The organism is Bacteroidia bacterium, assembly GCA_019695265.1.
Classification (GTDB): Bacteria; Bacteroidota; Bacteroidia; order JAIBAJ01; family JAIBAJ01; genus JAIBAJ01.
The window spans coordinates 1-55,938 of the sequence record JAIBAJ010000010.1 but is presented as its reverse complement, the minus strand read 5'-3'; the positions used below and the strand labels follow the sequence as shown (position 1 = coordinate 55,938).

The following is a 55,938-nucleotide window of genomic DNA, read 5'->3' as shown; positions in this document are numbered from 1 at the left end:
CGAAGTGGGATAAAATTCTTACGCAACTCTCTCACAAAAATCTCCTTGCCACCCATGAGTTCGATTAGTCCGGGAACATCGTGTTGCACGGCAAAGCGGTAAGTCCAGGGACCACCTTCGGTAAAACCGGACCGTTTTGTTGCTGCCCAGGAGCCATCGGCATTGCGCGGACTCATAAACCCTGTTTGGGAATTGAACAGGTTGCGGTAATTCTTGCTTCGGGCTTCCAAAACCTGTTTTATACTGTCATGACCGGCTATTCCGGCAACCTGTGCTTCGCAAAAATCATCAAAGGCACCTTCGAGGGTGTTGGCCGCGGCTTCGGCAGTTTTATCAACCGGCACATAGCCTAACTTTTTGTACCAATATAAACCAGAGCGGGCTTCATAACCCGGCCACAATTCCCGGTCGCCCCACCATTTGACGCTATCGCCGGCAGGTGGAACAAAGGCATTCTTCATACAAGCATCATAAGCACCCTTTACATCAATGCCTTTCACTCCTTTTACGAGTGCATCAGCCAAAACCGCATCGGCATGGGTGCCAATCATAATATTGGTGTAGGTTGGATTGGGCCATTTAGGCATGTAACCACCTTCGCGGTACATCTGAATGAGAGCGTTGCACATACCAGAAACATGTTGGGGTGCAATGAACAAAAGGAGAGGATGCAAAGCCCGGTAGGTATCCCACAAAGAGTAGTCGTTATAACTTTCGCCCTGATGAACTTTATCATCGAAAGCGCTGTAGTAACGTCCTTGCTCCGAAAATTTGCGGGGAAAAAGCAGACTGTGGTACATAGCCGTATAAAAAATCTCTTTTTCCTTTTTTGAATTGGTTTGGATTTGAAGGGAACTTAAATGCTGATCCCAAAGGCATGCACTTCGTGTTTTTACCTCTTCGAAATCTGCGCTAACAATTTCGGCATTCAGGTTTGCTTCGGCCTGTTCGAGGCTGATAAATGACGTTCCAACTTTAATTTCCACCAGTTTGGCATCCAAGGGAAAAACGAGTTTTACCCCACATTCATCACCTGAACATTCAATTGAACCTGGAAGATCGCCTAGTTGGTTCCAATAAGCGAATGCTAAAGCCTTCTGAGAATAACGAATGAAGAAATAGCCTTTAAAATTAGGCAAGGGCGGTCCTAAATGGGCCGATTCGCGGTCGGTGTTATACCCAAAGATTATCTGCTTCATGGTGTCGATTTTCACCCAACCTAGTCCGTTTCCCGGGTTACTCATGCGAAAGTTGAGGGTTGGATTTTCCTTTCCGGAAAAGTGAAACCGCAAAAAACCGCAAGTTGCCGTGGAGGACATTTCGGTAAAAACCTTTTGGTTATGGGTATGGTGGGTAGTAACGGCATAGTAATGGGGCTGTAACACTTCGTTATGGTGGGAAAATCGGGCCGAAGCAATCAGGTTACCTGGCATCTTATTTTCAAAATCCGGCATAACTTGCATAAAGCCATAATCGCCCATCCACATGGCGGGCTTATGGGTGGCACGGAAGCCCAGAATTCGTCTGTGTTTGTAATGATATAGCACCTTGCTGATGCGTCCCATGGCGGTGCAGGCGGTCCAATGGGTATTGCCAAAGGGTACAGCTACGAAGGGCGTGGTGCGGCCATGGAAAAGCCAACCTTTGGTACCGATATGGGGTTTTATATAGGCTTTAAGATCGGTTTGAGCTGAACACTTTTTAATAGTGTTGAGGAGTGCAATCAACAAGAGACAATAAACCAATAGAGACTTTTGCATGGAACAGATCAAGAAATTGGGTCAAGTTTCAGTACAAGAAGGTGTTTGGAAGTTGAATTGGGTAAAAACCGGCCATCGAGACGTTTGCCTACCACCCATACAATATCATCTCCGGAACAAAGCAACCAGGTATTATCTTTTTCAAATTTGCTCATTTTTTGATCGATAAAGAAATCGCTAAGCTTCTTTTTGCCTTTCATTCCGGAAGGGAAAAAATAATCGCCTTTTTGCCAATGCCTGAGCTTTAAAGGGAATTGCAATTTTTGACAATCCAAAAAGATGGCGCCAAGCTCTTTTATGGTTTCTTCGCTCACCGGGACTTCCTCACAGCTTAGACCCAGAGGTTCAATTTTTCCTCCATTTTCCAGCCAATATACTTCTTGAGGTTTTTCATCTGTTCTATTCCCAACCACTACCTTACCCTGATGCACCAAAGCCACGTAGGAGGTGTTTTCAATTTTTCTTCCATTTTCCTTCCCGTACCACAAATCTTTGGCCTGATTAAAAGTAAATTGATAGTTTTCCAAGTAGCGGAATAAAGCCATTAGTCCATCCGGATCCTCTTTCAATGCGGAAAGTTCAAGACCAGCCTTACCGGAATAATTTGCCGACAGGCTTTGTAAATGTTTTTCATAAATCAATGCAGCTCTTCTTCGGTAATCGATTTCTTTTTGAATAGCCTCATTCAATGCCGGGTTTAACTCTTTTAGCAAGGGAATAACCTTTAATCGAAGGAAATTACGTTGGAAGGCTTCATCTAAATTGCTTGAATCGTTTCGGTAAGTAAGTCTGTTGCTTTCACAATATGCAAGAATTTCAGACTTTTTAGCAAACAAGAGCGGGCGAACCAAGTAATTGCGTTTAGGAAGGATGCCCGTTTGGCCGGAAACGCCTCTTCCCTTAATAAGGTTCAACAAATAGGTTTCGGTTTGGTCGTCGGCATGGTGAGCGGTTAGGAGATAATTAAACCCATGTTGTTGCATTAATTCAGAAAACCATTCATAGCGTAGGTTTCGGGCGGCTTCTTCTATTCCAATTTTTTCTCTTTTGGCAAAGGATTGGGTATTGAACTGTTTGGTAAAAAGTGGCACATCCCATTGTTGAGCAGTTTGAATAACCCAGGATTCGTCCAATTGGGATTCGGTGCCCCGCAACCCGAAATTGGCATGAGCCAAGCTCACTTTATATCCACTTTTAAGCAATAAATGCAGCAAACAAACACTATCTGCTCCACCGCTAAATGCCACTAGCAGGTTATCGTCGGGACCAAAGAGGAGGTTTTGGCTTATATATTTTGAAAAACGAGAAATCATGGGCGGGTAAAGGTAAACAGGCTAGTTTATCACTTAAAAAAATCACGAATTTGAAACTCCAGATGGGCGGGGTTGACAGATTCAAACGGGTGTTTGGTATTGGGCAAAACGAAAAACTGGGCATTTGGAATGGATTTTACAGCGGAAAAAGTCTCTAAAATTCCTACCATTTTATCCTTATCTCCAACACCCATTCGAACAGGAACTCTTATGCCAGAAAGCCTTTCGGGAGTTAGAACCGGATTTTCACCCAGGTTGAGCATTAGTTGTTGGGTTAATTGGAGTAAACTTTCAAGGGAGTTAGAGCCATGAACTTGTTGAAGTTGTTGGAGAAATTCCGGAGCTTTTTGGCTAAGAAAATTTGTATTAAGGGTTTGAGTTTCAGAGAGTGCTTGTTGTGGATTCCAATCTATTTTAGTTGCCAGGGTTAACACTCCGTGAATTTTAGATGGCTCAATAGCTGCTGCATTCAAAGCCAGATACCCTCCCAAGGAATAACCCATTAATGCCACGGGTTGCTCTTCTAGCTCTAAAAATGAAAGCAACCAATCGGTAAGTGAGTTGACACTAAGTTCGGAGTTCAACATGGGCAAACCTGCATGACCGGGATAATTGGGTTGAAGAATTTGAAAAAAAGGGGTTAGTCTTTGGGTAAGTTGAACAAATTGGTGGGAACTACCCAGTGCTCCGGGCAAAAGAATCAGTTTTTTCATGACTTGCCCAAGGTATAAAAAAAGAAGTCCCGGCAACCACGCCAGGACTCCCAAACCCAATGAAAAATTACTACTAGAACTTGTCAGTTCTGACTATTGTAACAGGGGTTTATGAAAAAAGTTTCAAAATATAAGACATTTAATACTGAAATATCAAACAAAAAAAAAGCCTAAGTGATGTGCAAAAAGCCAAGAAAAAAACACCAATGTTCGGGGTTGCAGCCCGGGTAGGGATAGCATTGGAAAGCCCACAGCCAAACGTGGCGATAGCCCGGTTGGCGAGGACTTGAAACGAATAGCCCGACCATGAGCCTTACCAGGGTTTGGCAGAAGAACAAAATTGGTGCGAATGGGACCCGCCAAAAAACAAAAAAAGGGATATTCATACGAACATCCCTAATTTGAAGAAATACGATGAGGCAATTAATCTACAATCATTTTTTTGGAATATACCCTATTATCGGTGCTTGCCACAACCAGGTAAACCCCTTTGGCCAAATTATCATCGGAGCTAATTAGCTTAATACTGTGCTCACTTTCAACATAGGTAATTTTGGAGTAGAAGGTTCGACCGGCAATATCCTGAACCACTACCAACACCGGTTTTTCTTTTTCGAAACCTTTCAATTCGAGGTTAAACATATCGCCTTGGTTAGGGTTAGGGAATATTTCAATTCCTTGATCGACAGCTCCTTTAGAGAACTGAACAGGTCTGAGTTCGGAGTATTCGAATTGGCCATCGTTATCCACTTCTTTAAGGCGGTAATAGGATAACCCTTCGAAGGGATTGGGGTCGATAGCTGAGTAATTAAGCGTATTGTTGGAGAAATTAGCGGCATCCACTTTAGTTACTTCGCTGAAGTTTTCGCCATCTTGGGTTTTTTCAACCAGGAAGTAATCGGAATTAATTTCGGAGGCAGTAATCCAGGACAAGTCAACGTGGTCGCCATTTGCTCTGGCTTCGAACTCGATTAACTCAATTGGAAGAGGGTTTCCATTATCGGCCAACACCCATGAGTCATAGTAGTCGAGAGGGTTAGAAACAAAGATAGTCACTGTTTTTTGGGACACATCGGCGGTGTGGCTATACAACCAATCGCCCCAGGCATGCGAGGCTGTATTAAACCGTTGGGCAGCCAGGCGACTTTCATTAATAGTTGGGTCAAGTTCAGCGGTAAGGTATTTAAAGGTAAGGTAACCTTTGGGTTTGGTACCGTAAGTTCCTTGTTCGATGATGTAGTAACGGTTGGCAACTGAAGAAGATCCATCGGTAGCACCTGCATTCAGTTGAGTTACACCGGCAGCCCAAGGTCTGTTATTGGAAGGAGTACCGTAAGTGCTGAAGTTAATTTGTCCGGAAGCGTCGCCGGCATTGGTAATTTGGTAGCGAAGGCGAACATCGTTACCGGCTGATTTGATAAAAGGCACAATGTAATTGCCGGTAGCGCTTTTGGTTTTCCATTTAACGTATCCATATCCGGAGCTTGGGGTTCCACCACCGGGAGCTACCGTTGCAGGTCCGGTTTCGGCTAAAATTCCGGTTCCGGCAGCAAAGGTGATAGCAGAAGCTGCGGAATTTTCCAGCACCATGCTTTTGCTATTTAGGTTAAGAATACCTGCTGTAAGAACCAGGTTATTATTAACAGTGATATCAGATAAATGGGTTAGGTAATTGTTGGGACTAGATCCTGCGGTTTTGTTTACTTCCAGGTTATAGAAATAGGAACCACTGTTCATGGTAACATTTGAAGCGCTGGTGCTTTCGAAAATAACTCTGGATGCTACACCTGTAGATCCATCTTCTGCCCTAACAACTGCAGAGGACGATTCAGTCCAATCCTTATCCACATGGATAGTGCCTTCGATAACTACCGTTTGAGATTGGGCATTTTGGATGAACAAACCCAAACCGAGAAAGGCTATGTGTAAACTTCTTCTCATATGGCTTATAACTAAGGTTAATAATTAAAGTTGCAAAAATTCCGACAATCGACAGGTTTTTAGGGTTGAACGGTTACGCTACCCAACACTTTCATTTCCTGGCCGGAAGGAACGATCAATCTGCGGTCGTTTGGTGTTTTAATTGAAACATTGTAAAATTGTTTTCCAACCCCTACTCCACCGGTGATTACGGTTTGATTTCCGGTGCCATTAAACTCCACTGTACCGGTACTTGGAACGAAGGTTCCGTTGTTGGTCCAGTCGTTTGACACTTTCAACACGTTGCTACCAGAAACGGTAAGTGTTGCACCTGCTTCGATAAATAATTTTTTAGCGAAAGAAGTGGCATAGATTGTTGGTTGATTGCTACCGGATATGCAGGCATTTCCTACCCCACCGGTTCTGATAACCACGTTGTTGGTGGTAGCCGGTAAGATGCTTGGCAACAACCAGTTAACCCCATCGAATGACAACCAGTTGCCGGGCAAATCCCAACCAATAGAAGAAAGACCGGTCCAGAAGTAATCACCTGCTTGTGGTGAATAACCGGTTAAACCAAGGGAAGGATTTTGAACTGTCATGGTTACGGCGTTGGTTGTGGCACCTGTTCCGCAACCGGCGCTAGTTACAACGCAACGGTATTGGTAATTGTTCATAGCAGTTGTTGCACCGGTAATAAGTAAAGCAGGAGTTGTAGCCAAGGAATAAACACCACCGTTTGGAATATCGGAGAAGGTGCTACCACCATTAGTGCTTACTTGCCATTGGTAACTAGGCAATAAACCTACTGCCACTACGGCTATGGTTGCGTTGTTTCCAAGGCATAATGAAGGAGCGGTAGGTTGAGTTACGATTCCCAAAGCCGTATTGATGGTAGCTGTTACGCTGGAACGACTAGCTGTTGTACAACCATTGGCAGTTGCAGAAACATAATAGGTGGTGGTAGAAGACAAGGAAGGCGTGGTAAAAGAAGTACCTGTTCCAAGAGCGGAGCCTCCGGTAGAAGCGGCAAACCAACTGATGGTTCCGGCAGAGGAAGCTGCGGAAAGGCTTACCGTACCCGATCCACAACGGCTTCCGGCGGTAGTGGAAGTAATGCTTGGAATGGCATTGATAGTAGCCAAAACCGAACTGCGGGAACCAGTGGTACAACCATTTGCGGTAGCATCAACATAGTAAGTAGTTGAAGAAGAAATGGAAGGAGTGGTGAAGCTGGTACCTGAGCCAAGGCTTGCTCCTCCTGAACTGGCTGCGTACCAATTCAACGTTCCGGCGGAGGCAGTAGCACCCAAGTTTACGGTACCTGTTCCACAATTAGAACCGGGTGTTGTTGCGGTCACAGTAGGAATAGTGTAAATGGTTGCAAGGACTGCTGTTCGGGAAGCGGTAGTGCAACCACTGTTATCGGCACCGGCATAATAGGTGGTATTGGTGCTGATTAGCGGAGTGGTATAACTATTTCCACTTGCCAATGCAGATCCGCCTGAGGCAGCGGCAAACCATTGAACCGTTCCAACAGAAGCTGTTGCTCCCAAGCTAACGGTTCCGGGGCCACAATTAGAGCCAGGTGTGGAGGCCGTGATAGTTGGCACAGCAATGACTGTAGCCGTCACAGCGGTGCGAGAACCGGTGGTACATCCGCTAGCAGTTGCATCTACATAGTATGTGGTAGTTGTAGACAAAGAAGGTGTAGTGTAGGTAGTTCCGGTTCCTAAGCTAGATCCACCGCTTGAAGCTGCATACCAATTGATAGTTCCGGTTGAAGCTGCGGCGGTTAGATTCACTGTTCCGTTTCCACAACGAGATGCTGAAGTTGCACTTGAAATGCTAGGAATAGGATTAATAGTAGCAGTAACTGCTGTTCTTGAAGTAGAGGTACAGCTTCCGAGGGTTGCATCCACATAATACGTGGTGGTGGTAGCAAGCGATGGGGTATTAAAAGTGGCCCCTGATCCAAGGCTTGAACCTCCGGTAGATGCTGAATACCAGTTGATGGTTCCACCTGAGGCAGTAGCAGCAAGCGCAACCGAGGAGGTACCGCAAGCTGAGGCCGGAGTAGTACCGGTAATAGTTGGAATGGTATTGATAGTAGCCACTACAGAAACCCTTGGAGAGGAAGTACAACCGCTGGTGGTTGCATCGACATAATAGGTTGTAGTAGACGACAAGCTAGGGGTGGTGTAGGAAGTTCCGGCGATAAGGCTTGAACCGCCTGCCGACGCAGCATACCAATTAATGGTTCCGGCTGTTGCTGCTGCACCTAAAACCACTGAACCGGAACCGCAACGGCTGGCCGGAGTAGTGGAAGTAAAGCTAGGCATTGCAATAACGGTTGCAACCACCAAGGTGCGTGAAGCGGTTGTACAACCATTCAAAGTTGCATCTACATAGTAGTTGGTAGTTGAAGAAATAGATGGTGTGGTAAACGAAGAACCAGTTCCTAAACTTGAACCTCCGGTGGAGGCAGCATACCAATTAATGGTAGCAGAACCATTGGATGCAACGGCAGCAAGAGAAACAGTTCCACTAAAACAAACTTGTCCGTTGGTAACCGATGTAATGGTTGGAATAGCGGTTACGGTTAAAGTTGCCGCATTGGAAGTTGCTGTTGGGGAGCAACCTCCGGTAACTACACAACGATATTTGTATGAATTAAGGGCAGTAGTAATACCGGAAACGGTTAAACTAGCTGTTGTGGCATTGGAGTAGTTTCCACCATTTGAAATATTGGAATAAGAACCTCCACCATTGGTGCTCACTTGCCATTGGTAGCTAAGCGGACCAAAACCGGTAGCAGCTACAGTAAAGGTTTTTGAATCACCGGCACAGGCAGCAGCATCATTTGGATGGGTTGTTATAGCTGGAGGATTATTTACTGTAATAGCAACTGTTCCGGATGCCGAACATTGGGTAGTAAACATGATATCATCTAATGCAAAGTCGTTACCGCTTAATACTGTATTGTTGTTTACAATGGCAATTTCAGCCGAGGTATTAGAACCGGAGTTCCAGGTTGTACTGAATTGAACCCAGGAACCGGTGGTGTTGGGGCTGGTAATAACAGCACCTTGAACCACATTATTAATTCCAAAGCGCAGTTGGGCCGGGCTGCTAGCTACCACGCTAGAAATCCAGGTTGAAAAGGTGTAATCGGTGTTGGGAGTAACCGAAATGTTTTGTCTCCAAATTTCTGCCCCTGAAGCAGGAGCACCATTAATAACCATACAGTTTCCGCTTCCACCGTGACCGGTACCGGAAAAATGCGGGTGGTAAGTCACAGCATTGTTGGTAATGGCATAATCACCTTCAGGCCACAATCCGGTGTTTCCGCCTGAACTTGCCGCATTTGCTGCAGGGCTCACGTAAATGTAGTCGCTTGTAAAACCGGTATTTCCGGAAGAAAAATCACCATTGGTAACCAAGTTGGCAGTTGTAGTGCTACCGGTTAAGGTATAGGTGGTTGAAACAGTTGGTGTAGCAACCGGATTTGATATGCTGGCATTGCTCAATCCGGTAGAAGGTGACCAAGAATAGAAGCTAGATCCGGAAGCTGTAATATTTACCGAACCACCCAAACAGATAGTGGAAGTGGAAGGGCTAACGCTTAGGTTAACAACTGTATTGGTAATAGTAACTGATTGGGTAGCAGTAGCGTTGGTGGCATCTCTAACAGTAACCGTGTAAGTGCCAGCAGCAAGGTTGGAAATAGTTTGAGATGTTGAACCGGTGCTCCAGGAATAGGTATAAGGAGGGAAACCACCCACACCTGTTGCGGTGGCTGTACCAGCATTGGCAGAACAAGAGCTACCACTGGTAATAGATGCTGCAATTGGACCACGTACCACAACATTATAGGTGTTGGTACAACCTCTGCTATCGGTTATAGTAACCGGATAAGTTCCTACCGCCATTCCTGAGCGGGAAGTAGAGGTGGAGCCATTGTCCCACAAATAGGTATAGGGACCTGTTCCGCCAGAAGCAGATACTGTAGCAGAACCATCAGAACACCAACCGCAAGTAGCATTGGTAACTGTTGCCGAACCTGCAATAACGTTCGGTTGAGTTAGAGTAATATTATTGGTACCGGTACAACCTCTGCTATCGGTGATAGTTACGGTATAAGCACCTGCTACTATACCAGACTGATTTTGAGAAGTTGATCCATTGCTCCATAAGTACGTGTATGGCGCTAAACCATTGGCAACAGAAGAAAGAGTAATTGTTCCATTGCTTCCACCCGGACAAGAAATATTAGTACCGGAAATACTGGATGAAATAATAACATTGGTAATTACAACATTGGAAGTACTTGCAGTACAAGGGCCATTGCTAATAGTCCATCTTAATGTGGCGGTTGTTCCTGAAGTTAAAGTTACTGAAGATGTTGGTGAACTTGGTGTTGCTATGGTAGCAGAACCACTAACTACACTCCAGGAGCCGGTACCCACTGTTGGAGTATTAGCCGCCATGGTAAATACGGTATTGTTACAATTGTATATGGCTGCACCTGCATTGGAAGTAGTCGGAGTTGCAAAATTTGTCAATACTACATTATCTGTTGAAGTACAAGCTCCATTGGTAATAGTCCAGGCCAAGGTTGCAGAACTACCTACAGGCACGCCCGTAACTCCTGAAGTTCTTGAACTTGGGGTGGTAATGGTTGCTGTACCACTTACCACACTCCATGCACCTGTACCAACTGAAGGAGAATTACCGGCTAAGGTAAAGCTACCGTTGTTACAGTTGTTTAGATCTGTTCCTGCATTGGAAGTTGTAGGAACTGCACTATTGGTTAAAACCACAGTGCTTTGAGACGAAGCACAAGATCCGTTGGAAATGGTCCAACGTAAGGTAGCTGTTGCTCCTGCGGCTACAGTTATATTCGAAGTTGGTGAAGATGGTGTTGCAATAGTTGCAGTACCGCTTGCAACTGACCACAACCCTGTACCAACTACCGGAGTATTGGCAGCCATTACAAAGGTGGAGGTATTACATTGGGTTATATTTGACCCGGCGGCCGAAGTGGTAGGAGAAGCATCGTTGGTAAAAGTCACGTTTGCTCCGGTAGAACAAGCTCCATTGGTAATGGTCCAACGAACAACGGCAGCTGTTCCAACCGGAACACCCGAAACCGTTGTAATATTCACTGCCGGCAAAGCAATGGTTGCGGAACCACTTACCAAGCTCCAAGAACCAACTCCAACCAAAGGAATATTTCCTGTTGCAGTAAAAAGGCCATTGTTACATTGAGCGGTTGTTGTACCGGCCGTTGCAGTTGTACCCAATGAACTATTGGTAATGGTTACCGTGCTGGCTGATGCCGGACAACTTCCATTGGAGATAGTCCAACGTAAGGTTGCCGTATTTCCTGCCGCCAAGGTTACTGCTGAAGTTGCAGAAGCCGAATTCGAAATTGTTGGGGAACCGCTAACTACCGACCAGGCTCCTGTACCAACAGAAGGCACATTCGCTGCCATTACAAAGGCTGAAGTATTACATTGGCTGATGCTACTTCCGGCATTGGAAACAGTTGGAGAGGCATCTATGGTTGCGGTAACCGAACTTCTTGAAGCGGTGGTACATCCATTTAATGTGGCATCTACATAATACAGGGTGGTAGATGAAATAGAAGGTGTAGTAAAAGATGTTCCTGCTCCTAAACTTGAACCACCGGAAGAAGCGGCATACCAATTTATGGTTGCTGTTCCATTAGATGCGGCTGCAGCTAAACTTACCGTTCCCGCGCCGCACCTTGCTGCACCGGTAGTAGATGAAATGGTTGGTATGGAATTTACTGTTGCCACCACTGCGGTTCTGGAGGCTGGGGTACAACTGTTTAATGTTGGAATTACATAATACGTTGTGGTAGTTGAAATGGATGGAGTTGTAAAAGAAGTTCCGGTCCCTAAAGAAGAACCACCGGAAGAAGCAGCGTACCAGTTTAATGTAGCCGATCCATTGGATGCTGTGGCAGAAAGTGTAACAGTTCCGGTTCCACAACGCGAGCCACCTGTAGAAGTTGAAATGCTAGGGGTGGCGTTGATAGTAGCTGTAATAGCTGTTCTGGAAGCTGTTGTACAACCATTTAAAGTGGCATCTAAATAATAGGTAGTTGTGGTGGACAAGGAAGGTGTTGTATAGGTTGTTCCGGTAGCAAAACTGGATCCCCCGCTCGAAGCTGCATACCAATTAATTGTTGCTGTTCCGTTGGATGCGGCTGCTGAAAGGGAGACTGTTCCGGCATCACAACGACTTGCCGAAGTTGCAGTAGAAATGGTAGGTATTGCATTCACCGTAGCCACAACTGCAGTTCTTGCACTGGTGCAACTACCTAGCGTTGCAGAAACATAATACGTAGTAGTTGAAGAAATAGAAGGAGTTGTATAGGATGTGCCTGTACCTAATGAAGAGCCACCGGATGAGGCAGCATACCAGTTTAAGGTAGCTGTTCCATTGGAAGCTGTTGCTGTTAAAGTCAAGGTACCTGTTCCACAACGGCTTGCCCCGGATGAACTAGAAATGGTAGCTGAAGGATTTATTGTTGCCGTTACTGCTGTTCTGGAGGCAGAAGTACAACCCGCATTGGTTGCATCCACATAATAAGTGGTAGTGGAAGAAATGGATGGGGTTGAAAAACTTGTACCGGTTCCCAAGGAAGATCCTCCGGTTGAAGCAGCATACCAACTTAACGTTCCATTGGATGCTGTAGCACCTAAAGTAACACTACCCGTTCCACAACCGGAACCGGGCGTAGTGGAAGTAACGGTTGGAATGGTAGAAATGCTACCAGTTAAAGGCGAACTCGTTTTATAATCAAGGCAGTTTCCGGCACCACGAAGACTGAAAACTGCATAATAATAGGTTCCGCACGTTGAAATATTATCTGAAAAGGTGGTAGTAGCGGTATTATTTACACTAACTACAGTGCTGCTACCGATGGTATTTCCAACGGAATAGGTGGTTCCATCAACCGGTACATCGGTTACTGCCGAACCAATTCGTCTTAATACCAGATAACCGGTTGCCGCTGCCGAACCCGCTGCCGCTGCAGTAAAGGTTCCATTTGATGAAGAGGAACTTAACGATAAACTCAATGATGTAGGTGAGTTGGTAGGCTCACCTGTAGCAGTTGAAACAACCGCCGGAGAAGTAACACTGCCTGAATTCAATGCTTTACAAACCACCAATGCATATGACCCTCCACCAATTGTACCGGAATTGCTGATATTGCCGGTAGCACAAATTCGATTACATGAATTTGTACCTCCTCTGATAATACCTCCTGAGTTAACAGTTATCGAACCACTGATATTCGAAATGGAGGTGTTAACCACCATGGTCCCTTTAACCACTAAGTTCCCTCCAATACTTACCGTTCCACCCGCATTAAAGGTAGATGAGGAGTTTAAGGTGATATTACCACTGGCTGAAAAAGTACCAGAGTTGGTAAAAACCAAACCCGATCCAAACGCTAAATTAGCGGTGATATTGATAGTGCCTCCCGCGTTGTTGTTTAAGGTACCGCTATTCAAACCGGCAGTCGTTTTCATGGTTCCATAGTTCTGGATGATACCACCACCAATGGAAAAGCTATTCACAGTACCACAGTTTATGACCGTTTTACCGGAGGTTACATTGCTCAAAGTTCCAACCGTAACACCCGAAGCAATACATACTGTTGCCCCGCTCGGGACACTGTAGGAAGTGGTGTTTGTGGAGATTGTTACCGTACATCCCGTGGTACACTGGGAAAACGATCGTTGGTTAGTCAGCAACAACACAACAATCAAGGTCAGGGTGGTTAGTAAAGCTCTTTTCATGTCAAAATAGTCAAAAAGTTCAAAATGTTCAATCCAATGGAATTAAACAGGGCATTTATAGGCGAAAAACAGAAAAAGGTTTTAGTAAAACACCAAAATTTGGACGAACGACATAGTTTTTCAACTAAAAACTTGGGCAATTAACATCCGACTCTTCTATTTCTAACTTTGAAAACGATCGAGTTTCAGTGTTTTCATTTGGCGGGTCCCATTCGCAAAAACCGGGTCTGCAAATACAAATTTTCTGCACGCGAATGGTCGGGCTATCCGTTCCAAGTCCTCGCCGCCCGTGCTAACGCCACGGTCGGCTGTGGGCTTTCCACTACTATCCCTACCCGACGCTATCTCGTACCAAAAAGGTCAAATGAAGGTTGTGCTTTCTATGGCTATTCTGCAGGTTTGGTTTTACAAATACTTAGCTCGCCATCCCGGTATATTTCTTCTCCAATGTAAGGCTTTATAACATCATTTTCTTTGGCCTGATCATATAAAAAAATGATGTGTTTAAATTTAGTTACATCAATATTATTTCTCCTCTCCCCTATCATAAAATCGGTAAACCCTCGCTTTTCCAGTAGGTACAACGATACGTTAATGCTAATATCGCCCATTACTACCACCGGCTCTTCTTTTGGAATACCCAATCCGGGTAATTTATCCTTTAAGGTTTTCAACTTACCCATGTGCTGCTCCTGATCCCAGTGAAACCAATCCCAAAAAGCCTTTTCTCGTGGGGTTAATGCATACGAATAAAGGGTTTTACCCTTTGGCGAACGAACCCGTGCCGACATCTTTGCAGAGCAATAGTATACATTAAAAACTAATAAAATACTAAACAGAACCAAGGCAAATCGTTTTACTTCAACAGTTTGAATAGCATGATAAAGAGTCACTGAAATATTCAACAATAAAAATATTGGAACTACCATCATATTCACAAAATAGTAGTCATGAACATTAAATACCTGGAAAAACAATAACACATAAACCACAAACAAAAGCACAAAAACATTGGATAACCAAAACAGAAGTTTATTGCTATACCGGTAGAAAAAGAAAGTGAATAATTGTCCAAATACCAACAATAATAAAACCGATCTATGAAACACTTGTGGTTTTATATCCGAAATACATAGGCCTATGGTACTCCAAATCCAATCCTTATCCATTTTCCAAATAGGTAAAATACCTATCAGAAAAAACTCCATTTTACCTTGTGTAACTATTAATCCTCGGTAATAGGCATAACCATACCAAGGCAACCAGGCCAATACCGGAATGGCCCAAATGGCCATCATTTTCAAAACTTGATTCTTAGGCCAAAGTCCAAAATTGGAAAGTCGAATTAAATCGGTAAACAACAATAGGCTTATGGCTGCATATGCGGCGGCGGCACTGATTTTAAACCAACCGGCAATCGAAAAAAACAAAGCCGAGGCTAACAGGTAAGTCCAAGATCTGTGATGTAAGTAGTAAAAAAATAAGCTGCTACCAACTATAGCCATAAACAATGCTGAAGGGTCAGAAAGAAAGCTCACCCCATAAAAAACTAAAATGGGGGAAGTAAATACAAGAGCAGTAAGACCTATAGCCAGCCATTGGTTTGGAATGTATAACTTAAATAAATAAAACAAAGCTATTAAGGCCATTACCATAAATGCTAAATCCAACAATCGGTAAATGGTTTCGCTTTTTCCAAAAACCTTCCAGGCCTGAGCTACACTGTAATAAATAATTGGAAATTCAGAAGGAGTGCATTTTCCATTACCTCCGGGTCCTAAAAACAACAATTCCGGATCCAAAAACGGATTGTTGTACTCATAGTACATTTGGGTCATTGCCAAACAATCGCATTGTCTCCATTGGTGAATGGATGCAGGACCTTGTTTCAGCAATTTTGGAAAACCATACAAAGCCATTTGAATAGTTATAACAACCAATAGCCCTGCTAAACCAATCCAGTTCTTTTTAAACATCGGCAGCTTTATTTTCTGGTCAATTCAGGTTATTAATTTGTTACAATCTTCATTTCCTTTAACAAATGGGAGGCTCCGGCGAATTTATCAATTATAAAAAGTGTATATCGCACATCCAAAACAATGTTTCTAACCCTATCCGGATCGTAACTGATATCACTCATGGTTCCATCCCAATTTCTGTCGAAGTTGGTTCCAATTAATTGACCATAGGCATTTAAAACAGGACTTCCACTGTTTCCTCCGGTGGTATGATTGGAAGCACAAAATGCCACAGGTAATTTACCTTTGTAGGAATAAGGTCCAAAATCCTTGTTTTTTATCAACTCCAATAACCTTGGATTGACCTTATAATCCGGTATCAAGGTGTCTTTGGATTTTTCTAAAATACCATCTGCCGTTGTAAATGGTTGGTAAAAAACTCCATTTTTGGGCTCATATCCTTTCACTTTGCCATAACTCAGCCTCAAAGTTGAATTGGCATCCGGATAGAATTTTTTTCCTTTTCCATAAGTGCGTTGAGCCTGCATCCATTGCTTGTTTAAGGCGGCAATTCGGTCACTTGATTTCAGATAAGCATCCTGAACTTTAAACGTGTAAACGGCAACTAAATCCATCCAAAGGGCAAATGCAGGTTCGCTCTCTAACTTTTTAATATTGTCTTTACTCAATTTGTCTACCAGGTCTTTTGCAGCTTCTTCGGTAGTAAAATTGCTTTGTTGATACAGGTTCTCTACAAAAGCAACAATGTCACCTTTAAATTTAACCTGAATACTTACCGTTAAAAAATCAGGTTTATACTCTTCCGGGAGTGCCTGCAAGTAAAGACCTAACAATTGAGGGCAAATTTCCTTGTCTGCCTTAACCTGGTAATTTTTGAACCAACCCCCAAAATTATCTTTCAATCTTTTCTTTTCAGCTTCAAACTCTTCAACCGTTGCATTAGCAGATTTAGCTTTTTCATACAAAGGCATAAAGTAATTGGCAAAGGTCATTAATTCAATTCCGGAAGCGGCTTCAGAAAACAACTCAGCAGCGGCGGCTAACTTATCATTTGCCTCATACTCCTTTTGCAATTCTTTCAAAAGGCTACCATACTTTTTATTTCGAACAGAATCAGCTTTGCACCAAGTTTCAAATCCGGCTTCAAAATCTTTCTTTTTACCAACTGTATTAAACCTTTCCAGTCCTTTACTTTCCCCTGTCCATTTTTTGTAATAGTTGGATAAGCGATTGTATTTAGATGCATATTTTATTTTGTCCAATTCACTGCTTCGCATGTATTTATCCCAAATTCCAAGTCTGATTCGTCTTGCCTTAATTCGGATAGGATTTACGACTTCAACAATTTGCTTAACCGCAAAAGAACTGAGGTATTCTTGAGTCCTTCCGGGAAATCCAAAAACCATGGTAAAATCATTTTCTTTTACCCCTTTCAATGAAATCGGAAAAGAATAATTGGGTTTATAGGGTACATTGTCAGAAGAAAATTCAGCCGGTTTATTGTCTTTATCGGCATAGATTCTAAACAGGGAAAAATCGCCAGTATGCCTAGGCCAAACCCAATTATCTTCATCGCCTCCATAATTGCCGATGGATTCAGGTGGAGCACCCACCAACCGTATATCCTTAAAGGTTTCCATGGTAAACATATAGTATTCGTTTCCATAGAAAAAGGACTTAATTTTAGCGGTATAATGTGTTCCTTTCACTGATTCGGCTTCTATCCTTTTTACATTGGCAAGAATTTTTTCCTCTTTTTGGGCATTTGACATAGAATCCAAAACACCTTCCATCACCTGGGCGGTAACATCATCAATTCGCTTAATAAAGGTTACGGTTAATCCCGGATTAGGCAATTCATCCTTTTGGCTCATTGCCCAAAATCCATCCCGAATATAATTATGTTCCAGGCTACTGTGAGCTTGTATTTGACTAAAGCCACAATGGTGATTGGTTAATATCAAACCTTGGTATGAAATAACCTCACCGGTGCAGCCACCACCGAAATGCACAACAGCATCTTTTAGGGATCCTTTGTTGATTGAATAAATCTGTTCGGGAGTTAATTGACAACCATTGGCAGCCAATTCCTTTTCATTTAAGGCCTTAAGCAGGTTGGGCAGCCACATTCCTTCGTCTGCCAACAAAGAAAAAGGCAGGATAATAGCCAATACAAAGGCTCCAAAAATTCTCATTTGGTAAAAAAATATATACAATTAATTGGATCTAGTTATTCTACAACCACTTTAAGTGTTTGAGTACCTTGGTTTGGAATATTAACTTGTGCAAAGTATAATCCGGCTTTCCAATTACCACGTGAAATGGTTACTGAACTTTGGTTATTTAAATCAGATGAATACACCACTCTTCCTAATTGATCTTTTATAGAAATACTTCCAAGTTTAGCCTTATTCTCCAAGGTAATTACTAGTTCAGATTGTGCAGGATTTGGACTTAAGGTAAAAAGAGCCGGTTGAACTTCCTCGATACCGTTTGGACTATAATTCAATGGCATTTCTGCAACAAAATTTGGCGCAGTATTACCGCATAAAATTGATTCGAACATGGTTGCAGCCGAATTGGAGAGCGTATCCATAATGGCTGGCTTTTGAATATATGCGGTATGTCCGGCGTTGGCGATTGAGAAAAACACATTTGGTTTGGTAAGGTTATCGCATTGATTGTGCATTAGGGAACCACCATCAATAGAGATAAGGTTTAAACCTGACACTTGAGCAAAACCATGGGCATAAGGAACAGTAGGATCCTGGGTTTCATGAATGGCAATTAACAAAGGGTCATTGCTATCGATCCAAGTTGCCTTATGCAAACCACCCGACATGCTCCAAACACCTTGAACAGCAGAAGAAAATTGGGTATTGGTGCTGCTATTTCCTTCAATTCCTCCATTGGATAGAATGGTATTGGCAACATAATCCGGCACTTCATTCACATCGTCGATATAAGCTGTGTGCAAGGCCAAAATACCTCCTGCCGAAACACCGCTCAAAAACACAAAATTGGTGTCAACTTTGTAATCTGCAGCATGTTCACGCATAAACCGGATGGCAGCTTTCTGGTCTCCAACCGCCTTCACCACTACATCTAACATAATTGCCGAATCGGGAAAATTACATAAGTCAAATAAACGATAATCAATCGCACAAGTCACAAAACCACGTTTAGCAAAATCTTTACAAATATTCACTACATAACCATCTGTTTTAGAACCATTAATAAAAGACCCTCCATAGTTTACAAATAAAACCGGACGAGCAGTTGCTGCGTCACCTTCCGGTTCGTAAATATCCATTTTAAGACTGTAACTCTCTCCACAATAACCGGTATTCTGTCCATACTGTACATTGGAAGTAACTACAGTATTTGTAAAAATTTGGTTCTTGTATCGAATTCCATCGCAGTAGGCATTGGTAACAACTTGAGCTTGAGAGGAACTCAAAAAAAGGCTGAAAGCTAGAAGAACAGGGGTAAATAATTTATTCATTGGCAGGAAATTAGTTTGTTGGTAAAGATAAGTTTTAATTGATTTAAAAAATAGGCAATCGAGAGGCGTGTTTCATTTGCTCTCCATTAAATAAACTGCAAAATTGTATTAAGGAATGTGATCTAATTTGTTTAACCAAATCTTCCACCTCTTCATCCGAAATAAGAGAATATATCAGCAAAATAAAATCAAACTGAGTAAGCTCAGGAAGCAAAGTGCCAAATTCACTCTTATTGGCTAACAACAGGTAGCGTTCTTCCTGGCTGGGAAAATAGGAAAAGGAAGTGAAATAGGCCTTGGTACCATTCTTTTGCACAATGGTATATGGTTCTTCGTCCCGGGCAAACTCCAGTCCCATGGAATTGCCAATGGCCCACGCAGCCCGGTAATCCTTCTGGTGACAAGAAACCCCAATTAGGATATAATCCGGGGTAGGTTCATCCATTTGAAGAACAAACTTTGCCATGGGTTATCCTTCCACCGGTTGCAGGTGCAACAACATATCATTAACCATTTCTTTCAAACCATACTCCTGTTTCCATCCCCAATCCTGGCGTGCTTCAGAGTCGTTTATGCTTGCCGGCCAACTATCTGCAATGGCTTGACGATGGTCGGGTTTATAGGAAATGGAAAAATGGGGTATATGTTTTTTTATTTCTTCCGAAAGTTCTTTTGGAGAAAAACTCATCCCGGAAAGATTGTAACTGCTTCTTATTTTGATTTTGTTTGATTCTTCTTCCATAATCCCAACTGTTGCTTTAATAGCATCGGGCATATACATCATTGGCAAATAGGTGTTCTCTGACAAAAAACACTCATATTGACCCTTTTCGATGGCTTCATGAAAAATATGAACTGCATAATCGGTGGTTCCTCCTCCCGGATCGGATTTATATCCAATTAATCCCGGATAACGTAAGCTTCGAACATCCACTCCAAACTTTTCATGGTAATATTGGCACCACCTTTCTCCGGTTTGTTTGCTGATTCCATACACTGTATTCGGTTCCATTACAGTGTATTGTGGAGTGTTTTGCTTTGGAGTATTGGGACCAAAAACTGCAATTGAGCTTGGCCAATAAACCTTTTGAATTTGCTTTTCCTTAGCTAAATCCAACACATTAAAAAGCCCTTCCATATTGAGTTTCCAGGCGGATTTTAATTTTTGCTCGGCTGTTGCAGAAAGCAAGGCGGCTAACAAGTAAATTTGTTTTACCTCATACTTCTTTACCAGTTCTAATAAACGGTCTTTATCCAACACATCCAATGGTTCGAACAAGCCTTGTTTTACCGAATCGCTTGCTTTTTTGATATCCGAGGCAACTACTCCTTCCTCGCCATATATTTTCCTTAGGCCCTCCACCAATTCTGTTCCAATCTGCCCACCGGCTCCTATTACAAAAATTCTTTCTTTAGGCATTCTATACAGGTTTAACGAGGCAAATTTAGGTGGGGGATCAACACAAAGTGGCTAAGGTTGAAAAAGAATTTAATGCGGAATTTTGAAATTCCCTGGGGTTCAATTAATTGAGCGAAAAGGAAGGAATACCTGGAGCTACACCTTGGTAAAATGCCAGTTTAAAAATGTCGGGTTTCATATAATCGACTAGCGGAAATGTTGCCAAAACATCCATCACTTCCTGCTCTGAATCGGCTAACATGGCAATCCACAATTTACTTCGGTCATATGCTAAGGCATAATTTAAAATAATGCCTTTTTGCATCCAATCGTCAACCACTTCGCGTTGTTGAGGGATTTTCCTAATAAAATCTTCCGAAAAATAATCGGGTAGTGTAATCTCAATATAAAAGTGGTTCATGGTATTAACGCACTAAAGTAATTGTTCCTGTTTTCTCAAATTCTCTTTGGTCAGCAAACTTAACCCAAATTTTATAACCATAAACACCTTGGGGCAAGGGTTTACCTAAATATGTTCCATCCCAGCCATTATCCATGGCTTGCTGAGGATCCTGGGTAGCAAAAACAACGTTTCCCCACCTGCTGTAAATCCTAAAATCTATTTCATCTACATCATAACCATAAACCTTGTAAATGGGATTTTTACTTTGATTAACCGGAACAAAAGCATTTGGCATGTAAATGTTTGGCTTTTTAGCAACAAATATGGTGGTTTGGATGGTATCAGTGCAACCATTCGCGTCTATCACAGCTAAGGTTACCACATGTGTTCCGCTATCCAGGTAAGTCGTATTGGGCGTTGAAGAAGTGGAAGTGGTATTGTTTCCAAAATCCCAATAATAGGTTTGCGCCGGGGTTCCAGTATATTGAAATTGTAAGTTATTTTCCGTGTATAGCGTCGAGTTGCCTGTTGTAAAAGAAGGTTCCGGTAAAGGATTTACGGCATATGCCTTGGTTAAAGTGTCTTGCAAACATCCTCCGGAAGAGATTAAGGTAACATAAAATGAATCCTGACTTGGGAAATAGTGAGTTACCTGTTGCCCGGTATCTGCATTGGTTAATAAATTGGTTGTATCGCCAAAACTCCAAACAAAAAAAGCAGAATCAAGATTAGTAACTGCATAAAAATCAGTTATATATCCAAAGCAAGTTTGACTCCAGGTAAAATCTGCTGTTCCAACCAATTCGCTTACCACCACCTGAAGAGTATCATCACAACCATTGGCATCTGTAATTATTACCGGGTAGGTTCCGGCAGATAATCCGGTGGCTGTAGCGGAAGTTTGAACAGGATTTGTTTGCCATTGAAAACTATAAGGGCTTAATCCCAATAAACCGTCTACCGTAGCAGAACCATCCGCTTCACCACATGAAGCATCGTTTGAAACTATCAGATTTCCTATCACATCCATGAGAGTGTCGACCTTTACATTCAAAATTTGGGAACAATTGTCACTTCCGGTAATAACCACATAGTAGGTTCCTGCCGAAAGATTGGAAGCCGCGGCGGTATTTTGCGGAGGTTGGGTGTTCCATAAAAATGTATAGGGCGGATTAGGTCCTGTGGCAATAGCTGTGGCTGTTCCACTGGGTTCGTCGCAAGAGGGAGTAGCCGATTGAATAGACCCCAATTGAGCGGTTGTACTGGCTATGGTAACAGTGGAAGCACTCACACAATTGTTCGAATCGCGGACAGTAAGGGTGTAAATTCCTACCGGCAAATTGGTTAAATTAGGGACGGTTTGAACCGGGCTTGTATTCCAGGAATAAGAATATGGTTGAATTCCCCCTGAAACAGTTGCATTAATAGATCCGATGGAGTTTCCGCAAGTAGTATTATTCTTTGAAATTTGAATATTGAGAGGTCCGGGTTGAATGGTAGTAACATTCAAGGACCGGGAACAGCCTTGCGAATCTGTTACTGTTACGCTATGTGCACCCGGACCTAAGGAGTTAACAGAAGATCCGGTAAGCACAGGAGTGGTGTTCCATGTATAAATATAGGGTGGAGTTCCTCCACTTGCTAACACACTGGCGCTACCATTGTTTTGCCCATAACAGGTAATTGGTGAATTTTGTACCAGGGTTAAGGTCGGAGAGTTTAGGTCGGTTATGGTTTTAGAATAAAAAGCGGTGCAACCGATAGCATCTGTTACCACCAGAGAATAGGTGCCATTGCCCACTCCGGAAAGATCTTGAGTAGTTTGAACAGGATTTGAATTCCAAGAATAGGTATAAGGTGGTTGCCCTCCGGAAACAGAAACATCTACAGCTCCGGTATTGGAGGTGCAATTGGAATTAGTTACTGAAACCAAGGTAACTGTTGGGCCAATGTGATCAACCGGGAAGGTATAGGTATAAGAGGGATTCAAATAATTATTACAACCATCTATAAAAGTATCACCATCTGAGCCATTACCAAAATGGACCACATAATTTCCAATGGCACTTATTGCTGAGGCAAAAGTGATATTAATTCGGTTGGTCATTCCATTGGAATTGCAGCCTACCGCAGTAAAACTTGTTATGGTTGGTGCCGCCGGTCCGGTAATAGTAATCTCACTTAAGTCGGAAGAAATACTACTGCAAAGAATCGGTTCGGTGAAATACAGGTAAATGGTTTTAGGATTACAGGCTGTTCCGTGGGTAATGGTATCAACTTGTGGAGAAACATTGTCGAAAACACTGGCTGTTCCGCCTAAGTTGAGCACATAACCATTGGTGGATCCGGTAAAGTTATTGACCATCAGGGCATAAATTTGTCCGGTAGTTACCGTTAAAGGCGAGCATTGATTAGGACCTGCAGTTGGTTCCTGGGTTCCGGTGGCACCATTTTGCAAACCGGTGCTTCCCGGAGTAGAGGAATAATTGCAACGCAAAGGCTGTAATCCACCATTGGCAATAGAAGCGCAACTATCTCCGGATAAATTATAGAGTGCAAAATCATAATCATCGCTGCTGGTATTGGGCGCAATTTGAAAGTTAAAACTGCCTCCACTTATTACCCTAAAAATAAACCAACTGGAATTGGCCTCACCACTATCTAAACAGGTTGTTAACGGGGCAACATCCAGAACTGAACCAAAGCCACTGTTTATGGAGTTTTGAGAATAAGAAGCCGTGCAAACATTAATCGCCGAAAAACAATCTTGCTGCAGTTGTTGTGCCTGTACTTTTTTATTCAAGCCTAACAACAGCAATACTGCCAGATGGAAAAACAAAACAGGCCTCATCCTTTTTCAATGTAATGGTACGATAATTTTCAATTAAGGTTGTTTATTCCTAATTATACCTATTGCAAATCAATAATAGTCCAATTATTCTTCACCGGCATTTGAACCATGGCGCTTTTGCTTTGGCATTTAACATTATTAATAATTTCCAAAAAAAAGCCCCTAAGAATCTTAGAGGCCTGGTTTCAAAAAAAGTTTAAATCCACTTATTCTTTGTAAGGATGCCAGGTTTGGGTGCGGTATAAAAACAAAACATATCCACGTACCTTCAGGGTATTTCCTTCCAACCAGATTTTACAATCATAAACTTGTCCTTTTTTAGGATCCATAATGGTGCCATCGGCATATTCGTTACCTTTCTTTTTCAAGTTGCGAATAACCTCCATTCCCAATACTTTTTTACCCTTTCTGTCGTCGGAACACTTATCACATACCGGATCTTGAGGCTCACTTGGTTCACGAAACAGTTTAATTACCCGTCCAAAATACTCGTTTCCTTTCTGGTAAATCTCTACTACAGATTTTGGCTTACCTGTTTCATCGTCAATTGTTTTCCATTTTCCAACAATGTTTTGGGCATTGGCCAAAGAAACCATTAATAAAAAGGCAAATACTACGCTTAGTTTTTTCATAAGAAATTTGAATTAGTTATGGCAAATATAAACAGGTAAATCATAAAAACTATGCCAAAAAACAATTCGGGTTTTGGTTTTTGGTTTTAATTTCCTTGCTTCCTTTGTATCAACCATGCATCGAACCTATACTTGCGAAGAAATTGCCCAGTTATTGTCAGCCCAATTACATGGGGAAAAAAGCCTAGTAATACACGAAATATTGTTGGATAGCCGCAAACTATCCAGTATTGAAGGTGCTTTATTTGTAGCCATTAAAGGATTAAGGCACAATGGCCATTTGTATATTCCGGAATTATACAACAAAGGTATTCGGGTGTTTTTGGTTTCTGATATAACTTTTAAACCGGAACATTTCCCGGGTTCTTGTTTTATTCAGGTTTCGGATACCTTGTTGGCATTACAAAAATTAAGCAAATTTCACCGGCAACAATTCCGGTATCCGGTTATTGGAATTACCGGGAGTAATGGAAAAACCATTGTAAAAGAATGGTTATACACTTTGCTGCAAGAAGACTATTCCATTGTTCGAAGTCCAAAAAGTTTCAATTCCCAAATTGGGGTTCCATTAAGTGTTTGGGAAATGGAGGAACAACATAACCTGGCCCTGTTTGAAGCCGGAATTTCCTTACCGGGAGAAATGGATAAACTTGAAAGCATTATTTCCCCTACCATCGGCATTTTTACGAATATAGGACAGCCCCATTCGGAAAATTTTAAGGATTTGGAGCAAAAAACCAGGGAAAAACTACGATTGTTTAAGCATGTAAAAAAGTTGATTTTTTGCAAGGATTACGATGATATTTACCGACTGGCCATGCCGGGCGAAAACCTGGAATCGGATTGCAAACTTTTTACCTGGAGCAGAAGAACTAAAGCGGATTTAGCTGTTACTAAAGTTAGTAAAAACAAAGGAGAAACTGAAATTTCAGGCATTTTCGACTACCGTTTCATTAGCATTTCCATTCCTTTTTCAGATGAAGCTTCCATAGAAAATGCCATTCATTGTTGGGCCTTTTTATTGAGCGAAGGATATTCCAACGAAATTATCTCGCAACGCATGTCCTACCTGAGTCCGGTGGCGATGCGACTGGAACTCAAAGAAGGTGTTAACAATTGCTCGATTATCAACGATAGCTACAATTCCGACTTAGGTTCTTTGGCCGTTGCCCTGGATTTCCTGAATCAACAGCACCAACACCCGACCAAAACGTTGGTTTTATCGGATATTCTGCAAAGTGGAAAAGGGTCAGACCAACTTTACCACGAAGTAGCCGAACTGATTCATACCTATAAAATTGACAAGCTGATAGGAATTGGAACCGAGATTACCAAACACCAGGCTTTATTCAACCTCAATAAACAATTTTTTTCCGATACAGATTCTTTTCTTGAAAAGTCGAGCAGCAACTCCTTCCAAAACGAAGCCATCTTGCTAAAAGGAGCTCGGTCGTTCGGGTTTGAAGAAATAACCAAATTCTTACAGCAAAAAGCCCACGAAACCGTAATGGAAATCAACCTGGACGCGATGGTTCACAACCTGAACTATTACCGATCCTTGCTGAGCCCGGGAACCAAACTAATGACCATGGTTAAGGCCTATTCGTATGGTAGTGGCGGACATGAAATTGCATCCTTATTGCAGTTTCATCGGGTTGATTACCTTACTGTTGCCTATGCGGATGAAGGAGTAGAATTAAGAAAAGCCGGAATTAGTTTACCCATTTTAGTCATGAACCCCGAAGAACAAAGTTTCGATGCCATGATTAAATATAAACTAGAACCTGAACTGTATAGTTTTAGAATTCTTGGTCATTTTGAACGTGCGCTTCAACGAAATACCGACCGTATTTTAGAACCCATTTCCATCCATATAAAATTGGATACCGGCATGCATCGACTTGGTTTTGAAGCGGAAGACATCAATGAACTCATCATCCGGCTCAAAAACCTAAAACGGGTAAAAGTTGTTTCCTTGTTTAGCCATTTGGCAGCCAGCGAAGACCAGGCTCATGATAGGTTTACAAACGGACAAATTAACCTCTTCAAGAAAATGAGCGAAGAAATTATCTCGCACCTGGGCTATCCGGTGCTGAGACATATTTTAAATTCCAGTGGTATTACCCGTTTTCCGGACGCCCAATTTGACATGGTACGATTAGGAATTGGATTATACGGAGTTGCTTCCAATTCAGCAGAACAGCGCCATTTACGAAATGTTAGCTCGTTGAAAACCATTATTTCGCAAATCAAATACATTAAACCCGGCGACAGCGTGGGTTATGGACGAAAAGAAATGGTAGTGAACCCTGAAACCATTGCTACGGTACCAATTGGATATGCCGATGGATTAAGTAGAGTTTTAGGCAATAGAAAAGGACGAATGCTGGTGAATGGGAAAATGGCTCCCATTGTTGGCAGTGTATGTATGGATATGTGTATGCTAGACATTACCGGAATATCGTGTAAAGAAGGTGACTCCGTAACTGTTTTTGGAGAAGGATTTAGTATTTCGGATCTGGCGGCCTTGCAAGGAACCATTCCGTATGAAATACTTACCGGAGTTTCGAGAAGGGTAAAGCGGGTGTATTACCGGGAGTAAGGAAATGGTGAGAACTTCGGGCTTAGGTTCGGGCAGGGATAGAGGCAAGTAGCCCACAGGAGCACGCGGCGCTAGCCAAGTGCGACGAGGACTACAGCCGATAGCCCGGCCATGAGCCAGTTAATTTTCGGACAAAACCCAAAATCTAATGCGAATGGGCCCGCCAAATAATCCGGAAAAAAATCAAAATCAGTTGATACCTTAATCCGGGTAAAATAATTTTCACAAAAGTTTACAAATTCTTGGGTACTGCAAGGCTTAATATTCCTAGGTTTGCGTCCCGAAAGATTATGGCTGATTTGAAACTGTTGAGTCCTTACAAACAAAAAGGATTGTCCTTACAAAATCATATTGTTATGGCGCCGATGACCCGATGCAGGGCTATTGGCAACCTACCGAACGAATTAATGGCAACGTATTATTCCGAGCGAGCCGACATTGGACTGATTGTTACAGAAGGAGCTTCTCCCTCGCCGGAAGGACTTGGATACGCCCGAATTCCCGGAATTTTTAACCGTGAACAAGTCGAAGCCTGGAAAAAAGTTACCAAGGCTGTACATCAAAAAGGAGCTAAGATTTTTATTCAGTTGATGCATACCGGACGAGTGGGGCATGAATCAAACCTCCCGAAAGGATTTTATTTAGTGGGGCCGTCTGCCAAAAAGCCGTCCGGAAAAATATTTTCAGACAGCCTGGGAATGGTGGATAATTCTCAACCTTTGGCTCTTACCTCAGACGGGGTTGAAAAGGTTATGAATGCCTTTGTGGAAGCAGGTAAAAACGCTATGGCAGCCGGATTTGACGGCGTTGAATTGCATTCGGCTAATGGTTATTTATTAGAACAATTTTTGCATCCAACGGTAAACAGCCGTGAAGATGGATACGGTGGAGAATACGAAAACCGTTCCCGATTTGTAATAGAACTTGTTGAAAAAATGAGCGCCGAAATTGGAGCCGAACGCATCGGAATCCGCTTTTCGCCTTATTCAACCTACAACGATTTGCCGGCTTATGACCCAGAAGAAGTTCATGCATTGTACGTGTATTTGGCGCAAAAACTAAATGCAATCGGAATTGCTTACATTCACTTATCCATCAATCCGGCAATGCAAGACCGCACTTTGCAAGGAATTCGGGATGCTTTTCAAAAAACCCTTATCCTTTGTAATGGATTAAACCCTGAAAGTGCCGAACAAAAATTACAAGAAGGAATTGCTGATTTAGTTGGATTTGGAAAAGGTATTTTGGCTAACCCACAGTTCGCCGCCCGAATTGCCGGAAAACTACCATTAAATCAGGCAAATCCTGAAACGTTTTACACGGCCGACGCTGTTGGCTACACGGATTATTCAGGCATTTAATAGCCGGTTATACCGAATGGACATTATGTTTAGTCCAATATAATGTATTAATTTTTCTTGAGAAAATTGGCCTAACATTCTGTATCCTCGGTATTTACCAATCTAAATTTATAATAATCCTTTGGACTATTTATAAATTAAAATTGGTATTATTTATTACTTTTAGGACATGAAAACCTTGTTGCTGTGCGCCCTTTCAGCCTGTTTATATCTTTCGGTTTCCCAAGCCCAAACCTGGAGGTATTTTGAATTTACTACCCAATGTGGCCATGGAGCCTGGCAAGATACCTCCTTCATTGCCGCGACTTCCAACCCCGAATTAATTGATACCGTATTAGCCAACCTGGGCAGACCAATAGAGAATCGCAAATTTATTAGCGGGACTATTGAAGCAGGAAATTCAGGGTACAACCACAATGCCAACCATTGGTTTCTTTGGCACTTTAACCCCAACCAATGGAACCTGGCCGAACTTGCCATCGAGGTATGCGATGGTTGCCCTTATTCGGATGTAGACGCAGACACAGCGTATTGGTTGCAAACCCTTGGACAATTTTGCCCCTGGTCCGGCCGTCCGGCAAGGGAAATTAGTCAGCCCATTTCCATTCAACCCTACTCCATGAACCCATCCGGTTTGGTGTTGCAACAACAGGGAAAAGAGTTGAAAATGACCCTGCCTGATACCGATTGGTATACGTGGACAATTTATGATTTACAGGGCAAACGCCTAAAAACCGGAAAAACGAATTCGCCCCTGCTCCTACTTTCATTGCCCGATTTGGAAAATGGTTATTACCTATTCGAAATATACAACGCTATGAATCAATGCTTTCGTCAAAGGTTTGGACTAACTTCTAATTAATTTTCCTATTCCATTTTTTCCGGCATGAACCCCAATCAATTCATTTCCAACTTAATACTACCCGAATTTGGAGAAGGTACACTGTCGGAAATGTTAGCCAATGGAACGGCTATCCAACTCAAATCCAACCAGGTTTTGGTACAGCCCGGACAAATCAATGATACTTTATATGTCGTGGTTGAAGGTGGTTTTGTTTGCCGGTACATCGATGAAGAAAAAGACATTTTCAAAACCATCAATTTTTTTCTGCCCGACTTGCATCCTTTCATGGTTTGTGTCGATAGCTTTTTTGAAGAAACTCCCACTCATTGCGAATTGCGAGCTATTTCACCCTCCACGGTATTGGCCTTATCTAAACAGATTTTGGTGGAAATTATTGATCGCGACCCGCAGCTACATCGCTTTTATCATTCGACCATCATTAAAGCCTTAACGGAAGAAAACGATTTAAAATTGAAAATTATCGCTTACCGTTCGGAGGATTTGTATGCTTATTTCCTAAAAAATCTTCCATCTTTAATTCAAAACGTACCATCCAAATACATTGCGGAACTAATGGGTATTTCGCCCGAATGGCTATCCAAATTAAAACGTTTGTCCCGGAAATAATTCCTTTTTTTCTGTTTATGCGGGCCCCTTTTCGCCACCGGCAATTATGCGAATATCAACTTATTATGGAAGGCGAAAAGGTCACGCTATCGGCTGTAGTCCTCGCCCCCCTAGGCTAGCCCCGTCGGGGTTCTGTGGGCTACTTGCCTCTATCGTTGCCCGAGGTGCAAATCCGAAAAGTATCGCCCTTTACCCAAAAAAACACCCATCCATTTCCATTTCTAAACTTATACCGAATGTACATTATGTTTAGTCCAATTTTGGTATTAATTTTTATTGAGAAATTTGACCTAACATACTGTATACTCGGTACTTACCAATCTAAATTTATAAAAACCCTTTGGACTACTTATAAATTAAAATTGGTATAATTAGACTATACATTAGATAAATTTGGGTTAACCTGCAGGTGAGGCATTTATTGAATTAATTCAAGTGTTTATTTTCTTCCCCTCCCCTACTTTTGGCCTCTCTATTTCGGTATCAACATGGCTAATCAGGTAAAACCAATCACTTTCGATCAAGACCTTGCAGGGTTTTTCAATGAAACTATATATCAACCGGATTTAGAAATAAAAAAAGCCATTGCATCCGGCTCCCTGCCATGGGAAAAGCTCCCTGATTTTGAGCAAGTGGCAGAACTTGAAAATCCGGGATACCAACCTGTTGAAAACGGATATTGCCAAAAGTCCGACGGCAGTATTAAAATAGCGGTTCTAACACCTATGCCCGGAGTAGAGCCCGAAATGTGGGATTGGTGGTTTGGCTGGCACGGTTCACAGGACCAACGTTACCGACTTTGGCATCCCGGGGCCCATGTTTCAGCGCGCTGGTCCGATGGGAAAACCGATTCCTGTTACATTGGACGCACTTCCATCATTCGTGAATATATCGGAGAAGAATTGTCGGATGCTGCCATACAGTTCAAATCTCCCCTTGATTTTGGGTTTTCCAAAGCCTCCATTTCAGAAAAAAACAAGCAGGTTTTTATTTGTGCCCGACTAGGTTTGGTAGATGCCCCTATTGATTTTGGATATTTAGTACACCAGATTCGCCAAACAGAAAACGGTTCCGAAATGCGTTCCAGATTCTGGATTGGGGCAGCATACCTTGGATTAAGAAATGGAGGCAAAATTCCTGAATTGGCCAAATTCATCGGTTCTAAATTAAAGCCTCTTCCCAAAAATTTTGCTCAAAACCTTTTATTGCATTGCGGTGAAGAGATGGGACATTTGGCCGGCTTTCTTCCTGAATTATACCAAACCCACCAAACCGAAAGCTTGGCTTTGGCAGGTAAAGTTACCCAAGCCGGAGAACCTGGCTTTGATACCCTGGTAAAAAGCACCCTTTTTAACAAATGGGACCATGGCATTCGACCCTCCATGGTGATAGAACCCCAAACCATCGAAGACGTAATTGCTGTGCTGAAATACGCCAAAGGAGTTGGGAAAAAGGTCAGCATTTCATCGGGTGGACATAGCTTTAGTGCAAACTTCATACGCGACAATGGTATTTTGCTTCTGATGAAAAACTTCAACCAATTTGAAGTGAACAAAGAGGCCATGCTTGCCAAAGCGGGTCCGGGAGTAGGAGGAAGTGTGTTGCTAAAAGCCTTGGTAAATCAAAATCTCTTTTTTCCGGCGGGGCATTGCAAAGGCGTTTGCATCGGTGGCTATTTATTGCAAGGCGGTTATGGATGGAACGGCCGAAAAATGGGAATTGCGTGTCAACACATTGCAGCCATGGATATTGTGACAGCAAGTGGCGAACTGGTGCATGCCAGTGAAAAGGAAAATGCCGATTTGTTTTGGGCGGCAAGGGGTTCGGGTCCGGGCTTTTTTGGAGTAGTGGTTGCATTTTATCTGAAGCTATTTCCTCTGCCAGCCTATCGTGGAGTTATGATACAGAATTTCCGAATGGCCCATTTGGAAGAAGTGTATCGTTGGGCTCATGAAGTTGGGCCATCCATTCCAAAGGCCGTTGAATTTCAAATTCTAATGAACCGAAATATGAATGGCTTCCTGGGGCCGGGAATGGAGGCTTTTGCTCCCATTTTCGCAGATAGCAGAGACGAGTTTGAAGAGGCTCAGCGGTTTATGAAAGAAAGTCCGATTCGAAAAAAAGCCTTGTTTTCCTTACCCACCTTTAATCCCGGAATGGAACTTTTTTACCGCGCTGTTATGAGCCATTACCCGGAAGACCACCATTGGGGAGTAGATAATATGTGGACCCATGCCGGTATAGAAGAACTATTGCCCCATATCAAAAACATCGCCCACCACCTACCGGCCTCTCCTTCACATTTTTTGTGGTTAAACTGGCAAGCCGATCAAATACCGACCAATATGGCCCACAGCAAAGAAGACAAGCTGTATTTAGCTTTGTACAGTTGTTGGAAAAACCCGGAAGATACTGCCAAATATGGGAAATGGGCCTTTGAAACCATGAAATCGATGGAACATCTATCAACGGGTATTCAGCTTGCTGATGAAGGATTGCACAAACGAACCTTTTCATTCATGTCGGACCATCATTTGGAACAAGTTCAGCGCATTAGAGAAAAGTGGGATCCGAATTCTTTGTTTTATGAATGGCATTCCAAACCCAAGGTAAAACGTATGCAGGAAGTTTTGGAACCGGCTTAAACCTAAATTCATCAAAGTAGTAGAAACAAAAAGGCCGGACTGGAAAATTCCAATCCGGCCTTTCAAATTGAGCTTTATTATTTTACAGACTCAACAATTGCTTTGAATGCTTCCGGGTTATTCATAGCTAAATCGGCCAACACCTTACGGTTTAGCTCGATACCTTTAGCGTGAATTTTTCCCATGAATTCGCTGTAGCTCATACCGAACTCGCGAACACCGGCATTAATACGTTGAATCCAAAGACCGCGGAAATTGCGTTTTTTGGTTTTGCGGTCACGGTAAGCGTAACCTAGACCTTTCTCCAAGGTATTCTTGGCAACGGTCCATACATTTTTTCTACCGCCCCAATTACCTTTGGTTTGTTTTAGAACTTTTTTTCTTTTTGCCCTGGAGGCTACTGCGTTGACTGAACGTGGCATTTTTTGTTTTACTGATTTTGGTGACTGGCGACCCTACTATATTGGGATTCTTTTGGCCTGCCCCCTGGTTAAACTTTTGATTTGTTAAATTGTTTACCGGATAAAAAGGTTTACTTTCCTACTGCTAATAGCATTTTCACTCTTCCTTCGTCGCTTGAAGAAACGATAGCAAATTTACCCAAATTGCGTTTTTGCTTGGTTTCCTTTTTGGTCAGGATGTGATTTTTGAAAGCATGCTTCCTTTTGATTTTGCCGGTTCCGGTGAACGAAAAGCGTTTTTTCGCACTGGAATTGGTCTTCATTTTTGGCATTGTTTATTTGTATTTATGTTGATAGTTTACTTTTTCTTTGGTGCAATCATGATCTGCATTTTCTTGCCTTCCATGAGGGGTAATTGCTCAACTTTTCCAACGTTTTCTAATTCGTTGGCAAATTTTAGCAATAGCACTTCCCCTTGCTCTTTGTACACGATTGACCTTCCTTTAAAGAACACATAGGCTTTCACCTTAGATCCTTCTTCGAGGAATTTCATGGCATGTTTCAATTTAAAATTAAAATCATGCTCATCCGTTTGCGGTCCGAAACGTATTTCCTTCACCACCACTTTGGAGGCTTTGGCTTTTAGTTCCTTTTGTTTCTTTTTTTGCTCGTAAAGAAACTTGCCATAATCTACCAACCTGCAAACCGGAGGTACAGCGTTTGGAGAAATCTCCACTAAATCAACACCAAGCTCCTCGGCAATGGCAATCGCTTTGGAAATTGGATAAACTCCCTGTTCGAAGTTTTCGCCAACTACCCTTACCTCGGTTACGTTGTTAATCTGGCGGTTAATCCGGTGATTTTCATGTTCATCGGATTGCTTTCTCTTTCCAAATCTTCCAACCGGAAGTGGCCTTGGTCCTCCTTGCGGAGCAGGCTTGTTTGGAGTAAATCTTGGTTCTATAGTGCTAAATTTATTGGTTAAACGACTTCTTTACTTCCTCATTGAAAAAGGCAACAAAATCATCTTTTGTTAACATCCCTTTGTCTCCATCACCTTGAATCCGAACTGAAACACCTCCTGATTCAACTTCCTTTTCTCCAACAATTAACATCATTGGAACCTTAGATAATTCAGCGTCTCGGATCTTTTTCCCGATTTTTTCGTTCCTTTCGTCAACGAGGGTGCGAATATCGGAATTATTTAAATACTGTTGAAAACTTTTTGCATAGTCGTTGTATTTATCTGAAATAGGCAGTATTACCGCCTGTTCCGGAGTTAACCACAACGGAAATTTACCTGCACAATGCTCAATAAGTACAGCTACAAAACGCTCAAGTGACCCAAAAGGAGCGCGGTGAATCATAACCGGACGGTGCTTTTGGTTATCACTTCCCATATATTCCAATTCAAAACGTTCGGGCAGATTATAATCCACTTGAATGGTTCCTAATTGCCACTTTCTTCCAATGGCATCCTTTACCATAAAATCAAGTTTTGGACCATAAAACGCTGCTTCTCCATATTCCACCACCGTTGGTAAACCCTTTTCTTTTGCCGTTTCAACAATAGCGGTTTCGGCACGTTCCCAGTTTTCGTCTGTACCAATGTACTTCTCCCGATTCTCCTGATCCCTCAACGATACCTGTGCCACGTAATCCGTAAAGCCCAACGATTTAAAAACAAACAATACCAAGTCTATCACCTTGGCAAATTCTTCCTTTACCTGATCGGGACGGCAAAACAAATGTGCATCGTCCTGGGTAAATCCCCGAACCCGAGTTAATCCATGCAACTCCCCACTTTGCTCGTATCGATACACCGTTCCAAACTCGGCCAAACGCAATGGTAAATCACGGTAACTGCGTGGTTTGCTTTTGTAAATTTCACAGTGGTGCGGACAATTCATTGGTTTTAAGAAAAACTCCTCCCCTTCTTCCGGAGTGCGAATGGGCTGAAAACTATCCTTACCGTATTTTTCATAGTGCCCCGAAGTAATGTACAAATTCTTATTGGCAATATGCGGTGTAATAACCGGCAAATAACCCGATTGCAATTGTGCCTTCTTTAAAAACTGCTCCAATCGATCGCGCAAGGCCGCTCCTTTTGGCAGCCAAAGCGGCAATCCGGATCCCACCTTTTCAGAAAAATGAAACAACTCCAACTCTTTACCCAGTTTTCGGTGATCGCGCTTTTTGGCTTCTTCCAACATGGTTAGGTACTCTTTCAAGTCCTTCTCCTTGGTAAAAGTTATCGCGTAAACCCGGGTAAGTTGTTTGCTTTTTTCATCTCCCCTCCAATACGCTCCTGCAACATTTAATAGCTTGGCGGCCTTAATAAACGAAGTATCCGGAATATGAGGCCCTCTGCAAAGATCCGTAAAGTTGCCCTGGGTGTAAAAAGTGATTTTCCCATCTTCCAGGTCTTTCAATAAGTCTAATTTGTAGTTGTCTCCCTTTTCGGTAAAATAGGCAATAGCATCAGCCTTGCCCACCTCCTTACGCTGATAGGCATTCTTTTGACGGGCCAACTCCAACATCTTCTGTTCAATCTTTTCAAAATCATCCTGGGTTAAGGAATGCTCCGGAATTTCAATGTCGTAATAAAAACCATTTTCAATTGGCGGACCAATTCCAAATTTAGTTCCCGGATAAAAAGCCTCAATAGCTTCTGCCATCAAGTGGGCCGAACTATGCCATAAGGTATTCATTCCATCCTTGTCTCGGTCTGTCAGCAGGGTCACACTGCAATCTCCCGGCAATGGAAGCACAGCATCCACCACCGTACCATTCACTTTTGCAGCTAGTACATTTCTAGCTAATCCTTCTGAAATACTTTTGGCAACATCCAGAGCCGAAACTCCATTTTCGTATTCCCTTACGGAGCCATCAGGTAAAGTAACTTTTATCATGTGTAGTTTAGTTCGCTATTTCAAAAAATACGAGCTCTTTGAAATGCGGGCGCAAAGTTCGGATTTTTTCTCACACATCAAACAGCTTGTCATTACCCGAAAAATAAAAATGAAAACCGCCAAAAATTTTAGCCTTTTATTCCTTCATAAAAACCCTTGGCTCCCCACTATTATCACTTGATTTTTCCCGTTTCAATTATTCAACCTTATTGCTTTGCTTCTACACTACGGCCTTACTCCGGTTTAAGCCGGTATTGCTTCTTTATCGCATTCCTCTTGACCAGGCAAGGCAAGCCCGGAACTTTTTTTAAAATTACGGCAAACCGGGGCGGCCATACCAACATTCGTCTATTTTTGAAGCCTGTTTTACCAAAATTAGTATCCCATGCGTTACCTCGTATTGCTCTTCCTGTTGCCTTTAATAGGCTTTTCTCAAGAAAATTCACCTAAACCTAAATCACGCTGGTATATTAAAGCCGCGGTAGGCTACGGCACCAAAGGACTTCTGCCTCAAGAGTTTACCGTAAAATCCATTTCTCCTTCCAATACCAGTCTCAAAGTTACGGAGGGTAGCATTCAAGACATGACCAATAACATCGACTCCACCGGACAACGTTCCTTGGTTCATGATACCTATTCCAAAGGTTTCAACTACCTTTTAGCTTTCGGCGTAAAGCTTCCTTCCCGCATCGGACTCGAACTGGGCGTACTTTGGCTTCAAGGCGGAAAAATAAAGTCGCACTCTGTCATTGAAGGCAATACCTTGTTGGGTCCTTCCGCCGTAATGGACGTATCGACTTATTCCCGAGGACTGGCCATTTTACCTGCCGTTACCTACGACTTTCCGCTTGGAACCAACTGGTTTATCCAAGGCCGTTTTGGCTTGTCTATTCCGGTTGCAGGCGCCATTTACCACGATGTTGAATTAAACGGCCCTAACTCCTTTCTGGGAAATTCAACCGCTAAAATTACTTCCGAAACTAAACCTACTTTTTCCCTTGGAATTAATGGCGGACTAGGTTTACACAGACGCCTTGGTCAACATTTCGAAATCTTTGCCGGTATTACAGGTCAACACATGAGTTTGTTTGGCAAAAGCCTTCAAATCACCCGATACGATCTTACTATTAATGGCTTTACCATCAATCAACTCAACGATTTAACCGCTACTACCTACGATAACGAAATTAATTTTGTAACCGAACTGAATCAAAACAGCAATAACACAGAAATCAACAGCAATACCGATCTCTCCAAGCCCAAAGACGAATTGAGGGTTTCATCCCCATTTAGCAACATCGGATTTGGTATCGGTATGAATTTCTTGTTTGGAAAAAACTAAATCCACTGTATTAGTTTAGATGCGGGCCCCTTCCGCCCATACTGTTTCGTGCCAAATTAAACAGCATCTGCAAAGGGCGTTCAGGTCACGCTTTCGGCTGTAGTCCTCGTCCACCTAGGCTATCGCCGTAGGTGTACTGTGGGCTACTTGCCTCTATCGTTGCCCGAGGCGCAACCCCAAGCTGTAAGCCTTTTACCCCGGCAAATTGCATGGCTTTTCTTATGAAACCGGAAATTCCTTGCAGAAACCTAATAGATACCATGAATGGTTGGATTAGACAATACACTAATAGATCGCGCCTCGGGCAACGATAGAGGCAAGTAGCTCCAAGCCAACGCAGCGATTTAGCGGAGTGGGCTTGGACTACAGCCGAAAGCGTGACCCGAACGCCCATGCAAGTTGATTGGAGCTTAGCAAAAAGCTATTTGGGGCGGAGGGGGCCCGCATAAAAAGCATAAATAATAATAGTCGATTTCTCCAATTTAACTTCTTAGCCTCGTTTGGTTACATCCATTTATTAAAGATTTCCTATCGGTTTTAACCTAAATTCTATGGCGTCGAACCAGGTTTACAAACTTTGAACTTCCAAAAGCTTAACCTTTCCGAAATACAGGCTGTATTTTTTTAAGGAAAGCTTTACCTGTCTAAGATTTTTTCATAATATTGGGCTCCTTAAAAATCTGTAAATGAAAAAACTGTTTACCCTCGTATGTACCATTCTCCTTGGCACTCAAGCCTTTGCTCAGTGTGAAGGCGGTCGCTTTCAAAACAACCTCTTCCCCGGCTTTATGGATAGCGGTTTTCCCAGCTTGCCTGGCGCGGTAGTGTACGGCTCTGCCCCCAATTACCAAGGCACCACCGAATCCTTAGACATGTATGTTTTTGAACCGGAAGGAGATACCATGAGTCACCGCCCATTGGTTATTATGGCCTTTGGAGGTAGCTTTATTTCAGGGGTAAAAGAAAGTCCGGATATTCTTAAACTTTGCAATGCCTATGTAAAAAAAGGATATGTGGCTGTTTCCATTAAATACCGCATCGGAGCCGACCCAATCGACTCGGTAAACATGATGAAAGCCGTGTTGCGTGGTGTTCAGGACATGAAAGCCTGTGTTCGTTATTTTTATAAAGATGCCGCAACTTCTAATTCCTACCGAATCGATACCAACAATATTTTTGTAGGAGGAGTATCGGCAGGAGCTTTTGTAGGTATTCATACTGCTTACATGGATAAAATAAGTGAACTTCAGCCTTGGATTCAATCTGAAGCTGTTGCCCTTGGTGGAATTGAAGGAAACAGCGGTAATCCCGGTTACTCTTCCAAAGTAAAAGGCGTTGTAAATCTTTGTGGTGCCATTGGCGATACCACCTGGATGGAACCCGGAAATGCTGCCATCGTTAGTATGCATGGCACCGATGACGGAACGGTTCCTTATGGTTCAGATACCATCTATGTTTCCGGTGTTAAAATTTTAGAAGTGGATGGAAGTGCATCTTTAGATATTCGTGCCGGAAATTTAGGCCTTACACATTCTTTCCATACCTGGCCGGGTGCAGACCACGTTCCTTTTGTAAACTATATCATCCCGGGTAGTGACGGAGCTAAATACATGGATTCTACCATCACCTTCACCACCGATTTCTTGTTTGAACAAGTTTGTGGAGAGGTGGGTATCCATGGTCCAAACAAAGAAAACACCATCCGTGCCTTCCCAAATCCATCTAACAATACCATGGTGTTAGAAACCGGATTCATTGGCTTTACCGCTGAGGTTTATGATTTAACCGGTAAAAAAATCAAAACCCTTGCTGCTTCCGGAAGTCGCATGGTTCTAAATAAAGAAGACTTAGGAGCAGGTTTGTATTTAGTGAAAATCAGCTCAGATAAAAATACCATCACCAAACGAATTATTTTCGAATAAATGAAAATCGGAAACTATTTGCCGGGACTGCTTTTAGTGGCAGTTCCGGCTTTTTTGTATGCAGGAGGCTTTCAGGTTGGATTGCAAGGTGCCAGACAAAATGGTATGGCTCAAACCGGAACCGCATTAACTCAAGATGCCTCCAGCTTGTTCTTTAACCCGGGCGCGGTTAATTTCCTCGATAGCAGCTCTCACGTCAATGTCGGTGCCAGCTTAGTTTTTGCTACCGTCGACTTTGTTAGCCAAGACCGGTTTTATACCGCTCGCAATGAAAGCAAATTGGGCACTCCCCTCTTCTTTTATATGTCGCACCGATTCAAAAAACACCCAAAACTCAGCATCGGCATTTCCATCAACAATCCTTTTGGTTCAAGTTTAAAATATGCAGATGATTGGCGGGGACAATATGCCATTCGGGAAATTTCGCTGAAAACGTTTTCATTTCAACCCACCGTTGCTTATAAAATTACCGACCAACTGGGTGTTGGTGCAGGGTTATGCATCTATTCCGGGAATATTTACCTACGCAGAGCTATCCCAACAACCGATACTTTGGGTAATCCGGGTCAAGCTTTGTTAACCGGAATTTCTACCTCGGTTGGATTTAATCTGGGAGTGCTATATAAACTAAATGAGAAATTTCAATTGGGTTTAAACTACCGTTCCAACGCGCTACTAAACCTAAACAATGGAAAAGCAGAGTTTGATGTTCCAACTGCCTTGGCCGATTCGTTTCCTTCAACCGGCTTTAAATCGTCCATTAACCTTCCTTTTTGTTTGAGCCTAGGTGCAGCTTTCAAACCAAACAAACAATTAACCCTGGCCCTGGATGTGAATTACACCGGATGGTCCAGCTACGATACCCTGAAATTTGATTATGAAACCAATTCAGAACCATTGCAAGACACCAAACTAACCAAGGCTTACAAAAATGCATTTTGCTTCAGATTAGGTGCAGAATACCGGGTGGTGGAACGATTGACCTTGCGAGCCGGTGGCTATTTTGATATGAGTCCTGTTCAGTCGGACTACTTAACCCCCGAAACCCCGGATGCGAATCGCTGGGGAGTAACCGGTGGACTATCCTACCAAGCTGCCAAAACATTGGGCTTGGATGTAGCTGTGGTTTACACCGCCTCCGGAAAACGCTACGGTGGTAGCCCCGAAACCGGTTTTTATGGTACCTATAAATCCTCTGCCCTCATTCCAAGTTTTGGATTGCATATCCTATTTTGATTGTTAAAACATGAAAAGACTATTTTTTGCTTCCCTGGCAATCGTCGGATTTACCTCCTGCCAAAAGGAATTTGAAAAAGCAACACCTTCGGCCGGAACGGCTAATTTCTCATCCTATGTAGCCTATGGCGGTAGCATGGCCGCCGGATTTGCAGATGGAGCTTTGAGTAAAGAAGGTCAAGAAGCCTCCTACCCCAACCTACTGGCTCAACAGTTTAAATTGGCAGGTGGTTCAGACTTTTCTATTCCTTATTTGAAAGGCAGTCTCGGAGTATATCCCGATTACGATGCCATTAATAACAATTACAGCCGAACCCTTTCTATGTTGACCTTGCAGCGCTTTACCGACTGCGAAGGAAACCTGGTAATGCTTCCAAAACGACTAGCACTAAGCGGTGACAACGAACTAGATCTAAACGATAACAGCCAGAAAATTGCCAACCCTAGCTCTCCTTATCAGCATTGGGGAATTCCGGCATTTAAAATGACCGACTTGCTGGCCCCATCATACGGAGAATTATCAAGCTATACCAACAATTCTCCGTTTAGTCCATTCTTTTGGAGAATGGTGCAAAACTCCTTCTTCACCAATGTGCTTTTCGAATCACTTAAAGCCCAACCCACCTTTTATACCATCGATTTAGGAACCAGCGATGTGCTTAGTTATGCTACAGAAGGCGGAAATGGAAAAGTAACCGACAAAATTTCCAGCTTAAATGATTTTACCTACTCCTTAAATGCACTGGTTGATTCATTAACAGCCAGAGGCGCTTTGGGGGTTATGGCCAACATTCCGGATATTACTGTTTTCCCTTACATCACCCGAATTAAATACGATGATTTGGAATTAACTGAGCAAAGTCGGGTTGATGCCTTAAATTCTCAATATTCCGGAACCGGTATGATATTTAAGTTAGGTAAAAACCCATTTGTTATAAAAGATGGAAACACCGCCCGATTTATTACCGCTGAGGAACACGTTACCCTAAAAACCCCGGTTGATTCGCTGAAATGTGCTGGCTGGGGGGCTGAAAAACCGCTCAACAAAGAATACATCTTAACCCCGGAAGAACTCAACAACATCCGAACCGCCACCGAACAATTTAATTCCGTTTTACTGGCCAAGGCCGAAGAAAAAGGAATTCCGGTGGTTGACATCAAAAAACTGTTTGAAACCATTTTCAATCACACCTATTATGATGGTATCGAATTCAGCGGAGAGTTGGTTTCCGGAGCTTTCTTTTCCCTCGATGGTTTACATCCCTCTAAGCGGGGACAGGCCATTGTTGCCAATGAATTTATTCGTGTTATCAACGAATCTTACAAAGCTAATATTCCATCCATAAGCGTTGGTGCAACACAAGGCATTAAATTTCCATAATTCCAGTTTTAAACCCTATGAATGTATCGAAGGAATTTACAAAAGAGGAAATGACCGGCTTAATGGAAAGGTCTACCCTCAAAGCCGCCGGGGAAGTTGCCTTTACCTGGGGCGTAATTTTAGCAGCAATGGGAATAGCAATCGTTTGGACTAATCCATTTACCATTGCTCTTGCCTGGCTAATTGTTGGAGCGCGTCAGTTGGCCCTGGCCATCTTAATGCACGACCTCTCCCATTATTCCATGTTTAAAAGCAAACGATCCAATCAATTGGTTGGACAATGGCTTTGTGCCTATCCGATGCTGTTAGACCTGGAAAAATACAGGGCATACCACCTGCGTCACCACAGCCACACCGGAAGTGATAAAGATCCGGATTTGTACCTGGTGAATATGTACCCAACTACCGAAAAAAGTTTGATCAGGAAATTTGGAAGGGATTTAATTGGCATTACCGGGGTAAAATCCTACATTGGACTAGCTATGATGAACATGGGTTTACTGGAATATGAACTGGGGGGGGCAGTAGTTAAATTGCATCCGGGTACCACCAAATCAGAACAAATTCTTTCTTTAATTAAAGCATGGACAGGTCCATTTCTCGTAAATACCGTTTTGTTTATTGGCTTTTATCTTCTTGGAAAACCCTGGCTGTTCCCGCTGGTATGGCTTTGGCCTTTGCTTACTTCTTCCATGTTTTTTTTACGAATCAGAAGCATAGCCGAACATGGTGTTACCCCCGACCGCACTAATCCATTACAAAATACCCGAACAACCATTGCCAGTTGGTATCAAAAATTACTCTTTGCCCCCCACAATGTTCATTACCATTTGGAACACCATTTACTCATGACTGTTCCTTCCTATAATCTGCCGGCCATGCATGAATTAATGAAAAAAAAGGGTCTTTTAAAAGACGCACTGGTTGAAGAAAGTTATTGGAAGGTAATGAAACAAGCCATGTCAAAAGCAACTTAAAATGAAAGCAAAAAAACTAGTTCCCTTTTCAATCCTGGTCCTTCTAATCGGTCTTTCCTTAGTTTCCTGCGAAAAGCAAGGCTTGAAAGGCTGCATCACAGGCGACAACGATAGTATTAGCAAAAACCCCAGCTTCGAAAGCTTTTCAGGTATTGAAGTGGATGCCGATGTAGTAGTTTTTGTTAAACAAGGAAGCACTCAATCCATTCGAATTGTTGGTCAGTCAAAACATTTGGAAAACCTAAAAACCGAAGTTTCCGGCGGAGCTTTAAGATTGTATTCTGATCGCTGCTTTTCAGAAGAAGGTTCATTGCCCCGAGTTTATGTAACCATTCCTGAAATTACCCGACTGGATGTAACCGGAAGCGGACGAATTTTTACTGATCGCTTAATTTGCGACATTTTAGAAGTTAAACTTGGTGGTGCCGGTACTTTACAAGTATCAACTGATGCCAATAAACTTATTACCACCTTGAACGGGTCAGGAAATATATCCCTGGATGGCAGCAGCAATTCGCACACGATTTACCTCGGCGGCAGCGGCCAAATCAATGGTTTCCCTATGGCAAGCAACGATGCCCGGATTGATTTGAAAGGATACGGCAACATCGAACTAACCGCCATCAAACGCCTTCACACCAAAATTTCAGGCAGCGGAACAGTGAAATACAAAGGCTCTCCCATTTTAGAAACAGAAATTTCAGGAATTGGAAAGTTGATTCATGTAGATTAGGTTTTTATATTTACTTTTGCGCCCCCATTTTGAGGCAATGGAAAAGACATACAAATTAGCAACGAACATAGTATCAGAACGTTTTGAAGATGAAGCAATTATTATCAATTTAATTGCAGGAAATTATTATAGTTTGCGTGGCCTTTCCTTCTATGCCTGGTCTTGTCTGGAAGCCGGAATGCCAAGTGAAATGATTCAAAAAGAATTACACAACTTGTACCCCTCCGAAAATGGAAACCTGGATAAAAGTTATTCCGAATTCATTTCCAGGTTGGAAAAAGAAAACCTGATAAAAGCAACTGAAAGTACTGCCACAGATTTTGCCCCGGTTTCAACGAATGGACTTCCAAAAGAATTCCAACCTCTTACAATAGAAATGTTTACCGATATGCAGGATTTGCTTTTATTAGATCCTATCCATGAGGTAGAAGAAGAAAAAGGCTGGCCTTTTCGCAAAGAAAGTTAATGCCTATTCACGCTTTTGTGGAGGAATGCTTCAACCTCTGCCGTAGCCATTCCGGAAATGAAGCAAGTGCCCGGTTTAAAATTGGTCCATTTGTTTTGAGCCATTCGGGAATTGGTCAATCTTCACTGCCTTTTTTTCATCTTGCTCTTGCTCATCTCCAAATACAATCCGAGCAACTACCCGACTTTATTGTTTACACCATCGATGCCGAAGAAAGTGGAATCTTTCTTCCAAAACCCTGCTGGGATTGGAAAGAAGTGGATGGCTTTGGCGTCATAAAATCTTTTCTTTCAGCAGGTTATTACGCCGATTACCAGTTTGAATCTGACACCTTTACCCTGGTCGACCCGGATGGAAAACGAGCATTACAATGGAGCAAATCCGTTACAAAATTACCCGAATGGGAACGCAGCTTTCCTTTTCGAAAAATCTTGTATCATTTTACCAAAAACACCTCCTGTGTAATGCTACATGCCGGGGCGGTTGGAACCGAAACCGGCGGAATATTATTGGCAGGGGCCGGGGGCTCCGGAAAATCAAGTTCCACCTTAGCTTGCATCGGCTCCGGATTAAAATATGCAGGCGACGACTTTATTCTTTTAGATGTAGAAACCCGCCTTGTTTACAGCTTATACAATGTAGCTAAACTAGACGAAAACGGATTGAGAAATTTCCCTTTTCTGGAATCCTATTTATTCAACAAAGAAAAAATGCCGGAACAAAAAGGACAAGTATTTTTGTGGCAACATTTCCCGGACGAACTCGTGCTTAACTTTCCGTTAATAAAAATTGTTTTACCTAAGTTTTCCGGCAATTTGAATACCTTGGTTCAAAAAGCCAACAGCGCTGATTCTTTGCGTGCACTTGCCCCATCAACCATGGCTCTCCTAAAGGCCGAACCTTTTTATTTCGCTAAACTAGCTGAAATGGTTCGTTTATGGCCCTGTTATCACCTCCAAACCGGTACCGACCTAACCCAAATTCCAAACCAACTAAAAATCCTGTTACAAACCCAATGAAAGGCCTAGTTAGTATTATTATTCCATGCTACAATTCTTCCAGGTTTATTCACAACGCCCTGGCAAGCATTTTTAACCAAACCTATACCCACTTCGAAATCATTGCGGTAAACGACGAATCTACCGACAATACCGAAGAACTACTCCAAGGTTATGGCGACAAAATACGCTATGTAAACCGTAAAAACGGTGGTCCTTCAGCTGCTAAAAATACCGGCCTCGCATTGGCACAAGGTGAATTTATTACCTTTTTAGACCATGACGATACCTTTACACCCAATAAACTGGAAATTCAGGTTAAAGCATTACAAGAAAACCCCTCCGCCCTGGCAACCGTAGGTAAATCGCACTACCATTTTAGCGAAGGCGCAAACCCCGACTTAGTCATTTTCCCCGACGAAAGCCACCAGGTTCATGGTTACTACTTAGGAAGTATGCTGTTTAGAAAAGAAGTTTTTGAAAAATACGGTCTTTTTGATGAAAATCTGGTGTATGCCGAAGATGTAGATATAGTGAACCGACTCCGAGAAAGCGGTGAAAAAATCATTATTCTAAACGAGGTTACTTTGAATTACCACATGCACTCTACCAATTTAACCAAGAACCGCTTAGATACCGCTCAAGGCATTATTAAGGCTTTAAAAGTTTCATTGGACCGACGCAGAAACAACGGCGAAATTAAACCACACACCCAATTGAAGGACCTTTAATAATGAAGGAAATCAGCTTTATTTTGCCATGCTACAATGCAGGTAAATACCTGGAAGAATGTTTGTCTTCCATGTTAAGCCAATCCTACCACTGCCATGAGTTTATTGCCATTAACGATGGCTCTACCGATCATACCGTTGAAATCCTAAAAAACCACCCTGAAATTAAAATCCTAAACCAAACCAATCAGGGTGTTTCGGCTGCTCTAAATGCCGGAATTGATGCCGCCACCGGAACTTACATTGCCTTTAATGATGCCGACGATTGTTGGGAAACTAACAAAATAGCCTTGCAAGTTCAGGCTTTGGAACAAAATCCGGATTGGGAAGCTGTTTTTTGCCGGATACAAAACTTTATCAGTCCTGAACTAAACGAAGTCGAAAAATCAAAAATCCTTTGTCCTCCCGAACCCTTGATTGGACTAATGAAATGCTGCATGCTTATAAAACGCGAAGCATTTGAAAAATATGGAAAGTTTAATGAAAACTACCGAACCGGCGACTTTGTGGAATGGTTTTCCAGGGCTCAGGACCAAGGCATTCGTTACGGACATATCGAACCCATACTTGTAAGGCGCAGGCTACACGTCACCAATTTAAGTGCATCGCCTACCTTGGGCAAAGATTTTGCGAAAATTTTGAAAATGCGCTTAGATGCTAAGCGTAATCAAGGGTCTATTTAGACTCTCCGTTGGTTTTGGTCTCTCCTTTGGAAGCGTCTTTAAACTCTTTCATACCCTGACCAAGACCTCTCATTAGTTCCGGAATTTTCTTTCCACCGAATAATAAAACCACAATAGCAATAATGAGGATGATTTCGGTAGTTCCAAGCATTCCTAGTAAAATTGAAGCGAACATGACAATTATTTCGGCAAAGATAGGGATTACTTTTTATACCAAAAGTACGATTTTCTACTTTTTTAAGTCTGGGCGGGTCATACAGCAAAGATGCAAGGTATTCCGGATCCGGTTTTGGTTCTTCAAAGCTTGTTTTTGAGTTTTGCCCTTCCATTTTTTTATTCGTTGGCGGGCCCCCTTCAGCCCGGAGGCCTTTTAGCCGGGAACAAGCATGTATGCAAGGGCTTTCGGGTCACGCTATCGTCTGTAGTCCCGGCAGCCAACGCTCAGAAGCCATTGCTTTGCCGGGAGCTACTTGCCTCTATCGTTGCCCGATGTGCAACCCCAAACGACCGACATACTTACCAAACGTTTTAGTTGCACCCCGGGTAGGGATAGCAGTGGAAAGCCCACAGACGGCCGTGGCGCTAGCCCGGGCGGCGAGGACTTGGAACGAATAGCCCGGCGTTTTTTGCCTTTGATTCAGTCTGAAAATTCAAAATAAACCCGGTAGGCAAAAAAGGACCCGCCCAATAATAAAAATAAAACTACATCGATTTTCCTTTAATCAGGTAATTCTCCACGTCCATTACCCGGGTTTCGCGCCGATACGCAACCGTAAGTTTAGGCCACAAAGTGGTATTTCGACCGGCCGAATTCACATACCAACTTTTACAACCCGACGACCATACCGTATTCTTCAACTCATCCTGCAAGCGCTGATTGTAACGCTCCTGAACCTGAGGATTAAGATCATAATACTTGCCTTTTTTCAAGGTTTTGGAATGACCCAAATAATCGAGGATATAGTTCAACTGACTCTCCATCATGTGAACCACCGAGGTATGCCCCAAGCCGGTATTTGGGCCCAGCAAAAGCAGCAAATTCGGAAAACCCGAAACCGTAATTCCTTTGTAGGCTTCGGCACCCTTTTCCTTCCATTCCATCAATAAATTTCGTCCATTAAGTCCTATAAATTGGTATTCAAGGGCAACATCATCCACATCGGCTGCAACAAATCCTGTACTAAAAATTATGGCATCCACCTCCACCTTTTCGCCCGACTGAGTAAGGATTCCCTCCGGTATCAATTCAGCAATAGCGTCGCATTGGAGCGAAACATGCGGAAGGTTAAAGGTCGGAAAATAATCATCGGAGAGCAAAATGCGTTTACAGCCAATGGTATATTCGGGAGTAAGCTTTTTGGCAATTTCGGGGTCTTTCACGGTTTTTTGAATATGCCTTTTTGCAGCCCAGGCAGCGATTTTATTCATGATTTTATTGCCAACGAATTGCATACCAAAAAATTCGTTTAACCAATAATAGAACTCGCGGTAGAGTATTCTAAAACCCGGAATTGCTTTAAACAAACCTTGCTCCAATGAGGTAAAATTCCGGTCGTGTCGAGGCATAACCCAGGCCGGAGTACGCTGAAAAACAAACAATTGACTAACCACCGGTGCGATGTTGGGCACAATTTGAATGGCACTGGCACCGGTTCCAATTACGGCTACTCGTTTTCCTGCCAAATCATAGCTGTGATCCCATTCGGCAGAGTGAAAAATTTTACCTTTAAACAATTCTTGTCCTTTCCATTTGGGGCGATTGGGACGGTTTAAAGGACCCGTTGCCGACAGCAGGAATTGAACCCGGCAGGTGAATCCATTTTGGTCTTTGATCTCCCACACACCCTCCTTTTCATCGAAAATGGCCGATTTAACTTCCGAATTAAACCGGATTTTTTCAGTAATTCCATTTCGTTGTGCGGTGTTTCGCAGGTAATCTAAAATTTCTGCCTGACCTGAATAACTCCTGCTCCACTCCGAATTGGGTTCAAAAGAAAAGGAGTACAAATGCGAAGGAACATCACAGGCACAACCCGGATAAGTGTTGTCGCGCCAGGTACCACCAAGTTCAGAAGCCCTTTCAAACACTATAAAATTATCATTTCCAAGGCGATGTAGCTGAATTGCCGCACCGAGTCCGCCAAAACCTGCACCAATTATTCCAACCTGATAGTCAATATTCATAACACATTCATTTTATTAAGGGTACAAAAATGCTTCATTTCCCTGAGCCATAGCTTTGATATTGCGCATCACATTACCCATATAGGCTTTCCAAAAAAAATGGGCAAACATCAGAGCCGGGAGATACAAAAGAGGGGAATTAAAACAGAGCGTATAGGTGTAAACGATAGAAACAGCGTTGGAAGATTCAGATTTCACCTCCCACTCTCCAACAAAATGGGTAAAAAACAAGAGCAGTCCTCCGGGATTCCAAACCTTAATTTTCCAATACTTATTTTCTTTGCGCTCCAACACCTGGTCGTGCAATACCATTTCTGCAGAAGCGGCAATAGACTTTGCAAAAACAATTTCTTTGGTTTCGCCCGGTTCTCCCCATTTTTCATCGTTAAAAACCCGGAGAGCTTTAGGCATAAACAGGAAGCCGGTATGAACTTTCAAAACATCGCAAAGCATAGGAGATTTAAAAGCCCGTTCGAGGGAACAATTAAACTGTTCTTGTATGTTGACTTTTACTTCCGGCATTGAACTTAAGATTTCGGAATACCGTGTTTATCATATATATCTCCAAAGCGCTTCTCCAGACCAAATTTAATCATTCCGATGTAGGCAGTGGGAAAAAGTCGAGTAATCCATTCAAACAATCGACCATCGGCACCAATGATCAGTCGGGCCTGTCCTTTTTCAGCAGCTTTTAATATGAGACCGGCAGCCTTTTCCGGAGAGGTTTTGGCTATTTCATCGAATCGGGAAATAGTTTCTTCCATCATTTTAGAAGTAAACACCTTTCCTCCCATTTTGCTGAACCGGGTAATATTGGTTTTTACTCCACCCGGATGCACGGTTGTTACTTTAATAGGCGTATCGTGAAGCTCCATCCGAAGAACATCACTAAAGCCTCTCACTCCAAATTTAGAAGTTGAATAGGCTGATTGATTGGCCACTCCGGCCAGTCCGAAAACACTGGAAAGATTGACTATTCTACCCTTTTGAGTTTTCAGCATATAGGGTAGAAAGGCCTTAGTCATGCGAATTACACCCCACAAGTTGATATTAAGCAACCATTCAAAATCGGACAAAGGCGTATCGATAAACCTTCCGGTAGCGAGAGCAACTCCGGCATTGTTAATCAGTACCAGGGTTTTACCGTTCAATAAAGGAATGGTTCGATCGGCAAAATCGGCAATAGCGGTGGCATCAGAAACATCCAGGATTTGAGTATGAAGGTGGGCATTGGGAAACCGTTGGGACAATTGTTGCAGCAACTCCGCACGAATATCCAGGGCAAAAACAGTTGCACCATTTTGCAAACACTGTTCGGTCATCGCTTTGCCCATACCGGAGGCTGCCCCGGTAATGATGAAAATGGAATTGGAATAAAAACTCATAAGGATGTAAAATTGGGGAAATTATAGCGCCATGAAAGTTAAATCCGGTTTAATTTTTAATCAGACTTCTAGCAAATTTAACCAAGGTTGATTAAGCAGAATTGGAGTTTATTGCCTAAATCGTTGTGGTATATTTAAGGCCAGGAAAGCAAAGGCAAAATTGGGCAAACCGGATAAAGGAGAGTTATTGCAAAACCTCCACTTCCACTTCGGCAATTCCGGCGGCAATCATACCCAATTGTTTGGCTGCACCCCAGCTTAGGTCAATAACCCGACTTTTAATATGGGGGCCACGGTCATTTATTTTTACAATAACCCAGTTGCAATTGGTTAAGTTAGTAACCCTAACCAAGGTTCCAAAGGGCAAGGTTTTATGTGCTGCTGTAAAGAGTGCTGAACTCAATTTTTCTCCACTTGAAGTGCGTCGGCCATCCCATTTTTTACTGTAGAAACTGGCTTTTCCCTTTTCAGGTTGTGGGGTAACTTCCTGGGAATATGAAGCTAAATAGCTAATTGTCAGGGCAATAAAAAGAAATAGCTTTTTCATTTTCTTTCTAAGAGCATGCAAGTTAGGGAATTAATCTCGGCTTTACCGTAAATTTACTTTCAAAAAATGTTAACTTAATCTTAATGCGAGGATTAAGGGAAGGCATTTACTTTTGAGAAAATAAAAATTACATGGCTGAAAACCACAAAATTTTATTAGTAGATGACGAACCGGATATTTTGGAATTTATTCGGTACAATTTGGCAAAAGAAGGGTTTAAGGTATTAACAGCCGGTACAGGCAAGGAAGCCATTGAAATAGCCAAAAGCGAAATACCGGATTTGGTGGTATTGGATGTAATGATGCCGGAAATGGATGGTATTGAGACCTGCAGAGAGTTGAGAGAAATTCCCAAATTACAAAATACCATTATTGCATTTTTAACAGCCAGGAACGAAGATTATAGTCAAATTGCCGGATTTGACAGTGGAGCTGACGACTACATTACCAAGCCTATAAAGCCCAGGGTATTGATCAGTAGAATTAAGGCTTTATTAAGAAGACGTTCAGGCATAGCCGACACTTCCGAAGCGGTAGTAGAAGTGCAGGGTTTGGTTATTGATCGCAGCCGTTACCTGGTTACCAAGGATGGCGAAGTTTTTAACCTACCCAAGAAAGAATTTGAGCTACTTGCCTTGTTGGCATCCAAACCTGGAAAAGTATTTACGAGAGATGAAATATTAGACCGTGTTTGGGGCGATTTAGTGGTTGTTGGAGATCGCACCATTGATGTTCACATCCGTAAACTACGCGAGAAGATTGGCGAAGATTCAATAAAAACCGTAAAGGGCGTTGGATATAAATTTGAATTCTAGCTTTTTTAGGACGCTAAACTATTTATATCTTTTATACCATTTTTATTAATAGAAGGCTGCTGTTTTAAAACATGTAGCCTTTTATACTTAGGTATAATTAATTCCGAGATTCCGTTTTAAGAGCAAAAGATGGAAAGCGGGCAACGGCTCTATACTAGCCCGAAAATGCAGTTAGGGTAAGCAGTGATTATTCCTGCCAGCGATAGGAAGAGTGTTGAAATCCGGCCAAATCCAAGGCACGATCTACCACGGTGGCAGCCAGCTCTTCAAAGGTTTGAGGTTTACTATAGAAAGAAGGAGAAGCCGGTACAATAATTCCACCAGCTTCGGTAACAGCCTTCATGTTGTTGATATGGATCAGAGAGTAAGGTGTTTCCCTGGGAATTAGGATTAACTTTCTTCTTTCTTTAAGGACCACATCTGCTGCACGGGTGATCAGGTCGGAAGAAACTCCATGTGCGATTCTGGCCAGGGTTCCCATGGAACAAGGGCATACAAACAGCACTTCATAACCGGCAGAACCACTGGCAAAAGGAGCATTAAAATCCATTTTGCCAAAGGTTTTAAAACCAAATTCTTCGTAGGGAGAATGACCTAATTCATGCAAAGCAACTTCGTGGGCATTATCGCTTAATACCAACCCAACCGAGTGGATTTGATCTTGCAAGGCCTTCAGTTTTTGTAATAGCACTTTCGCATAGATAGAACCACTGGCGCCGGTAATAGCCACCACCACTTTTTTACTACGCGTTGTTTGATTCATATAGAAATAAAAAAGGCAGCCTGTATTACTTAGGCTGCCTTAATGTAGTGTTTTTAACCGGAGTTCCGGGAATCAATTCTTCTTTTCTACGCACCGAATCTACTTTGGTAACGGTTGGCGTAGCATTACGTTTGGTGGAATTGATTTGAACTTCAGCAGAATTTATGGGTTGAGCTGCCGGAGCAACAGAAGTCGGATCGGCCTTTTGGGCTGATTGGTTATATCGTTTGGCCGCAGTATTGGTTTGGGCACCGGCAAGAGCCCAAAAACCGGTGAGGCAAACACTAAGCAGAATACCTTTCTTCATGAATTAGTTCAATAATAGAATGGTTAATTCTCCCGGGTTTACTTCCGTTGTAGAGTTACCTCCAATATTAACAGCGGAAGTTCCTGAATTGAAAGCCGTTCTTAATTCAATGGTATGAGTTCCGGCAGCAACGGAGAAAACCGTATTAATGGAAGAAGTTGCAAAACCATTGACAGCAGCTCCAGAAGGATTTAATACGCTAAACCTATTCCATCCCCCATCGGTAAGTGGGTTACCATCGAGATAAACAACCATATCAACTACGGAATAATCACCGGCAGTAGTAGATGCATTTAATCCACCAATTGAAGCAAAAACAGCTACCGTTGTAGTGGCGGTAACGTTAAAAGTTTGGGTTAAGCCCGGTTGAAGGGTTAAGGTGTTGGTATTAACAGAAGCACGACCTGCGGTGCAGTATAGGTGAAACCTGTTCAGGATTCCGGTGGCTCCTGTTGCACCGGTTGAACCGGTGGCTCCAGTTGGGCCGGTAACTCCAGTAGCTCCGGTAGCACCTGCTGTACCCGCTGTTCCGGTTGGACCGGTAACGCCATCTACCCCGGAAGGACCTGTTGGACCTGTTGCGCCTGAGCCAGAACCATTCAATACCACGGAATTACCATTGGAAATAGATAGGGTGTTTGTACCGGAGTTGTAGCTAAGTGTTTGGGCGTCGGTGCCGGTTGGTCCGGTAACACCATCAACGCCTGAAGGGCCGGTTGGTCCGGTTGGTCCGGCATTACCGCTTGGACCGGTTGCACCAACTGTACCGGCAGGTCCGGCAGCACCGGTTGGACCTTGTGGTCCGGTTGGACCGGCAGGACCGGCGGATCCGGCTGAACCATTAGGTCCGGTTGGACCTGTTGGGCCTGTAGCTCCGGAACTACCTGAAGAAGTACATAAAGAAGTCCAGCCATTTACAGGATCTTTAAAGTACCAAAAACAGTTGTCAGAAATATCATACACTAACAATCCGGTTGCAGGATTGTTAATAGCCAAACGCTGCAAAATGGTCAGACGTGGAACCAGCAATCCTTTATCGGTTGCTGAAACATCCAAAACAGAGGAAAGGTCCGGCGATGTTGTACCTATACCAACGTTATTTTGGGCAAAGCCAAAGTGGGCAAAGCCAATGGAAAGAACAAAAAGTAGTAGTTTTTTCTTCATTTATAAAGAGAGGTTTTTTTCCTTTTTTCCAGATAAATACTAAAAAAGTGGGCGAAACTAAGGAAATTCTTGGGAAACCACAAATATATCTGGCAAAGATTGTCGGGAAACCACAATTTAATCCTTAACTTGTTGGGAACGGTTTAATAATCGCACCATTGCTTGCTCATTTTCAAGAATAAAATTCAGTAAAATAACCCAATCGAAGCACAAGCAACAGAACCGTTGTTTCAGGTTGCAGGCGGGATAGACCATAGCTGTTGATTAGTTGGGAAAAACAAGTTTTGAACAGACTTGACAAGCGTTCAGAAAACCAGCATCTTTGCCAACTTACCAAAAACAAAACAACATGTCACATTTAAAAGAAGGAGATAAAGCGCCTGCCTTTACGGCAAAAGACCAAAATGGCAACACCGTTTCACTAAGCGATTTTGCGGGCAAAAAACTGATTTTGTATTTTTATCCAAAAGATGATACCCCGGGTTGCACTGCAGAAGCTTGCAATTTGCGAGATAATTATGAAGAGTTAATGAAGAAAGGATTTGCTATTTTAGGGGTTAGTGCCGATTCCGAAAAATCCCATTTAAAGTTTATTAAGAAATTCGACCTTCCTTTCCCGCTTTTGGCAGACACCGATCAGGCAGTTGCCAATGCCTATGGCACTTGGGGTTTAAAAAAATTTATGGGTAGAGAATACATGGGAATGCACCGCTACACCTTTGTAATTGGGGAAGACGGAGTGTTGTTGACAGTGTTCACCAAGGTTGAAACAAGCAACCATACTCAGCAAATTCTGGCAGCGGTTGAAAACTAAATATTTTTGCTGAAATTTCGATTTTAAATCTAGCTACTTTTGGAGAGTTCCAAGTTGAAAATTTGGCAAAATACAATCTTACTATTTAATTATTATCATTAAAAATGTCTACAGAAACAATCAAACCTAGTGCAGACAAGCTAAAAGCCTTAGCCAGTGCTTTAGATAAACTCGAGAAGTCCTATGGCAAAGGAACCATTATGAAATTAGGCGATACGGCTATCGAAGCCCTGGATGTTATTCCTTCCGGCTCCGTTTCCTTAGATATTGCTCTAGGTGTTGGAGGCTACCCAAAAGGAAGAATCATCGAAATTTATGGACCTGAAAGTTCCGGTAAAACAACCTTGGCCATTCATGCCATTGCAGAAAGTCAAAAGAAAGGTGGAATTGCCGCTATTATTGATGCTGAGCATGCTTTCGACCGCTTTTATGCCCAAAAACTTGGTGTTGATATTGAGAATTTATTAATTTCTCAGCCTGATAACGGAGAACAAGCCCTGGAAATCGCTGATAACCTGATTCGCTCAGGCGCCATTGATATTATTGTTATTGACTCTGTTGCGGCCTTAACTCCAAAAAGCGAAATTGAAGGGGAAATGGGTGAATCCAAAATGGGATTGCAAGCCCGATTGATGTCTCAGGCCCTGCGTAAATTAACTGCTAACATCAGCCGCACCAACTGTTGCTGCATCTTCATCAACCAATTAAGGGAAAAAATCGGAGTAATGTTTGGCAACCCGGAAACAACAACCGGCGGTAATGCCCTTAAATTCTACGCCTCCGTTCGTATCGATATTCGCCGTAGTACACAAATAAAAGATGGAGAAACCGCTACCGGTAACCGGGTAAAAGTGAAGGTGGTTAAAAACAAAGTTGCTCCACCATTCCGAACCGCAGAATTTGATGTCATCTTTGGTGAAGGTATCTCCAAAATCGGTGAAATCATCGACTTGGGTGTGGAACGCAACATCATTCAAAAGAGTGGCTCCTGGTTTAGTTATGAAGGTTCCAAAATTGGACAGGGAAGAGAAGCCGTTAAACAAATCCTAAGCGATAATCCGGAAATGGCAGATCAAATTGAAGCTAAACTTCGGATTGCTTTGGCTCAGGACACAGAAAAATAATTTCGGTAAGCTTCCAAAAAGAAAATAGATTTAAGTTAGTTGCTCTTTAGAAATTAAAACCTTCTCAATAGTTCAGGAACTTCTACCCTAACTTGGATTCTATTCTCTTTATGAAAAAGTCATTTCTTCATTTCAACGTTCCGACCTCCTGTTTTTGATACGTTTCTTCTTGAAACTTGAATCAAATGCAGGAGGTTTTTTCTTATTGGCAATCTTTGTCCGGTCCTGTATTTAATACCGAATGGACATTATGTTTAGCCTGAATTCCAAAAGAAGTTAAACTTCTAGAATAAAACAGCTAACTAATGGCTGGCCTTCCTTTGACAAAAGATATTTTTGATAGGAATAAGCTCTATAAAACGTAGAAATTCTGGTCAGGGAAATGACGTTTAGTTAAGATTTAGCTTTTTGAAATTCAAAGGAATTTCATTTATGTCATTTTTTTGGATGGATTGTTTGTTTTTATAGGAATTATTTATGTCACTTTTTGGCATTGCCCCAAAAAGTAACCATCCCGAAATTTCTTCGGGACTAGGCTCAGCAAACGTCCACCCGCTCTTGCTGTTCCCTGAAAAACTAAGCAATGGGTCAAAGATGGACGCTGACCCACTTATCCTTTCGCACATGTCCATCTTTTAAATCGGTCCTTCCGGAAAAT

Annotated in this window: 43 protein-coding genes; 18 read left to right on the top strand and 25 right to left on the bottom strand. The window is 42.6% G+C overall.

Translation table 11 applies throughout. From position 1 onward, the window contains the following. The 13 genes from K1X82_03260 to K1X82_03200 form a co-directional block, all read right to left on the bottom strand. Positions 1 to 1,760: GH92 family glycosyl hydrolase (locus K1X82_03260; GenBank protein MBX7181108.1), on the bottom strand; the 1,760-nt coding region annotated here is incomplete at its 3' end. Positions 1,761 to 1,768: 8 nt separating this feature from the next. Next, entirely contained in the window at positions 1,769 to 3,073 is a 1,305-nt protein-coding gene (gene tilS / locus K1X82_03255; GenBank protein ID MBX7181107.1) for a tRNA lysidine(34) synthetase TilS, read from the bottom strand. Positions 3,074 to 3,102: 29 nt separating this feature from the next. After that, a complete protein-coding gene (locus K1X82_03250) occupies positions 3,103 to 3,786 on the bottom strand; it encodes an alpha/beta hydrolase (protein ID MBX7181106.1) in 684 nt (227 codons plus the stop codon). A 423-nt stretch (positions 3,787 to 4,209) separates the two neighbouring features. Beyond that, the gene (locus tag K1X82_03245; GenBank protein ID MBX7181105.1) at positions 4,210 to 5,727 is read right to left on the bottom strand and encodes a T9SS type A sorting domain-containing protein; all 1,518 of its coding nucleotides are present in this window, start codon (positions 5,725 to 5,727) and stop codon (positions 4,210 to 4,212) included. A 59-nt stretch (positions 5,728 to 5,786) separates the two neighbouring features. After that, a complete protein-coding gene (locus K1X82_03240; GenBank protein ID MBX7181104.1) occupies positions 5,787 to 13,547 on the bottom strand; it encodes a hypothetical protein in 7,761 nt (2,586 codons plus the stop codon). Positions 13,548 to 13,933: 386 nt separating this feature from the next. After that, positions 13,934 to 15,523: a hypothetical protein gene (locus K1X82_03235; protein ID MBX7181103.1), complete on the bottom strand. Its 1,590-nt coding sequence runs from the start codon at positions 15,521 to 15,523 to the stop codon at positions 13,934 to 13,936. A 32-nt stretch (positions 15,524 to 15,555) separates the two neighbouring features. Next, positions 15,556 to 17,721 carry a S46 family peptidase gene (locus tag K1X82_03230; GenBank protein ID MBX7181102.1) on the bottom strand — a complete coding sequence of 722 codons (2,166 nt, stop codon included), beginning with the start codon at positions 17,719 to 17,721 and terminating at the stop codon, positions 15,556 to 15,558. Positions 17,722 to 17,756: 35 nt separating this feature from the next. Then, complete coding sequence (locus K1X82_03225; GenBank protein MBX7181101.1) at positions 17,757 to 19,031, bottom strand: T9SS type A sorting domain-containing protein; 1,275 nt, start codon at positions 19,029 to 19,031, stop codon at positions 17,757 to 17,759. 43 nt (positions 19,032 to 19,074) lie between these two features. Next, positions 19,075 to 19,497, bottom strand: a complete 423-nt coding sequence (locus K1X82_03220) for an IPExxxVDY family protein (protein MBX7181100.1) — start codon at positions 19,495 to 19,497, stop codon at positions 19,075 to 19,077. Between the two features lie 3 nt (positions 19,498 to 19,500). After that, positions 19,501 to 20,451, bottom strand: coding sequence for an NAD-dependent epimerase/dehydratase family protein (locus tag K1X82_03215; protein MBX7181099.1), 951 nt, complete (start codon positions 20,449 to 20,451; stop codon positions 19,501 to 19,503). Positions 20,452 to 20,554: 103 nt separating this feature from the next. Next, positions 20,555 to 20,851 (bottom strand): hypothetical protein, encoded by a 297-nt coding sequence (locus K1X82_03210; protein ID MBX7181098.1) that lies wholly within the window; start codon positions 20,849 to 20,851, stop codon positions 20,555 to 20,557. Positions 20,852 to 20,855: 4 nt separating this feature from the next. Next, on the bottom strand, positions 20,856 to 23,636 hold the full coding sequence (locus tag K1X82_03205) for a gliding motility-associated C-terminal domain-containing protein (protein MBX7181097.1): 2,781 nt from the start codon (positions 23,634 to 23,636) through the stop codon (positions 20,856 to 20,858). 254 nt (positions 23,637 to 23,890) lie between these two features. Next, entirely contained in the window at positions 23,891 to 24,316 is a 426-nt protein-coding gene (locus K1X82_03200; GenBank protein ID MBX7181096.1) for a DUF2147 domain-containing protein, read from the bottom strand. A 115-nt stretch (positions 24,317 to 24,431) separates the two neighbouring features. Between K1X82_03200 and K1X82_03195 the strand changes: the two genes are divergently transcribed. From K1X82_03195 to K1X82_03175, 5 genes are all read left to right on the top strand, one after another. After that, complete coding sequence (locus K1X82_03195; GenBank protein ID MBX7181095.1) at positions 24,432 to 26,918, top strand: bifunctional UDP-N-acetylmuramoyl-tripeptide:D-alanyl-D-alanine ligase/alanine racemase; 2,487 nt, start codon at positions 24,432 to 24,434, stop codon at positions 26,916 to 26,918. Positions 26,919 to 27,208: 290 nt separating this feature from the next. Beyond that, a complete protein-coding gene (locus K1X82_03190; protein MBX7181094.1) occupies positions 27,209 to 28,279 on the top strand; it encodes an alkene reductase in 1,071 nt (356 codons plus the stop codon). A gap of 169 nt (positions 28,280 to 28,448) precedes the next feature. Continuing rightward, entirely contained in the window at positions 28,449 to 29,141 is a 693-nt protein-coding gene (locus K1X82_03185; protein ID MBX7181093.1) for a hypothetical protein, read from the top strand. A gap of 24 nt (positions 29,142 to 29,165) precedes the next feature. Continuing rightward, entirely contained in the window at positions 29,166 to 29,750 is a 585-nt protein-coding gene (locus K1X82_03180) for a Crp/Fnr family transcriptional regulator (GenBank protein MBX7181092.1), read from the top strand. Positions 29,751 to 30,238: 488 nt separating this feature from the next. After that, the gene (locus K1X82_03175) at positions 30,239 to 32,395 is read left to right on the top strand and encodes an FAD-binding protein (protein ID MBX7181091.1); all 2,157 of its coding nucleotides are present in this window, start codon (positions 30,239 to 30,241) and stop codon (positions 32,393 to 32,395) included. Between the two features lie 77 nt (positions 32,396 to 32,472). Here the strand turns inward: K1X82_03175 and rplT are convergent, their stop codons facing one another. From rplT to thrS, 4 genes are all read right to left on the bottom strand, one after another. Beyond that, positions 32,473 to 32,817, bottom strand: a complete 345-nt coding sequence (gene rplT / locus K1X82_03170) for a 50S ribosomal protein L20 (GenBank protein MBX7181090.1) — start codon at positions 32,815 to 32,817, stop codon at positions 32,473 to 32,475. 110 nt (positions 32,818 to 32,927) lie between these two features. Then, the gene (rpmI, locus tag K1X82_03165) at positions 32,928 to 33,128 is read right to left on the bottom strand and encodes a 50S ribosomal protein L35 (protein MBX7181089.1); all 201 of its coding nucleotides are present in this window, start codon (positions 33,126 to 33,128) and stop codon (positions 32,928 to 32,930) included. A 26-nt stretch (positions 33,129 to 33,154) separates the two neighbouring features. Further along, positions 33,155 to 33,760: a translation initiation factor IF-3 gene (gene infC, locus K1X82_03160; GenBank protein MBX7181088.1), complete on the bottom strand. Its 606-nt coding sequence runs from the start codon at positions 33,758 to 33,760 to the stop codon at positions 33,155 to 33,157. A gap of 10 nt (positions 33,761 to 33,770) precedes the next feature. Beyond that, complete coding sequence (thrS, locus tag K1X82_03155) at positions 33,771 to 35,708, bottom strand: threonine--tRNA ligase (protein MBX7181087.1); 1,938 nt, start codon at positions 35,706 to 35,708, stop codon at positions 33,771 to 33,773. Positions 35,709 to 36,093: 385 nt separating this feature from the next. Here thrS and K1X82_03150 point away from each other — a divergent pair, with 385 nt between their 5' ends. The 10 genes from K1X82_03150 (at position 36,094) to K1X82_03105 (ending at position 46,177) form a co-directional block, all read left to right on the top strand. Next, positions 36,094 to 37,050, top strand: a complete 957-nt coding sequence (locus K1X82_03150; GenBank protein MBX7181086.1) for an outer membrane beta-barrel protein — start codon at positions 36,094 to 36,096, stop codon at positions 37,048 to 37,050. A 686-nt stretch (positions 37,051 to 37,736) separates the two neighbouring features. Continuing rightward, complete coding sequence (locus tag K1X82_03145) at positions 37,737 to 38,972, top strand: T9SS type A sorting domain-containing protein (protein MBX7181085.1); 1,236 nt, start codon at positions 37,737 to 37,739, stop codon at positions 38,970 to 38,972. Beyond that, complete coding sequence (locus K1X82_03140) at positions 38,973 to 40,208, top strand: outer membrane protein transport protein (GenBank protein MBX7181084.1); 1,236 nt, start codon at positions 38,973 to 38,975, stop codon at positions 40,206 to 40,208. A 10-nt stretch (positions 40,209 to 40,218) separates the two neighbouring features. After that, positions 40,219 to 41,589, top strand: a complete 1,371-nt coding sequence (locus K1X82_03135) for a hypothetical protein (protein ID MBX7181083.1) — start codon at positions 40,219 to 40,221, stop codon at positions 41,587 to 41,589. Between the two features lie 17 nt (positions 41,590 to 41,606). Next, on the top strand, positions 41,607 to 42,566 hold the full coding sequence (locus tag K1X82_03130; GenBank protein MBX7181082.1) for a fatty acid desaturase family protein: 960 nt from the start codon (positions 41,607 to 41,609) through the stop codon (positions 42,564 to 42,566). Between the two features lies 1 nt (position 42,567). Further along, the gene (locus K1X82_03125) at positions 42,568 to 43,299 is read left to right on the top strand and encodes a DUF2807 domain-containing protein (GenBank protein ID MBX7181081.1); all 732 of its coding nucleotides are present in this window, start codon (positions 42,568 to 42,570) and stop codon (positions 43,297 to 43,299) included. 37 nt (positions 43,300 to 43,336) lie between these two features. Further along, positions 43,337 to 43,765, top strand: a complete 429-nt coding sequence (locus tag K1X82_03120) for a hypothetical protein (protein MBX7181080.1) — start codon at positions 43,337 to 43,339, stop codon at positions 43,763 to 43,765. Beyond that, positions 43,765 to 44,784, top strand: coding sequence for a hypothetical protein (locus K1X82_03115; GenBank protein ID MBX7181079.1), 1,020 nt, complete (start codon positions 43,765 to 43,767; stop codon positions 44,782 to 44,784). The genes K1X82_03120 and K1X82_03115 overlap by 1 nt, the downstream gene beginning before the upstream one ends. Continuing rightward, entirely contained in the window at positions 44,781 to 45,494 is a 714-nt protein-coding gene (locus K1X82_03110) for a glycosyltransferase family 2 protein (GenBank protein ID MBX7181078.1), read from the top strand. Before K1X82_03115 ends, K1X82_03110 begins: the two co-directional genes overlap by 4 nt. A 2-nt stretch (positions 45,495 to 45,496) precedes the next feature. Next, complete coding sequence (locus K1X82_03105; protein ID MBX7181077.1) at positions 45,497 to 46,177, top strand: glycosyltransferase; 681 nt, start codon at positions 45,497 to 45,499, stop codon at positions 46,175 to 46,177. Here the strand turns inward: K1X82_03105 and K1X82_03100 are convergent. The 5 genes from K1X82_03100 to K1X82_03080 all read right to left on the bottom strand — a co-directional run bounded on the left by K1X82_03100 (position 46,170) and on the right by K1X82_03080 (position 50,293). After that, positions 46,170 to 46,352: a twin-arginine translocase TatA/TatE family subunit gene (locus K1X82_03100; protein MBX7181076.1), complete on the bottom strand. Its 183-nt coding sequence runs from the start codon at positions 46,350 to 46,352 to the stop codon at positions 46,170 to 46,172. The genes K1X82_03105 and K1X82_03100 overlap by 8 nt on opposite strands. Positions 46,353 to 46,879: 527 nt before the next feature. Further along, entirely contained in the window at positions 46,880 to 48,361 is a 1,482-nt protein-coding gene (locus tag K1X82_03095) for an NAD(P)/FAD-dependent oxidoreductase (protein ID MBX7181075.1), read from the bottom strand. Between the two features lie 15 nt (positions 48,362 to 48,376). After that, positions 48,377 to 48,883, bottom strand: coding sequence for a hypothetical protein (locus tag K1X82_03090; protein MBX7181074.1), 507 nt, complete (start codon positions 48,881 to 48,883; stop codon positions 48,377 to 48,379). 5 nt (positions 48,884 to 48,888) lie between these two features. Next, positions 48,889 to 49,746, bottom strand: coding sequence for an SDR family NAD(P)-dependent oxidoreductase (locus tag K1X82_03085; GenBank protein MBX7181073.1), 858 nt, complete (start codon positions 49,744 to 49,746; stop codon positions 48,889 to 48,891). Between the two features lie 184 nt (positions 49,747 to 49,930). Next, positions 49,931 to 50,293: a septal ring lytic transglycosylase RlpA family protein gene (locus K1X82_03080; GenBank protein MBX7181072.1), complete on the bottom strand. Its 363-nt coding sequence runs from the start codon at positions 50,291 to 50,293 to the stop codon at positions 49,931 to 49,933. Positions 50,294 to 50,424: 131 nt separating this feature from the next. On the opposite strand from K1X82_03080, the gene K1X82_03075 reads away from it, so the two are divergent. Next, the gene (locus tag K1X82_03075; protein ID MBX7181071.1) at positions 50,425 to 51,108 is read left to right on the top strand and encodes a response regulator transcription factor; all 684 of its coding nucleotides are present in this window, start codon (positions 50,425 to 50,427) and stop codon (positions 51,106 to 51,108) included. Positions 51,109 to 51,295: 187 nt separating this feature from the next. On the opposite strand, the gene K1X82_03070 is transcribed toward K1X82_03075, so the two are convergent. Genes K1X82_03070 through K1X82_03060 form a run of 3 tightly spaced genes read right to left on the bottom strand, consistent with a single transcriptional unit; the run spans position 51,296 to position 53,342 of the window. Continuing rightward, positions 51,296 to 51,871: a UbiX family flavin prenyltransferase gene (locus tag K1X82_03070; GenBank protein ID MBX7181070.1), complete on the bottom strand. Its 576-nt coding sequence runs from the start codon at positions 51,869 to 51,871 to the stop codon at positions 51,296 to 51,298. A 25-nt stretch (positions 51,872 to 51,896) separates the two neighbouring features. After that, positions 51,897 to 52,178: a hypothetical protein gene (locus K1X82_03065; GenBank protein MBX7181069.1), complete on the bottom strand. Its 282-nt coding sequence runs from the start codon at positions 52,176 to 52,178 to the stop codon at positions 51,897 to 51,899. A gap of 3 nt (positions 52,179 to 52,181) precedes the next feature. After that, positions 52,182 to 53,342: a collagen-like protein gene (locus tag K1X82_03060; protein MBX7181068.1), complete on the bottom strand. Its 1,161-nt coding sequence runs from the start codon at positions 53,340 to 53,342 to the stop codon at positions 52,182 to 52,184. 349 nt (positions 53,343 to 53,691) lie between these two features. Between K1X82_03060 and bcp the strand changes: the two genes are divergently transcribed. Continuing rightward, positions 53,692 to 54,156: a thioredoxin-dependent thiol peroxidase gene (bcp, locus tag K1X82_03055; GenBank protein MBX7181067.1), complete on the top strand. Its 465-nt coding sequence runs from the start codon at positions 53,692 to 53,694 to the stop codon at positions 54,154 to 54,156. Between the two features lie 104 nt (positions 54,157 to 54,260). Then, the gene (gene recA / locus K1X82_03050) at positions 54,261 to 55,280 is read left to right on the top strand and encodes a recombinase RecA (GenBank protein MBX7181066.1); all 1,020 of its coding nucleotides are present in this window, start codon (positions 54,261 to 54,263) and stop codon (positions 55,278 to 55,280) included. Positions 55,281 to 55,938 lie beyond the last annotated feature (658 nt).

Bases quoted from the DNA above. Each gene is read 5' to 3' on its own strand.
- tilS (MBX7181107.1), bottom strand. From the start codon at position 3,073: ATGATTTCTCGTTTTTCAAAATATATAAGCCAAAACCTCCTCTTTGGT.
- K1X82_03250 (MBX7181106.1), bottom strand. From the start codon at position 3,786: ATGAAAAAACTGATTCTTTTGCCCGGAGCACTGGGTAGTTCCCACCAA.
- K1X82_03245 (MBX7181105.1), bottom strand. From the start codon at position 5,727: ATGAGAAGAAGTTTACACATAGCCTTTCTCGGTTTGGGTTTGTTCATC.
- K1X82_03240 (MBX7181104.1), bottom strand. From the start codon at position 13,547: ATGAAAAGAGCTTTACTAACCACCCTGACCTTGATTGTTGTGTTGTTG.
- K1X82_03235 (MBX7181103.1), bottom strand. From the start codon at position 15,523: ATGTTTAAAAAGAACTGGATTGGTTTAGCAGGGCTATTGGTTGTTATA.
- K1X82_03230 (MBX7181102.1), bottom strand. From the start codon at position 17,721: ATGAGAATTTTTGGAGCCTTTGTATTGGCTATTATCCTGCCTTTTTCT.
- K1X82_03225 (MBX7181101.1), bottom strand. From the start codon at position 19,031: ATGAATAAATTATTTACCCCTGTTCTTCTAGCTTTCAGCCTTTTTTTG.
- K1X82_03220 (MBX7181100.1), bottom strand. From the start codon at position 19,497: ATGGCAAAGTTTGTTCTTCAAATGGATGAACCTACCCCGGATTATATC.
- K1X82_03215 (MBX7181099.1), bottom strand. From the start codon at position 20,451: ATGCCTAAAGAAAGAATTTTTGTAATAGGAGCCGGTGGGCAGATTGGA.
- K1X82_03210 (MBX7181098.1), bottom strand. From the start codon at position 20,851: ATGAACCACTTTTATATTGAGATTACACTACCCGATTATTTTTCGGAA.
- K1X82_03200 (MBX7181096.1), bottom strand. From the start codon at position 24,316: ATGAAAAAACTAAGCGTAGTATTTGCCTTTTTATTAATGGTTTCTTTG.
- K1X82_03195 (MBX7181095.1), top strand. From the start codon at position 24,432: ATGCATCGAACCTATACTTGCGAAGAAATTGCCCAGTTATTGTCAGCC.
- K1X82_03190 (MBX7181094.1), top strand. From the start codon at position 27,209: ATGGCTGATTTGAAACTGTTGAGTCCTTACAAACAAAAAGGATTGTCC.
- K1X82_03185 (MBX7181093.1), top strand. From the start codon at position 28,449: ATGAAAACCTTGTTGCTGTGCGCCCTTTCAGCCTGTTTATATCTTTCG.
- K1X82_03180 (MBX7181092.1), top strand. From the start codon at position 29,166: ATGAACCCCAATCAATTCATTTCCAACTTAATACTACCCGAATTTGGA.
- K1X82_03175 (MBX7181091.1), top strand. From the start codon at position 30,239: ATGGCTAATCAGGTAAAACCAATCACTTTCGATCAAGACCTTGCAGGG.
- rplT (MBX7181090.1), bottom strand. From the start codon at position 32,817: ATGCCACGTTCAGTCAACGCAGTAGCCTCCAGGGCAAAAAGAAAAAAA.
- rpmI (MBX7181089.1), bottom strand. From the start codon at position 33,128: ATGCCAAAAATGAAGACCAATTCCAGTGCGAAAAAACGCTTTTCGTTC.
- thrS (MBX7181087.1), bottom strand. From the start codon at position 35,708: ATGATAAAAGTTACTTTACCTGATGGCTCCGTAAGGGAATACGAAAAT.
- K1X82_03150 (MBX7181086.1), top strand. From the start codon at position 36,094: ATGCGTTACCTCGTATTGCTCTTCCTGTTGCCTTTAATAGGCTTTTCT.
- K1X82_03145 (MBX7181085.1), top strand. From the start codon at position 37,737: ATGAAAAAACTGTTTACCCTCGTATGTACCATTCTCCTTGGCACTCAA.
- K1X82_03140 (MBX7181084.1), top strand. From the start codon at position 38,973: ATGAAAATCGGAAACTATTTGCCGGGACTGCTTTTAGTGGCAGTTCCG.
- K1X82_03135 (MBX7181083.1), top strand. From the start codon at position 40,219: ATGAAAAGACTATTTTTTGCTTCCCTGGCAATCGTCGGATTTACCTCC.
- K1X82_03130 (MBX7181082.1), top strand. From the start codon at position 41,607: ATGAATGTATCGAAGGAATTTACAAAAGAGGAAATGACCGGCTTAATG.
- K1X82_03125 (MBX7181081.1), top strand. From the start codon at position 42,568: ATGAAAGCAAAAAAACTAGTTCCCTTTTCAATCCTGGTCCTTCTAATC.
- K1X82_03120 (MBX7181080.1), top strand. From the start codon at position 43,337: ATGGAAAAGACATACAAATTAGCAACGAACATAGTATCAGAACGTTTT.
- K1X82_03115 (MBX7181079.1), top strand. From the start codon at position 43,765: ATGCCTATTCACGCTTTTGTGGAGGAATGCTTCAACCTCTGCCGTAGC.
- K1X82_03110 (MBX7181078.1), top strand. From the start codon at position 44,781: ATGAAAGGCCTAGTTAGTATTATTATTCCATGCTACAATTCTTCCAGG.
- K1X82_03105 (MBX7181077.1), top strand. From the start codon at position 45,497: ATGAAGGAAATCAGCTTTATTTTGCCATGCTACAATGCAGGTAAATAC.
- K1X82_03100 (MBX7181076.1), bottom strand. From the start codon at position 46,352: ATGTTCGCTTCAATTTTACTAGGAATGCTTGGAACTACCGAAATCATC.
- K1X82_03095 (MBX7181075.1), bottom strand. From the start codon at position 48,361: ATGAATATTGACTATCAGGTTGGAATAATTGGTGCAGGTTTTGGCGGA.
- K1X82_03090 (MBX7181074.1), bottom strand. From the start codon at position 48,883: ATGCCGGAAGTAAAAGTCAACATACAAGAACAGTTTAATTGTTCCCTC.
- K1X82_03085 (MBX7181073.1), bottom strand. From the start codon at position 49,746: ATGAGTTTTTATTCCAATTCCATTTTCATCATTACCGGGGCAGCCTCC.
- K1X82_03080 (MBX7181072.1), bottom strand. From the start codon at position 50,293: ATGAAAAAGCTATTTCTTTTTATTGCCCTGACAATTAGCTATTTAGCT.
- K1X82_03075 (MBX7181071.1), top strand. From the start codon at position 50,425: ATGGCTGAAAACCACAAAATTTTATTAGTAGATGACGAACCGGATATT.
- K1X82_03070 (MBX7181070.1), bottom strand. From the start codon at position 51,871: ATGAATCAAACAACGCGTAGTAAAAAAGTGGTGGTGGCTATTACCGGC.
- K1X82_03065 (MBX7181069.1), bottom strand. From the start codon at position 52,178: ATGAAGAAAGGTATTCTGCTTAGTGTTTGCCTCACCGGTTTTTGGGCT.
- K1X82_03060 (MBX7181068.1), bottom strand. From the start codon at position 53,342: ATGAAGAAAAAACTACTACTTTTTGTTCTTTCCATTGGCTTTGCCCAC.
- bcp (MBX7181067.1), top strand. From the start codon at position 53,692: ATGTCACATTTAAAAGAAGGAGATAAAGCGCCTGCCTTTACGGCAAAA.
- recA (MBX7181066.1), top strand. From the start codon at position 54,261: ATGTCTACAGAAACAATCAAACCTAGTGCAGACAAGCTAAAAGCCTTA.